At 54.1% G+C, this 57,671-nt stretch carries 51 protein-coding genes, 1 tRNA gene and 3 pseudogenes (1 of these 55 only partly in view); 28 read left to right on the forward strand and 27 right to left on the reverse strand.

What is annotated here, in order from left to right; translation table 11 throughout:
- Positions 1-45: 45 nt before the first annotated feature.
- The 3 genes from meaB (at position 46) to C8N30_RS12230 (ending at position 2,061) form a co-directional block, all read left to right on the forward strand.
- Positions 46-1,026 (forward strand): methylmalonyl Co-A mutase-associated GTPase MeaB, encoded by a 981-nt coding sequence (gene meaB, locus C8N30_RS12220; protein ID WP_025061260.1) that lies wholly within the window; start codon positions 46-48, stop codon positions 1,024-1,026.
- 136 nt (positions 1,027-1,162) lie between these two features.
- On the forward strand, positions 1,163-1,462 hold the full coding sequence (rpmB, locus tag C8N30_RS12225) for a 50S ribosomal protein L28 (RefSeq protein ID WP_025061261.1): 300 nt from the start codon (positions 1,163-1,165) through the stop codon (positions 1,460-1,462).
- 122 nt (positions 1,463-1,584) lie between these two features.
- Positions 1,585-2,061 (forward strand): copper chaperone PCu(A)C, encoded by a 477-nt coding sequence (locus tag C8N30_RS12230; protein ID WP_025061262.1) that lies wholly within the window; start codon positions 1,585-1,587, stop codon positions 2,059-2,061.
- Positions 2,062-2,089: 28 nt separating this feature from the next.
- On the opposite strand, the gene C8N30_RS12235 is transcribed toward C8N30_RS12230, so the two are convergent.
- Positions 2,090-2,788, reverse strand: a complete 699-nt coding sequence (locus C8N30_RS12235; protein ID WP_025061263.1) for an NAD-dependent deacylase — start codon at positions 2,786-2,788, stop codon at positions 2,090-2,092.
- Between the two features lie 132 nt (positions 2,789-2,920).
- On the opposite strand from C8N30_RS12235, the gene C8N30_RS12240 reads away from it, so the two are divergent.
- The 6 genes from C8N30_RS12240 (at position 2,921) to C8N30_RS12265 (ending at position 6,094) form a co-directional block, all read left to right on the forward strand.
- Positions 2,921-3,808 carry a carbon-nitrogen hydrolase family protein gene (locus tag C8N30_RS12240; RefSeq protein ID WP_025061264.1) on the forward strand — a complete coding sequence of 296 codons (888 nt, stop codon included), beginning with the start codon at positions 2,921-2,923 and terminating at the stop codon, positions 3,806-3,808.
- A 66-nt stretch (positions 3,809-3,874) separates the two neighbouring features.
- A complete protein-coding gene (gene infA / locus C8N30_RS12245) occupies positions 3,875-4,093 on the forward strand; it encodes a translation initiation factor IF-1 (RefSeq protein ID WP_008228280.1) in 219 nt (72 codons plus the stop codon).
- 42 nt (positions 4,094-4,135) lie between these two features.
- Complete coding sequence (locus C8N30_RS12250; protein ID WP_025061265.1) at positions 4,136-4,714, forward strand: Maf family protein; 579 nt, start codon at positions 4,136-4,138, stop codon at positions 4,712-4,714.
- Positions 4,711-5,736, forward strand: coding sequence for a ribonuclease E/G (locus C8N30_RS12255; protein ID WP_025061266.1), 1,026 nt, complete (start codon positions 4,711-4,713; stop codon positions 5,734-5,736). The genes C8N30_RS12250 and C8N30_RS12255 overlap by 4 nt, the downstream gene beginning before the upstream one ends.
- Positions 5,733-5,918 carry a DNA gyrase inhibitor YacG gene (locus tag C8N30_RS12260; protein ID WP_084273549.1) on the forward strand — a complete coding sequence of 62 codons (186 nt, stop codon included), beginning with the start codon at positions 5,733-5,735 and terminating at the stop codon, positions 5,916-5,918. The genes C8N30_RS12255 and C8N30_RS12260 overlap by 4 nt, the downstream gene beginning before the upstream one ends.
- A gap of 101 nt (positions 5,919-6,019) precedes the next feature.
- A tRNA-Phe gene (locus C8N30_RS12265) sits at positions 6,020-6,094 on the forward strand.
- A gap of 465 nt (positions 6,095-6,559) precedes the next feature.
- On the opposite strand, the gene C8N30_RS12270 is transcribed toward C8N30_RS12265, so the two are convergent.
- A complete protein-coding gene (locus C8N30_RS12270) occupies positions 6,560-8,320 on the reverse strand; it encodes a hypothetical protein (protein ID WP_025061267.1) in 1,761 nt (586 codons plus the stop codon).
- A gap of 441 nt (positions 8,321-8,761) precedes the next feature.
- Here C8N30_RS12270 and C8N30_RS19335 point away from each other — a divergent pair, with 441 nt between their 5' ends.
- Both C8N30_RS19335 and C8N30_RS19195 read left to right on the forward strand, forming a co-directional pair.
- Complete coding sequence (locus tag C8N30_RS19335) at positions 8,762-10,000, forward strand: tyrosine-type recombinase/integrase (RefSeq protein WP_025061268.1); 1,239 nt, start codon at positions 8,762-8,764, stop codon at positions 9,998-10,000.
- Between the two features lie 176 nt (positions 10,001-10,176).
- Positions 10,177-10,566 carry a hypothetical protein gene (locus C8N30_RS19195; protein ID WP_147419692.1) on the forward strand — a complete coding sequence of 130 codons (390 nt, stop codon included), beginning with the start codon at positions 10,177-10,179 and terminating at the stop codon, positions 10,564-10,566.
- Between the two features lie 243 nt (positions 10,567-10,809).
- Here C8N30_RS19195 and C8N30_RS12285 read toward each other — a convergent pair whose 3' ends face one another.
- The 9 genes from C8N30_RS12285 to C8N30_RS12330 all read right to left on the reverse strand — a co-directional run bounded on the left by C8N30_RS12285 (position 10,810) and on the right by C8N30_RS12330 (position 16,774).
- Complete coding sequence (locus C8N30_RS12285; RefSeq protein WP_025061269.1) at positions 10,810-11,139, reverse strand: hypothetical protein; 330 nt, start codon at positions 11,137-11,139, stop codon at positions 10,810-10,812.
- Between the two features lie 200 nt (positions 11,140-11,339).
- A complete protein-coding gene (locus C8N30_RS12290) occupies positions 11,340-11,906 on the reverse strand; it encodes a tyrosine-type recombinase/integrase (protein ID WP_025061270.1) in 567 nt (188 codons plus the stop codon).
- Between the two features lie 198 nt (positions 11,907-12,104).
- Positions 12,105-12,824, reverse strand: a complete 720-nt coding sequence (locus tag C8N30_RS12295; RefSeq protein WP_025061271.1) for a hypothetical protein — start codon at positions 12,822-12,824, stop codon at positions 12,105-12,107.
- A gap of 46 nt (positions 12,825-12,870) precedes the next feature.
- Complete coding sequence (locus tag C8N30_RS12300; protein WP_025061272.1) at positions 12,871-13,203, reverse strand: DUF3768 domain-containing protein; 333 nt, start codon at positions 13,201-13,203, stop codon at positions 12,871-12,873.
- Complete coding sequence (locus C8N30_RS12305; protein ID WP_025061273.1) at positions 13,196-13,654, reverse strand: hypothetical protein; 459 nt, start codon at positions 13,652-13,654, stop codon at positions 13,196-13,198. Before C8N30_RS12305 ends, C8N30_RS12300 begins: the two co-directional genes overlap by 8 nt.
- A gap of 344 nt (positions 13,655-13,998) precedes the next feature.
- Positions 13,999-14,601, reverse strand: a complete 603-nt coding sequence (locus C8N30_RS12315; protein WP_025061275.1) for a hypothetical protein — start codon at positions 14,599-14,601, stop codon at positions 13,999-14,001.
- Between the two features lie 203 nt (positions 14,602-14,804).
- Positions 14,805-15,134, reverse strand: coding sequence for a hypothetical protein (locus C8N30_RS12320; RefSeq protein WP_025061276.1), 330 nt, complete (start codon positions 15,132-15,134; stop codon positions 14,805-14,807).
- Positions 15,131-15,859 (reverse strand): ATP-binding protein, encoded by a 729-nt coding sequence (locus C8N30_RS12325; RefSeq protein WP_025061277.1) that lies wholly within the window; start codon positions 15,857-15,859, stop codon positions 15,131-15,133. The genes C8N30_RS12320 and C8N30_RS12325 overlap by 4 nt, the downstream gene beginning before the upstream one ends.
- Before the next feature lie 69 nt (positions 15,860-15,928).
- The gene (locus C8N30_RS12330) at positions 15,929-16,774 is read right to left on the reverse strand and encodes a hypothetical protein (protein WP_147419693.1); all 846 of its coding nucleotides are present in this window, start codon (positions 16,772-16,774) and stop codon (positions 15,929-15,931) included.
- A gap of 132 nt (positions 16,775-16,906) precedes the next feature.
- Between C8N30_RS12330 and C8N30_RS12335 the strand changes: the two genes are divergently transcribed.
- Positions 16,907-17,851, forward strand: a complete 945-nt coding sequence (locus C8N30_RS12335) for a hypothetical protein (RefSeq protein ID WP_147419694.1) — start codon at positions 16,907-16,909, stop codon at positions 17,849-17,851.
- Between the two features lie 483 nt (positions 17,852-18,334).
- The gene (locus tag C8N30_RS19955) at positions 18,335-18,661 is read left to right on the forward strand and encodes a DUF6626 family protein (RefSeq protein WP_025061280.1); all 327 of its coding nucleotides are present in this window, start codon (positions 18,335-18,337) and stop codon (positions 18,659-18,661) included.
- A gap of 656 nt (positions 18,662-19,317) precedes the next feature.
- Here C8N30_RS19955 and C8N30_RS12345 read toward each other — a convergent pair.
- Entirely contained in the window at positions 19,318-20,892 is a 1,575-nt protein-coding gene (locus C8N30_RS12345; protein ID WP_025061281.1) for a hypothetical protein, read from the reverse strand.
- Between the two features lie 778 nt (positions 20,893-21,670).
- Here C8N30_RS12345 and C8N30_RS12355 point away from each other — a divergent pair.
- Entirely contained in the window at positions 21,671-23,635 is a 1,965-nt protein-coding gene (locus tag C8N30_RS12355) for a DNA/RNA helicase domain-containing protein (protein ID WP_025061282.1), read from the forward strand.
- Positions 23,636-24,391: 756 nt separating this feature from the next.
- A complete protein-coding gene (locus C8N30_RS12360; RefSeq protein WP_084273550.1) occupies positions 24,392-24,568 on the forward strand; it encodes a helix-turn-helix transcriptional regulator in 177 nt (58 codons plus the stop codon).
- Between the two features lie 194 nt (positions 24,569-24,762).
- Here C8N30_RS12360 and C8N30_RS19200 read toward each other — a convergent pair whose 3' ends face one another.
- Complete coding sequence (locus C8N30_RS19200; RefSeq protein ID WP_147419695.1) at positions 24,763-24,996, reverse strand: hypothetical protein; 234 nt, start codon at positions 24,994-24,996, stop codon at positions 24,763-24,765.
- Positions 24,997-25,559: 563 nt separating this feature from the next.
- Here C8N30_RS19200 and C8N30_RS12370 point away from each other — a divergent pair.
- Complete coding sequence (locus C8N30_RS12370) at positions 25,560-27,233, forward strand: mechanosensitive ion channel family protein (protein WP_025061284.1); 1,674 nt, start codon at positions 25,560-25,562, stop codon at positions 27,231-27,233.
- Positions 27,234-27,393: 160 nt separating this feature from the next.
- On the opposite strand, the gene C8N30_RS19340 is transcribed toward C8N30_RS12370, so the two are convergent.
- Positions 27,394-27,690, reverse strand: a complete 297-nt coding sequence (locus C8N30_RS19340) for an ATP-binding protein (RefSeq protein ID WP_170151150.1) — start codon at positions 27,688-27,690, stop codon at positions 27,394-27,396.
- A 469-nt stretch (positions 27,691-28,159) separates the two neighbouring features.
- Between C8N30_RS19340 and C8N30_RS12380 the strand changes: the two genes are divergently transcribed.
- Complete coding sequence (locus tag C8N30_RS12380) at positions 28,160-29,560, forward strand: GAF domain-containing sensor histidine kinase (RefSeq protein ID WP_147419696.1); 1,401 nt, start codon at positions 28,160-28,162, stop codon at positions 29,558-29,560.
- 343 nt (positions 29,561-29,903) lie between these two features.
- Here the strand turns inward: C8N30_RS12380 and C8N30_RS12385 are convergent, their stop codons facing one another.
- From C8N30_RS12385 to C8N30_RS12395, 3 genes are read right to left on the reverse strand one after another with little or no spacing between them, the layout of a single operon-like run.
- Positions 29,904-32,237 (reverse strand): heavy metal translocating P-type ATPase, encoded by a 2,334-nt coding sequence (locus tag C8N30_RS12385; protein WP_025061286.1) that lies wholly within the window; start codon positions 32,235-32,237, stop codon positions 29,904-29,906.
- A 60-nt stretch (positions 32,238-32,297) separates the two neighbouring features.
- Positions 32,298-32,987, reverse strand: coding sequence for a TVP38/TMEM64 family protein (locus C8N30_RS12390; protein ID WP_025061287.1), 690 nt, complete (start codon positions 32,985-32,987; stop codon positions 32,298-32,300).
- Position 32,988: 1 nt separating this feature from the next.
- Complete coding sequence (locus tag C8N30_RS12395) at positions 32,989-33,375, reverse strand: DUF302 domain-containing protein (RefSeq protein ID WP_025061288.1); 387 nt, start codon at positions 33,373-33,375, stop codon at positions 32,989-32,991.
- Between the two features lie 241 nt (positions 33,376-33,616).
- Between C8N30_RS12395 and C8N30_RS12400 the strand changes: the two genes are divergently transcribed.
- The 5 genes from C8N30_RS12400 to C8N30_RS12420 all read left to right on the forward strand — a co-directional run bounded on the left by C8N30_RS12400 (position 33,617) and on the right by C8N30_RS12420 (position 37,941).
- Positions 33,617-33,988, forward strand: coding sequence for an SHOCT domain-containing protein (locus C8N30_RS12400; protein WP_025061289.1), 372 nt, complete (start codon positions 33,617-33,619; stop codon positions 33,986-33,988).
- Between the two features lie 74 nt (positions 33,989-34,062).
- Positions 34,063-35,475 (forward strand): multicopper oxidase family protein, encoded by a 1,413-nt coding sequence (locus tag C8N30_RS12405; protein ID WP_025061290.1) that lies wholly within the window; start codon positions 34,063-34,065, stop codon positions 35,473-35,475.
- A 165-nt stretch (positions 35,476-35,640) separates the two neighbouring features.
- The gene (locus C8N30_RS19815; RefSeq protein WP_269667552.1) at positions 35,641-36,060 is read left to right on the forward strand and encodes a sterol desaturase family protein; all 420 of its coding nucleotides are present in this window, start codon (positions 35,641-35,643) and stop codon (positions 36,058-36,060) included.
- A complete protein-coding gene (locus C8N30_RS19635) occupies positions 35,972-36,367 on the forward strand; it encodes a sterol desaturase family protein (protein ID WP_269667553.1) in 396 nt (131 codons plus the stop codon). Before C8N30_RS19815 ends, C8N30_RS19635 begins: the two co-directional genes overlap by 89 nt.
- A gap of 812 nt (positions 36,368-37,179) precedes the next feature.
- A complete protein-coding gene (locus C8N30_RS12420; protein ID WP_025061291.1) occupies positions 37,180-37,941 on the forward strand; it encodes a sensor histidine kinase in 762 nt (253 codons plus the stop codon).
- A gap of 222 nt (positions 37,942-38,163) precedes the next feature.
- On the opposite strand, the gene C8N30_RS12425 is transcribed toward C8N30_RS12420, so the two are convergent.
- The gene (locus C8N30_RS12425) at positions 38,164-40,077 is read right to left on the reverse strand and encodes an SLC13 family permease (RefSeq protein WP_232222782.1); all 1,914 of its coding nucleotides are present in this window, start codon (positions 40,075-40,077) and stop codon (positions 38,164-38,166) included.
- Between the two features lie 108 nt (positions 40,078-40,185).
- Positions 40,186-40,386 (reverse strand): hypothetical protein, encoded by a 201-nt coding sequence (locus C8N30_RS12430; RefSeq protein WP_025061293.1) that lies wholly within the window; start codon positions 40,384-40,386, stop codon positions 40,186-40,188.
- A gap of 412 nt (positions 40,387-40,798) precedes the next feature.
- Here C8N30_RS12430 and C8N30_RS12435 point away from each other — a divergent pair, with 412 nt between their 5' ends.
- A complete protein-coding gene (locus tag C8N30_RS12435) occupies positions 40,799-40,993 on the forward strand; it encodes a hypothetical protein (protein ID WP_025061294.1) in 195 nt (64 codons plus the stop codon).
- 117 nt (positions 40,994-41,110) lie between these two features.
- Positions 41,111-42,445, forward strand: a complete 1,335-nt coding sequence (locus C8N30_RS12440) for a DUF2254 domain-containing protein (protein WP_025061295.1) — start codon at positions 41,111-41,113, stop codon at positions 42,443-42,445.
- 186 nt (positions 42,446-42,631) lie between these two features.
- Here the strand turns inward: C8N30_RS12440 and C8N30_RS12445 are convergent, their stop codons facing one another.
- The 4 genes from C8N30_RS12445 to C8N30_RS12460 all read right to left on the reverse strand — a co-directional run bounded on the left by C8N30_RS12445 (position 42,632) and on the right by C8N30_RS12460 (position 46,077).
- Positions 42,632-43,576 (reverse strand): extracellular catalytic domain type 1 short-chain-length polyhydroxyalkanoate depolymerase, encoded by a 945-nt coding sequence (locus C8N30_RS12445; RefSeq protein ID WP_025061296.1) that lies wholly within the window; start codon positions 43,574-43,576, stop codon positions 42,632-42,634.
- A 332-nt stretch (positions 43,577-43,908) separates the two neighbouring features.
- Entirely contained in the window at positions 43,909-44,646 is a 738-nt protein-coding gene (locus C8N30_RS12450) for a DUF5765 domain-containing protein (protein ID WP_025061297.1), read from the reverse strand.
- Between the two features lie 36 nt (positions 44,647-44,682).
- On the reverse strand, positions 44,683-45,621 hold the full coding sequence (locus tag C8N30_RS12455; protein ID WP_025061298.1) for a YihY/virulence factor BrkB family protein: 939 nt from the start codon (positions 45,619-45,621) through the stop codon (positions 44,683-44,685).
- Between the two features lie 297 nt (positions 45,622-45,918).
- Entirely contained in the window at positions 45,919-46,077 is a 159-nt protein-coding gene (locus C8N30_RS12460; protein WP_084273552.1) for a DUF3309 family protein, read from the reverse strand.
- A 481-nt stretch (positions 46,078-46,558) separates the two neighbouring features.
- Between C8N30_RS12460 and C8N30_RS12470 the strand changes: the two genes are divergently transcribed.
- Positions 46,559-47,338 carry a PRC-barrel domain-containing protein gene (locus C8N30_RS12470; protein ID WP_025061299.1) on the forward strand — a complete coding sequence of 260 codons (780 nt, stop codon included), beginning with the start codon at positions 46,559-46,561 and terminating at the stop codon, positions 47,336-47,338.
- 181 nt (positions 47,339-47,519) lie between these two features.
- On the opposite strand, the pseudogene C8N30_RS12475 reads toward C8N30_RS12470, so the two are convergent.
- Positions 47,520-48,202, reverse strand: a pseudogene (locus tag C8N30_RS12475) (Crp/Fnr family transcriptional regulator).
- 114 nt (positions 48,203-48,316) lie between these two features.
- On the opposite strand from C8N30_RS12475, the gene C8N30_RS12480 reads away from it, so the two are divergent.
- From C8N30_RS12480 to C8N30_RS12490, 3 genes are all read left to right on the forward strand, one after another.
- Positions 48,317-49,096 carry an ion channel gene (locus C8N30_RS12480; RefSeq protein ID WP_025061300.1) on the forward strand — a complete coding sequence of 260 codons (780 nt, stop codon included), beginning with the start codon at positions 48,317-48,319 and terminating at the stop codon, positions 49,094-49,096.
- Between the two features lie 982 nt (positions 49,097-50,078).
- The gene (locus C8N30_RS19350; RefSeq protein WP_156949534.1) at positions 50,079-50,225 is read left to right on the forward strand and encodes a hypothetical protein; all 147 of its coding nucleotides are present in this window, start codon (positions 50,079-50,081) and stop codon (positions 50,223-50,225) included.
- A 6-nt stretch (positions 50,226-50,231) separates the two neighbouring features.
- Positions 50,232-54,182 (forward strand): Hint domain-containing protein, encoded by a 3,951-nt coding sequence (locus C8N30_RS12490; RefSeq protein ID WP_025061302.1) that lies wholly within the window; start codon positions 50,232-50,234, stop codon positions 54,180-54,182.
- Between the two features lie 608 nt (positions 54,183-54,790).
- Here the strand turns inward: C8N30_RS12490 and C8N30_RS12495 are convergent.
- The 3 genes and pseudogenes from C8N30_RS12495 to istA all read right to left on the reverse strand — a co-directional run.
- Positions 54,791-55,936, reverse strand: coding sequence for a dienelactone hydrolase family protein (locus tag C8N30_RS12495; RefSeq protein WP_025061303.1), 1,146 nt, complete (start codon positions 55,934-55,936; stop codon positions 54,791-54,793).
- Positions 55,937-56,045: 109 nt separating this feature from the next.
- A pseudogene (istB, locus tag C8N30_RS12500) lies at positions 56,046-56,658 on the reverse strand (IS21-like element helper ATPase IstB); the annotation flags it as partial.
- Between the two features lie 4 nt (positions 56,659-56,662).
- Positions 56,663-57,671: pseudogene (gene istA, locus C8N30_RS12505) on the reverse strand (IS21 family transposase); its annotated part runs 282 nt beyond the window's last position; the annotation flags it as partial.

Genomic DNA, 57,671 nt, shown 5'->3' on the forward strand with positions numbered 1-57,671 from the left:
CGACGCGGGACGTGAAAAACACACCAACTGACGTGGAGGAATCCCATGGACATCGCAGATATGGCACAGCGGCTCATCGCAGGCGAGCGGCGCGCACTTGCGCGGGCCATTACGCTGGTCGAAAGCGGACGGGCAGACCACCGTGCGCAGGCGACCGAGCTGTTGGCGACATTGGGCACTGAAAAACAGGCGTTGCGTATCGGACTGTCGGGGACCCCCGGTGTGGGAAAATCGACCTTTATAGAAAGCTTCGGGCTGATGCTTACGGGGCAGGGAATGCGCGTGGCGGTACTTGCTGTTGATCCAAGCTCGTCGCGGTCCGGCGGGTCTATTCTTGGGGATAAAACTCGGATGGATTTGCTGAGCCGTGATCCTGCGGCCTTCATTCGCCCTTCGCCCAGTCAGACCCATTTGGGCGGTGTGGCAAGGCGTACCCGGGAGGCCGTGGCACTATGTGAAGCCGCGGGATTTGATGTGGTCCTGATCGAGACAGTGGGTGTCGGGCAATCCGAGACAGTTGTGGCACAGATGTCGGACCTGTTTTTGCTGCTGCTCGCGCCCGCAGGCGGGGACGAGTTGCAGGGCGTCAAGCGCGGCATCATGGAGATGGCTGATCTCATCGTCGTGAACAAAGCTGACGGCGATCTCAAGGCTACAGCCATGCGCACACAGGCGGATTACGCCGGTGCCCTGCGCCTGATGCGCAAGCGCCCGCAAGACCCCGATGGATACCCTTGTGCGATGACTGTTTCGGCCCTTGAGCAGCGCGGATTGCCGGAGGTCTGGCAGAGCCTGAAATCGCTTTCTGACTGGCGGCGCGATCACGGGTTCTGGGAGCTGACGCGGGCAACGCAGGCCCGGTACTGGTTTGAAGATGCGGTGAAAACAGCATTGCTTGCGCAGTTGGCGCAACCGCATGCGCGCGCAGCACTGGCCCAGCTGAGCGATGCCGTTGCGAGAGGGGAGCAAGAGCCTGCCGCCGCTGCCGCCGCGTTTGTGCGTGAATTGCGCGTTGATGATGTATAAACGGGGCTTCGCGGGTTGACCTGCCTTGTGATTCCTCCTAATGACTGCAAACCAATTTACGGGTCACCAGTGGTGTGACCTGATTAGCTGTGGTCCCGAATGCATGGGTGCCGCGCCGAACCAAAAGGATGAACCCATGTCGCGTCGTTGCGAATTGACCGGAAAAGGCCCGATGTCGGGCAACAACGTATCCCACGCCAAGAACCGCACGCGTCGTCGGTTCCTGCCAAACCTGAACGACACCACGCTTCAGTCCGAATCGCTGGGTCGCGGGTTCAAGCTCCGCATTTCTGCCGCGGCACTTCGTTCAGTCGATCACCGTGGTGGTCTGGACGCGTATCTGGCAAAAGCCAAGGATACCGAGCTGTCCGAGAATGCACTGAAGATCAAGAAGGCGATCTCGAAATCCAGCGCGACGGCAGACGTTCTGTCCTGATCGGACCTACAGATTAGATTTGGAGCGGCCCCGACCTGAATGCAGGCGGGGCCGTTTCCGTTTCATGGGCTAGAATTCGGGGGGATCACCCCCAGATACGGAACAGCACAAGGAGAGCGGGAATGAAAAACCAGAAGGCTACTATGGGGATCGTTGTCCTTTTCGCGCTGGTCGCTGTTGTGATGACCGCTGTCTCTGTCAAAATGTCGCCGCTTGATAAGGGCGATGCCGCTTTCGCCGTCGAGGAGCCTTATTTGCGCAGCAGCTTGCCGACATCGACCTCCGCCGCTGCCTTTCTGGTATTGCGCAACATGACAGGTGAGGATGACCGCCTGATCGCTGTTCGCTCGACATTGTCGGGCCAGGTGAGCCTGCACAGGCACACCGAGGACGCGAATGGCGTCATGCGGATGAGCGAGATCGAGGGCGGTGTCGCGCTTCCTGATGGAGATAGCCATGCGTTTGTCCGTGGAGGCGATCATCTGATGTTTACGGGGTTGGATGCGCCGCTGGAGCAAGGCCAGATGGTGCCGGTCACGTTGGTCTTCGAGGCGGCAGGCGAGATCCAGATTATGGTTCCGGTTGATTTGACCCGCTAGGATCCAGCGGTTCACGGTGAGGTCGCGCTTAAGCGCCGGCGCGTAGAATACTCTCGACCCAGGCGGGCACTGTTTTTGTCGCAGGGCCAAGGAGCGCCTTGTCGAATTGCGCGCCCACTGCCGAAGGCTCCAGATTGATTTCGAGCGTATGCGCACCTGCGCGGGCTGCTTCGGCCACAAATCCGGCCGCCGGATAGACGTTGCCGGAGGTGCCGATCGCGGCAAAAATATCCGCTTCCCCGATTGCTTCGAATATTAGGTCCATCTGATAGGGCATTTCACCGAACCATACGATATCCGGACGCGCGGCAGCAGCGTTGCAGGAGGGGCAGGCATCGCCTGCGCGCATTTCCATCGGCGCGGTCCAGCGATGCTCGCACGTGGCGCAGAGGGCTGAGTTGAGTGCGCCGTGCATGTGGACAAGATTGCAGCTGCCGCCACGCTCGTGCAAGTCATCGACGTTTTGTGTGACCACCAGAACTTTACCTTTGTGTTCGGCTTCCAGACGCGCCAGCGCCTTGTGGGCGGCGTTGGGTGCTGCTGCTGCTGCAGCAGCTCGTCGCGCATTGTAGAAATCGACGACCAGTTCAGGATTACACGCAAATCCTTCAGGTGTTGCGACATCCTCAACGCGGTGTTGTGCCCAGAGGCCCGTTTCTGCGCGAAAGGTTTCGATTCCGCTTTCGGCCGAAATGCCTGCGCCGGTCAGGATGACGATGTTGCTCATGGAATGCTCCGGTTATCTGGACTGTGTTTGTGAAACGCCATGGCAAAGGCGTCAAGGGCACAGTGTTCGCGCTTGTTGCCAACGGGCCAAAAGGTCAGACTATAGCAACCCGCAATCACTTCGGAGCTATCTATGAAAATCGCAACTGCCGCCTATCCGCTCGATATTCTCACGTCATGGTCGCAGTATGAGGATAAAGTTGCCGACTGGGTTGCAGAGGCCGCAGGGCAGGGGGCTGACCTGCTGGTATTTCCTGAGTACGGCGCGATGGAGCTTGCCACGCTTGACGGGCTTGAGGTGGCGGGCGACCTCGAGCGATCATTGTTTTCCGTTTCCGACAAGATCGCAGAAGCGGACGAACTGCATGTGAGGTTGGCCGCAGAACATAATGTGCATATCGTCGCTGCTTCGGCGCCCGCTGCCACGGCCACGCGGCCTGTCAACCGTGCGCGCTTGATCACGCCGGATGGTCAGATCGGTGTGCAGGACAAACAGATTATGACCCGATTCGAACGGGAGGACTGGGGCGTGATCGGCGGTGGCCCGTTGCAGGTGTTCGATACTGCGCTGGGGCGGATTGGTATACTTATCTGTTATGATAGCGAGTTTCCCTTGCTGGGGCGCGCACTGGAGAGCTGTGATGTTATCGCCGTACCCAGCGTGACCGAGGCGTTAGCGGGATACTGGCGGGTGCGAACGGGGGCAATGGCCCGCGCTCTTGAGAATCAGTGCATTACGGTGATGTCTTCGGTGGTCGGACAGGCGGACTGGTCGGAGGCTTTGGGGACTTGTGTGGGCGCGGGTGGTATTTTTTGCCCCCCCGATACCGGCTTTCCCCCCACAGGTGTTATGGCCGTGGCGGAAATCGGTATGCCCGGCTGGACCTATTCCGAGGTCGATATGAGTGCCATTGATCATGTGCGCCGCGACGGCGTTGTTCTCAATCGTACCCATTGGGCCGAGCAGGCAGGACGCGATCATCCTGCGTTAAATGTGCCGTTGGGGCGTATCTCCTCTTGAAAAACCCCTCCGATGCGCTCATTTAAGCGCTGTCCCCGTATGGGGGACGTATTTACAGGAGAGACCATGGCCAAGGAAGATACGCTCGAATTTCCCGGTATCGTTAAGGAACTCCTGCCGAATGCGACGTTCCGGGTCGAGCTTGAAAACGGCCATGAGATCATCGCGCACACGGCAGGAAAAATGCGCAAAAATCGCATTCGTGTACTGGCTGGTGACAAGGTGCAGGTCGAGATGACCCCTTATGATCTGACCAAAGGCCGGATCAACTACCGTTTCAAATAATACATTCCCCGCCCGCCCCGATGGTGGGGCGAGGAGCTGCTTATGAAATTCATCCTCGGATCAGGATCTCCGCGTCGCAAGGATTTGCTGGCGCAAATTGGCGTTTATGCTGATGAAATTCGCGCGCCAGATATCGACGAAACCCCTATAAAAGCGGAGTTACCGCGACCCTATTGCGCCCGCATCGCGCGTGAGAAGGTCGCAGCGGTAGAGGCTGATGCAGATGACATCGTGCTTTGTGCCGATACCACTGTAGCGTTAGGGCGCCGTATTTTGGGCAAGCCCGCCGACCGCGCCGAGGCCGAACAATTCTTGCGCGCCCTGTCTGGTCGTCGTCACAAAGTGATTACAGCCGTCGCGGTAAAGCGGGGCGACAAGATGTGGGAGCGCGATGTGATGAGCACCGTGCGTATGAAGAACCTTTCCGAGGAAGAGTTGACTGCCTACCTCGACACTGGTGACTGGGAAGGCAAGGCAGGCGGCTACGGCATTCAGGGCCCTGCTGGTGTACTGATTCCGTGGATCTCCGGATCATTTACCGGAATCGTGGGCCTTCCGCTGTCCGAAACTGCAAATCTGCTGCGCGCGAGCGGCTACCCCCTATATGGAGAAGGCTCATGAAAGGCCGCACAATTATTCTCGACCACCTCGGTGATATCGAGGCTGCCGCCCTGATGGTGGACGGCAAGCTTGAAGATTTGTTGGTGGACACGCCCGATGCTGCCCGTGTCGGGACAATCTACCGCGCGATCGCGGACCGTCCTGTTAAAGGGCAGGGGGGCATGTTCCTCAAGACCCCCGATGGCATGGCGTTTTTGCGTCAGGTGAAGGGGCTTTCACCCGGTCAGCCGCTATTGGTGCAGGTTACCGGATTTGCCGAGGACGGAAAGGCCATCCCTGTTACCTCAAAGCTGCTGTTTAAAAGCCGTTACGCGATTGTCACCCCTGATGCGCCGGGCCTCAATATCTCGCGCAGTGTGCGTGACGAGCCGGAGCGTGACCGTCTACTGGAGATTGCGCATGAGGCGATGGATGGTGCCGGATACGGCCTTATCCTCCGCTCGTGCTGCGCTGGCGCTGACAGTGATGCGATAGTCGAAGATATCGAAGCGATGCTGTCACTTGCCCAGACCGTTCTTACCGATGAGAGTAAGGACATGGAAACCCTTAGCGAGGGCGACGGGCCCCACGTCCTTGCATGGCGTGACTGGGTCGAGACAGCGCAAGTCGTGACCGAAGCTGGCGGTTTTGAAGAGCACGGCGTGCTAGATGCGCTGGATGCGCTCGCCGAGGATTTTGTACCGCTCGCGGGTGGCGCCTCCATGTATGTTGAGCCGACACGCGCGCTGGTGGCCGTCGATATCAACACCGGGGCTGATGTGTCTCTTGCCGCTGGCATAAAGGCCAACATGGCCTGCGCCCGCGCGCTGCCTCGTGCGCTGCGTTTACGCGGGCTGGGAGGGCAAATCGTGCTCGACCTTGCTCCAATGCCGAAAAAGGACCGCCGCCCTTTTGAGACCGCCCTTCGCGCCGCGTTCAAGTCGGATGAAGTCGAGACCACGCTAGTCGGCTGGACCCCGCTGGGCCACTATGAGTTGCAACGCAAACGCGCGCGTGCGCCTTTGTCAGAGGTTCTCGCGTGACTTGTCCGATCTGCTCTGGTGAAGTGGACAAAAAGTATCGGCCATTCTGCTCGCGACGTTGCGCTGATATCGATCTGGCCAAGTGGTTTTCAGGTGCTTACGCAACCCCGTCCCAAGATCCTGACGATATAGAAAAAGTAATCGATGCCCTTGAAAACGAGCCAGAGCAAAAGCCGCACTGATCGGGCAATTGATCTTGTTTGTGGTTCAGGCAAAATGGGGCTGGACACCGCTCTGCTGAGACCCTAGAACGCCCACACCCGACCAGTTCGCTGGTCCCGGTGCCCGGGTAGCTCAGGGGTAGAGCAGTGGATTGAAAATCCTCGTGTCGGTGGTTCGATTCCGCCCCTGGGCACCATTTATAACTTATAATATCAGTTTTTACGTTAAAAATGCACGCTAAGCGTGTGTATTTCAAAAACACACCAAACGCACACTTTTTGACGTGTTCGCGGGCTGGTTTGCGCATGAAACACTGTGTTGAACAGAGTGTTTCTGGGTTGGTGTGAGAACACAGTGTTTAAGGACACAATGTTCGCCCCAACTAACCAGCAAAGTCCCAGCGCTGCAGCACTGCCATAGCTTGCGGTTTGTTGATGGCGTCTGACCACTGTGTTTGAGCCATCGCGTTCAATCCCATATGTTGTTGGAGATTTCACGGGCGTTCCTTTCGGCCCTTACCGGCCATTCACCCACGGACCGGCATGCTGCGGTGCGGCCCGTCGAACCTGCCATTCGCTGCAACCGCGAAATCAAGGGATCGGCGAATTCACGGTTCGCCGGACAAAGCCGCCGTTTGCCACGCGCTTCTTTTGCAAAGTGGTCAAGATTCTTCGAATCGATAGCCGTTTGCGATACCAGATCTGTGCTTGATGGCATTCGTAATCACCCCCGCGTGGGATAAACCAAGAGCGTCAGCGGCTGCCGTTCTAGAAGGATATTCGCCAACATATTGCCCGGTTTCTGCTGCGAAGGCTCGGACGCACTTTCGAGCATTTGGTGGGGTTTTAGGCGCAACATCCTTAGCATGTTGTTCGTTGTATGAAGCAATGCCTTCTTCGCTTAGCTCAGAGGGTTCCCAAGTGTAACCCCCTGCTACCGAACGCTTTCTATTGCAAACCGAAGTGATATGGCTCGGACTAACGCTCAATCCCCGAGAAATCATGATGGACGCCGCATCTGCCGCGTTCCAAAAGTGCTCGTCACGCTCAATGCAACGAACAGGGTAGCCGTGCTGCACTCTAGTAAGTGGTTCGATTGAGGATGGATCAAACTTGTCCTTGCGAAAAAAACGCAACCCGTTCGATATTGTTCTAGAATTGTTTGGATCAATCACCATTGAGACATTTCTGAAGCCTGCACGGGTAGCATCCGTTAAGCTCTCAAACTCGTGAACAATTTCCAAAGTGACAGGATCCACCCCCACGACGGCCACCGGAAGGTTCGTCAGGTCCTTTGGACGGGAAACATTAATACTGTCCCTTTCAACTATTTTGGCGTTCATTACCCCAAGTTCTCGCTGATAGTCGACTTCCTCCGCTAGCAAGATCTGCAACTGACATTTTGCTGTCTCCACGATGAATTGAGCTCGCTCGAGGTAGTAGATTTCCGTGTCTCCCCCCCATCGTTTGCCATTGCGCATGCCTGCGTAGAAAATCCGTGGGTCATACCAATCGCGACACAGGCGATGAATACGGGCTTCAAGGACGTAGGCGTCCCGCTCGGAAAGTATTGCGCTCCAAACAACCTCATTTAGGTGCCATGCGTACCGTTTGGTGAGCGACCTCGTCGTCACACCGACCTTGATCGCTGAGATTTCAAAAACTTTGACGATCATCACGCCAATTTCTGTTAGCACACCTGCTTCACCGGTTTCTATAAGTCTCAGTAACCTGTGGTTTGTGAATCCTGCCATCTCGCGGGCGCACTCATGGCAATAATATACAGCACCCATTGCCGAACCTTTGGTGGTCTCGAATTCCCCATGGCGATCGCACTTCATTTGAAGGCGGGTTCCAGACTCACCACGACGCAAGCCCAGAAGGTGGATGTGGTTTGGTAGATCATCTGCCAGTTCGTCGCGGACATCGTCTAGAGCGAGGAGCCTTGATGCTATGGTTGCATCACGAGCGCATGCGTCGCATCCGTGAGAATTACTGTTCTTTAGGTAGACAGCCTTGGTCGTCTTAATGGTGCCGTGTTTTTTGCACATTAATTGGAGCGACGCATTTGGGCCTTTGAATTCCCCAACGACTTCAACGTTCTCGGGCAACCTCTCTGCAAGCCATTCGCGGTAACGCTCAAGATACATCTGGCTTTTAATCTTAGACTTCAACTCTGAAGCACAATCAGGGCAGCCCCCAGCATCGTTCGTTATGTGCAAACCCGGGGCGACCATGAAACCGCCGTGTTCTGGGCAGTTGATGGGCACTTTGGGCCGTTTGGAGGTTTCGAAGGCTTCGGCGGTGCTAGAGTAGTCGAAACGATCCCCATGGCATTCGTGCGCCCGCTTCATCCATCTGTTGAAGTTGCCCTCCACAATCTTCTTGTGCCCTGCCTCTGTGAGCTGCCTCTTTCTTTTCATTTACCTTGAGCTCCACCTTGTGCTGTGGGCGAGAATATTCCCTGCAGTTTTATCTCTCTTATTCAGCAGGACAAGTCTGGGTACCTTCGGTCGCAAGAACCAAGGATTTTTTTGTTCATCATTCGACGGTCAGGTCAGCTTCCCACTTTATGTGTTAAAATATACAAGATGCAGCATCTATCACATTGGGCTCACTGCCGCCATTAGATCATTTGCAGCATTCCTAGATGTGACCTCTCATTGAACGGCTGCTTTCGCCAGATTGCCTCAGAGCCCGCGCACTTGCAGCGAAAGTCCGTTTCCCGCCCTTGGTGTCTCGCAGCAATCTATATCACAGACAGGTAACAGCGCGTTTTGCGCCACAGAAACCCAAGTCCCAAAAACACACTGTAGTAGACTTGTCCGTAGTTTGAGCCGTACTGTGCAAGCAAGGAGAGCATGATGCGGCAGCTGCGGGACGACACACATATACTGTTAGACGGTGCAGTCCGTGTGTATCGGCGCGTGCGCAGCAGGCGCTGGCAGGCAGCCTTTACCATCGACGGGCACACAGTGCGTATCAGCACGGGCAAGCGCGACTTGGAAGAAGCCAAGGAATATGCAGGCGACGCATACCTTGAGTACAAATTTCGCCACAAGAACGACTTGCCCATCGTCACCAAGAAATTCTCTGACGTGGCACGACTGGCGATTTTGGACATGCGCAAGCAGCTGAACGCGGGCTTGGGCAAGAAAGTCTACAAAGACTACATCGTGTGCATAGAGAGCTATTTGATTCCGTTCTTTGGCTCGCAGCATGTCACATCAATCGACTACCAGAAAATCCAAGACTTCTATGAGTGGCGTCGTATCAAAATGGGGCGTGAACCCAAGGCAAGCACGTTGAACACACACAACTCCGCCATGAACCGAGTGTTTGACGAAGCTGTGGCGCGAGGGTTTCTGGCGCACAAGAATGTGCCTCTGTTGGTGAACAAGGGCGAGAAAAGCGAACGTCGCCCAGACTTCACGCGCGAAGAATACGCAACGATGATCCGCAAGCTGCCCAGCTGGATCACACAGGGCAAAAAGGGCAAGCCCACTGACATGCGCCATCTGATGCGCGACTATGTATTGATCCTTGCCAATACAGGGATGAGGCACGGCACTGAGGCGCTGAACCTGCGCTGGAAGCATGTCACGCTGTTCGAAGACAAGGGGCTGCAATACCTAGAAATGAGCGTGTCGGGCAAAACAGGGCGGCGCGACATCATCTGCCGTTCTGGCACCATCAACTATCTCAAGCGCATTCACGAACGATCAGAAGACATCAAACACATCCCGTTTGAGCAGCTTCTAAAGAACAAAGTGGATTTGCCTGTGTTCCGCTTGCCGGATGGCACGGTGTCAAAGAACCTGCATCAGACGTTCCGAGCGTTTGTAACGGAGACAGGGCTGATTACATGTCCGCGCACTGCACAGAACCGAACGCTTTACAGTTTGCGGCACACCTATGCCACGTTCTCTCTGCTCAATGACGGCATGGACATCCATGCGTTGGCTGTACAGATGGGCACAAGCATCGGCATGATCGAGCGGCATTACAGCCACCTTACGCCACGTTTGAAGAAGGATATGCTCACAGGCAAGCGCTACGAGCTTTCGTATGCTGAATATCAGGCACAGCAAGCGTCAGGGTAGGGGCTTTGGCTATGGACTTTGCGTACGTGGGTTGCAAATGAAAATTATGCTGTTTTAGAAAGACGGAAAATCACTGTTTGTGATAAGAAGAGGTGTGGCGACGTTCTCCAAGATGTTGACAAGAAGCTTTTTGGCATGGCTTTCTATAGTCTATTGGAATATTTGATAGGTGAGATATGAAAAAGCGCATTTTTTCTTTAATAGCTGTGGCGATAGCGGTAGCAGGATGCGACCCCGCTATGCAGGAAAAAGCCAGCCTAGCCGAAAAAATACCTGCCACTCAGACAAATTCAATCCCAATTAAAACAGCTGCGACTGAGCCGTTGGCAGACGGACTATATAGCCAAACACTTGCCGGAAAACTGATAACTCTAAGTGTTGTTGATGGACAGCCAGTAAAATATACTTGGGGTGATAGTTATTCAACTACAGATATTTCTCGGCGCGGTGAAATGATCCAAATTGATGGTGCAAAGTTCAAAATACTTTCAAATAGTCCCGCTAAAATTTCGGGCATCTATAGTTGGGGCGGATATCTCCGTCGGCTGCACCTGACAAGAAAATGACTGTGTGTATTTCATATCCTACCGCGCTAAAGGTATTCGGTAAGCCTTTTACGTAACTATAAGAACGATAGTTCAGTGGCTAGGTAATAAAATCTAGATGCCCAGGACTGAAGATTTTTCGGAGTTCACAGAAAAACTCAATGTTCAGCCTAATTTATAATTAGACGGTTTTAAAATTCGCTAGCATTCATTGGTAGCAGCGCCTTGCTATCACCTGGACGATAAAGATCGTGTTCTAGAGCACTAGCCACAGATAAAAGTGACGTCCTGGCCTTGCCCTTTAAACTGCCACTTCCCCTGAAATGCTGCTTTGCCGCTTTGAGTAGCGCCAACTTTCAAGTTCTCGATAACTGCTTGATCTATGGATATAACGTTTCCTGTCATGGAGACGTTTTTCGCTTTGTAGCTTCCCCATTTGTATGACACAGGCTGTCCGCCCTGTACTAATATTGTGGCGGTTTTCCCAGAAACGTTGCCCTTATAGGCGCAGTTGGACAACTCGCTAGCCATTGCGGGTACTGCAAGTGCTAACAACACCGCGCTTGCTGCCGAAACGATGATACCTAGACGCATAAAATTTCCTAAATTCAAAAACCACAACAAATTGTTTGGCTACATTGATAAAAGTGGGTCAGTAGAACCTTCTCATCATGAAAATCGCATTCGATTCTGTCAACCCATCTATAAATGCTCTATTTTAATAAGGTTCTTTGATATATTGGGGTTTTAAACTGGCGTTCGTGGCAATTTACGCTGAGGTTCGGTCTTAACATTCAAAGCAGCTCGACTGCTTGGCTCAGCTGCTCTGAATTCACATCAATGTAGCGCTGCGTTGTCGATATGTGGCTGTGCCCCGCAAGTTCAGCAAGCAACCGCACACCTACGCCTTTGTTCGCCAGCCGCGTAATGTAGGTGCGCCGCCCCGAATGACTTGATGCATCTTTCAACCCGCATGCTTTGTATACGTCGAGGAACAGCTGGCACATGGTGTTGCCTGAGAAGTGCCCGCCTTTCTGGCTTTCGAACAGAGGGCTGTTTTGATCTGCGCTGCGTATTGTTTCGCCGTACTCACTCAGCGATTTGCGCAACCGCTGGTTCAGGTACACTGTGCGGGTTTTGCCCCCTTTGCTTTGCTCTGCGCTGAGAATGAACTGACTGCGCACAGCACCAGCTTCATCAAACACGTTGCCCACAGTCAGCGCTGCAATTTCCTTGGCGCGCAGCCCAGCGTAAAAGCTCACCATCACAATCGTTTCATCGCGGACTGGATGACGCCGACTGCGGCAGTAGTGTAAAACACGACGCAGCTGCGCCTCGTTCAATGTCTGTGCTTGGCGCATGTCAAAACTCCTAAAAACATAACGTTTTGTTAGCTTTGACTGTAAAGTCTGAGGTTCCGGTTGGTCGACCGAAATCACGCCAAGTCCGTATGCTATATTTTTCAATGACTTAGGCGATAACCTAATACAATATGTATTGTATGAGGTTTTGGGCTGTGTGGTTCTGCGCCAGCAAAAGCCTTGTACTTGAGGTGGCGCTCAGTGACGCTGCGCAGGCTCGACACTGTCATCAGTGTCCAGTGTTAGCCAAGAACGCCAAAGTTGGGTTTTGAAATATGAGGCGTCTGAGCGTCGCGCGCTTTGGTCTTGCTGACTGCTTAATAAACCTGCCCAACAAAGAGGGCGCAGCACACAGCAGTAGAATGACGACGTCGCGCGCCACGCCATCGGTTCGTTACTGAGTTTTCCATAAAAGACTTCGTACAGCTCGACTTCCGTACCGCCATCTTCAGCTTCGACATTGAGCACATTGAACCAAACGTCCCAGTTCCCTGCCGCTTGATCGCCGCTGCGGCTGTAACTGCTGTGATCCATGTTCATGAGGTAAAACGGTATTAAGGCATCAACTAGCTGAGCTGGATGGGCAAGCAGTTCAGCGCCACGTTTGGTGATCTTGAACTGTCCTTTGTAATGCCGCCCCAGCTTTAATTCTACGAGCAAGAAATGCAGCAGTTCCAAGGGCGGGAAATCGTATTCGTTGAGCACCTTGTTGACGCTGAACAGCTCATCGTAGCTCATGTCAGGCCAATCGAAGTGCTCGGCTGCCCAGTGAACGAACACGCGCTTGAAGGCTTTGTTGGAGGTGAGCCCAATTCCATTATGTTCTTGGGCGTAACGCAAAGTCAGCAATGCTGCCCGCAGCAACGGTGAGGAGGCAAGGTCAGGATGATCATCAGGCAGCTGGCGAAATTCAATCATGCAGAATCTTGGCATAGCTGAACGTAACGAGCCAGTCTAAACCTGCTTAGTATTCGTCAGCCAGCATCACCGTCAGCACTCGCGCAGTGACAGCTGGGTCTGAAGGGGCAGGGCTGTGCATCGTCAAATCCAAATCGTAATAGTCGAATTTCCAGAACACTGAATGTGCTTGGTGCGTTATTTGTCCGAAGTCATGTTCGCCATATGGATCATTGTCAGCTGTGAACGCGTCGAAGTTCTGAACTGCCTGTAGAACGTCAGCAACTGACGCCTCACCCAGCGCTTGCACTCCTTGGGTGATCATAACTCGGCATCCCGCAAATGTGCGCCGAGCCTGATCATTAAGTGCTGCTATTTCGATGGCGTCTGCATCATGCATTTGCGGACGCCTTTGCCGCTCCGGGCTTGAGGCTTGGTGCACGTTCAGCTGTTTTACTGATGGCTTGATCCAGTTCACCTGCACCAGCTGCCGACATGAAGGCATCCAACACCGCGCCCACGTCTTTGAGTGTTTTGACGAACACAGCATTGTTGCTGCCATCTGCCGCAACCACACGTGCCCCGTAGCGGCACTGCACATACCAACCGTTGTCCTGTTCAAAGAACCACGGACGCACGCCGCGCATTGCTTTTGTCAGTACGCGCTCGCCCAGCTCATTTTGCATCCATTTGGATTTCTCAACGCGGTGATCTTCGCCTTTGAGTGCAGCGGCATAAACCAGCTTTTGCTCTTTCAGCCCAGCCATCAGTTTTTCACGTCGGGCTATCACAGGATCACGTTTGGTGTTCCGAGTGACCGATTTGAACGTTAGCTTTTCTAGATGTGTCATATGCGCTCCTTGCTGCTTGTTGACAGTTAAAGCGTATGATCATCTTTGGGCTTGGACGACCGAAATCTAATCCAAGTATCTGAATTTATTACTCTATATTGATACTGCACCGAACCTACGCTCACAAAAAAAGCGTCTAACGGTATGAACCATTGACGCTGTTTTATGTCTGTTAAGTGTATGTACTGCTTCACGTATTGCTGTTTGAACAGTTGCTCTTTGAACATTTGTTGTTTGAGCATTTGTTCGTGAGTATTGATTTGCCAAGGATTTTACCTAAGACATGCAATCCACTTATCTGTACGAGAACTGTTTGCGTGCAGGGGCTTAGCCGCGCTGCATCATCAATGTTCGTCGGGTAGCTGATACCTAGCCTGTTGAGCCGCTAGTGCCTGTTTCGCGTCGTTAAGCCAGAGTGGGCTGGCTGCCCTTAATATGCGTGCCTGCTGTGCATCATGTTGGTATTCAGCCAAAGTGTTGGCAGATGTTCGGTCCCAACACAGATCGTCCAACAGCGTTTCCCCGCCCAGTTGCCAATACTCACCTGTAAGATAGTTGGTGGCAGCCTTTTTGTGTAGAAGCGGCATGATCCAGTTTTTGCCAAGCGGCGCTGTCTGGTAATGATGCTGCGTCCATACGGCGTTTAATACACAGCATGTATGTTCGATGTCTGCGATGGGGGCGAGCAAAGCAAAATGGACATGATAGTTTTCACTGTCAGAACCTTCATGAGCGAAACACCAGCGCGGAACCCGAACCGCTTGTCGCTCAGCAGCTTTGCCGAAGAACACACGATCAATTTTGTTCCAGTATGAACGCAATACTTTGGTTGCGCTGTGTCTGCCGATGGTGCGTCCATCGATGAACTTCAACGTGCCAAAAACATTCCAATCTTTCGACAGCAGATGATCCATCAAAGCTGCTCTTTCGCGTTTGTGTTGCTCCATTGGTGTTACATTCCTCTCCCATGTATTTATCAACGAGACAGAAAAAGGCGCTTGTTTCAGGCAAAGACTGTGGGGCGAACAAATCTGAACAGCCTGTGTTGCGCACTAAGGTCGCGACACAGTGTTTGCCCACAGCTTGATGCATGGCAAAAAGCCGCCAGCATTGCTGCTGACGGCTTTTAGTCTTTGATTATGTGCGCAGTTTAGTCTTCCAAATCCATGACAGCAGAAGGGTATGACAGCCCCGCAAGCTCACAGAGATAACGACGCTGTTCGAGTGGGGTCGCTTGATCCCACTGACGCTTGAATGCGCTAAACTCGGATTCCGTCATCTGATGATGTGCAGCAGCTTCGAGCGATTGCTTGAGTTCGCCCTCTGCAAGCTCTTTCACATGAGGAAACGGATTTAGCCCTTCGTACCATTGCACCAAGCCGTCAATTTGTTCGAGACGTTTGAGAGCTTCTATGACACGGATATCGACTAATTGTTTGATGTTGAGGATTTCAAGAAGCAGTTTGCGGCGTTGCATCATTTAATCACCTTTTTGATAGTACCTGCAACAGCTTGCGCGGTAAGGCTTGGCTTTGTCGCAGATGGCTGAGCTGACTGCTGATTTGTCACCAGCGACACCGCGGCTGACTTTAGCTTAAGTATATAATCCTCCACCCAATCGTTGAGGTTGCGCCCGCTTTGGTCAAAACCCTGAAGCAGAACGCATGCTTGTTCATGTGTTACTGTAAAGCCTTCTGCGTTGAAGATGTTCATGACGCGGTACGCCCATTGTTCTGAGCTAGGGTAGTCGACATGTAAGCAGCGAAAGCGATCTTTGAGCGGCGCATCAATGAGATGGAGGTTATTGGTAGTCGCAATTACGATGCCACCTTGGTGCTCGTCGATAAAAGCACGGAACCGTTTCTGCATTGGCATCGAGAACTGATCTAGTTCATCAAAGATGACGCATCCAGTATGCGCGCCCAGCAAAGTTTGCATTTGCCAAGAGTTCATCACTTTCTGAAAGCTATCAGAGTCTGCTTCATAGCTATTGGCATGAAAGGGATCATTAAACGCAGTATCTCCTACCCTCGCGTTTAGGACAATCTGTGCCGTTACGCTTTTGCCAGTACCTTTTGGCCCATACAGCAGAAGATGCTTGTTGATCTTGTTTTTTGCGTAGTCTTCAAGCGTTTGCTCCACAGCAGCACTCTTGAACATGACGTCACGCAAGGATGTTGGGCGGTTTCTTTGTTCGAAATTCATGGTTAATTTTCTTTCTAAATTTGAGATGATGTAGGCAGCACAACGCTGCCTACTATTGGAGTTGAGGGGTTAAGCTGTGACAGGTTGCGTGAGAGTAACGGTTTCAGGCAGCTGCAATTCAGGTTGAAAAACCTTTGGCGCAGGTAGGCTTTGCATCAGCTGCTGAAGGTTCAGTGCTCGCTGATCTGCGTCAGCCTCAGCAACACTGCGTTCAACTCTTTTGACAACATTTGCTTTGAGCGCTTTTCCTGCGATATTGAGGACGTTGTTGACGGCAGCCATGTTATTTGTGCCAAACACAATGCTGCCTGTGCCGTCGTCATTCTTGCGCACAAGGGCGAGACTGAACCGAGCGCCATCAACTGGCTGAAGTCCGTCACCCATTGTGACTGGAAAGAGCTCCGCCTGATCTGCCAGCATTGCTTCTGCAAATTCGCGTGCCATATGTGTTGACTTAGTATCAGACGAACTCAAAGGCATCTTACGCCGGATTTCATCGATGCCGTGGTTGTCAACAATGTACTGGGGAAGCTCGGAGCCGATGATGCCTTCTCCGGCAGCAACTTCAATTACGCGGCAATAGACAAAAGCGCGGTTTTCGATCTTGTTTTGGCGATCAGTTCCCACAAATACGAGACGAACAACCTTCAGGGCTAAACTTGTCTGGGAATTGTGGGTGAGCTTGTAGATGTCCATCAATCGGTTGATGGCTTTGCAGTGATCTAGATTTCTGCGGACTTTGATGAAGAAGTCGAGCGTGGAGCCGAGGAGCGCGTAAAGTTCAGCGTTACTCGCAGCATAAGTGCCTGCCTCCCATCTGCGGTGCTGTGCTGCAAGGGCTTCGATGGCGTTGCTCAGATCGTGTACGTTTTTGTCTTCAAGTCTTGTAGTCATGTTAAGTTTCCTTTTGCTCATGTTCTGCCGACACGGTGTTGCGCCGACTTAGGAAACATCTCACATTGCCGCTCAATGGGCGTTTGGCGGCATTCACCTGAGGTTAGTGTTGCCAATGCTGCGGCAGTCATCATTTTTGAATGGAAACACTTGATGTACCAAAAGCACTTGCGTGATCTGGATGTTGTGTACTTCCGATACGCTCCGCCGCAGGCGTTTCGAAACGATACGAGCAGCGAGAAACTTCCAAATCCGCCATTTTCAGGCGCAGCACCTTGGCAATGCTCAGTCTATTATTATTGGTGGCTTTTCTTACGAGAGCATCAAGCTCTGCATGGTGATAGCTCTGAGATTGAGATGCTGATTGCAAATCAAGATTGGAAGCTAAATATGAACGTCCGTTCGGAATTTGGCTCCGTGACTGAAGTTGGTTTTTTGCGTTGGTGGATTTTGACTGGGCGTCATCTGTTCTGTGAGGTTGCTGAGCACAGTGTCAGGGCACTCACTTCCAACGAGGTCAACCATGGCGTGGAACTATCAGATGGTAGGCGAGTACCGATTCATGATGCCAACATTTATTTGCAGATTCCTGTACATCAGGATTTAGACAAATCCATCGAGGAGGTGCGGGCATATTTGCGGCAAGCAAAACAGCGGCAACATGTGAATCCAGATTATGAGGCACGATATCCGGTGTTTACGAAGCCTGTACTGACTGCTCTTGAAAAAACGTATCGAGCATGGATTTTGCGTAAGTCACATCCTGAAATGCCGCTTGCAGAAATTGCGGTGGAAGCTGGATTGGCTGCAAGGGCTGATAATACTGATACAGCGAACAAATCAGCCAACGCTTCAGCTGCTAGTCGCGCATTGAATCAAGCCACGCTATTGATCGAATGGGTGGGTAAGGGCATATTTCCTGTCACTTCCAAATCCCAAGAATTGCGCGCGGCTGACATGGCTGAACGGCAATGGAAGAAACTCCACAGCAGTGATTTTAAAGACGCACGTTACAGGTCATCTCGTCATAAGCGTTCTAATGCTGATCTGACAGAACAGGCGGCAGTCCACGGCTTAGACTTAGACGCCGTGCGCTGAGCTTTCTGCGTTTTAAGGGCACCTCGGATGCTCTGGTTCCCGCTATGTTGGTAACACAGTGTTTAACATTGCTGCTGCATCATAGTCTGCGCCTATCGAGTGTCATGGCTCAAGGCACCAAATAATTCTGCGATGTTACCGGAGTAAGAAAGCTTTCGATGTGGAACTATTTGCGAAGGGCGGGCCATTTGCCAAATGCAGCGCAGGTAGCGAGGGCTTGAACTTGCTGCCTATTATGTGCGCCACCTAAACATTCGCCCTTGGTGCCGGATGAAGCAGTGGTAACAAAAGTACGGGTTGGATCGAGCTTACGTGCTCCGCCCCAGCGTTCGCATGTTGCGCACAGTTTCATGCGCGGGGAATAAGTTGGCATCTGCATCTCCTTTTTCTTACGTTATTTTCTGACCAAGGCTCAGAGCAACCGAAGATCGTCTTCGCGTTCGGATAAATACCTATGAACGTGAGAGAATTTGGAGAGACGCAATGACCATAAAGCTACTTGAACACCTTCGTGACGAGCTGATCCAGTCAGGGGCAGTACAGAACACACCAGAGTTTTGCCGTTGCTGGCTGGGGCGAAGCGAGGGGTATATCAGAACGCTGCGCTACCATGGAATTGAGCCCAGCGTTGAAGCGCTAGCTGTGTGCAGCAACAAGTTGGGATTCTATGCGGATCAACTGCGGAACAGTGACATAGAGCCCCATCTGTTTTGGGTGGTGCGCTTTGATGATCTCAAAAGGCTGTGTGATGAAGCGTTGGCGCAGCAAGTTCGAGCCGTTTGGCAAGCGCCAAGCAGAATGTCGGCATGATCGGCTTCCTGAAATGGGTTCTGCAGTCCCCAAATCTTGCTGCGCGGATTTTTCTAGGGAAGTACTTATCGTTTCAAGCTGGTGATTTTGTATCCCCCAACTCTGGTTTTGCGCGCAGTGCTAGTCAGTGAAGTAGTAGGGCAGTGGCGCATTGCTAAGCCCCGCCAGCTGCCCATACCAAAACCAGTCATTGCAAAGAAACCTCGTAGCAGGAAGCAAAAGGCTCAGCCGTTTAACAAGAGCAAGCCTGACGAGCAAAGCTAAAGACGTCGTACGCACGCTGTGCTGGTCTTGTGTGCGTCTGATGATACCAGCCTGCACTCAGTGTAGCGAACAACGGATGCGCTGCGCTGCATGTGAAGATCTGGGTGGTTTCGTCAGGAAAAGGGCAGGGGGAAGTGCGACGAGAAATTTGTCGACCATCTGACTGAGAGGTATGCCAGAGATGGTTTTGCAGCTTTCAGGATGTCGATCACTCAAACCGCAAGGTTGATCTCAGCATCGGACACCGAGGTCGGAAACCGGACATTCGCTGCATGTGGAAATTCTGATCGACTAAGAGACAAAGCGGGCTTACGGTTGAATGCTGGCTAACCAACCCTAAATTCGAAATCTTACCGCCCGTTTTATACGATGACTGGTATCTAGTACTCACTCTATCCATTGCAAAAATACTCGGGGCGGCCGGTGGCCCAGCGAGGTTTTAGCCTAACACCAACTAGCGCACCTACGGCACTTCTTTCGGTCTTGCTAAGGCCTGTATTACCGCTTTGAACTTGCCCGTCAACTATCGTCAAAAAGCCGTGTTCGTATAGATAATCACAACCGAATATACATAGTGGGAACACAATGTGCGGATCGAGGCGTTCACTATCGCTGCATTGGCTGCGTTTCTTTTTGTGGGCGACAACTAATGCATTTCTGGAATATTTCCGTTGGCAAATTGCACATCGTCGCTTATTCTTTTGGCCAAATATCCAATCAGCAAGAATTGACTGTTCTCGCCTCCTAGTCCCAATAGAGGCTTGATCAGTATTACCAATTTTTGAGAGCCGATCCTTGAAGCGATCATACCTTTTTTCATTTGTCGAATTCTGATCAAAAGCAAGATCGGATGCCAGTGTCACCAAGTAATTTCCACGCCCACCTTTTTTATCAATAAACAATAGTGGCGAGTTGAATATTAGCTTTCCAATATTGGCAGAACCCAGCCCCTCTGCCACCAGAGATTTTGTGACTTCAGGTGTAGGTATTGCCCCCCTTCCACGCATGATATTGCATAGGATATCTTCTCCGTCACCTAACTCTCCGGGAGTACCTTTGAAGCTGGCTAATCCATCTTCAACGACGAAGTGACGTGATTGCATAATCCACGTGCGAATTAAGCTCTCGCTGGGAAATTCCGTATTTGCAGCACGTCGACGCAAGGAATGCGACAGCATTTCAGTGAGGTGGTCCACTCCAATGCTTTCAACGATTGAGAAAACTTTTTCAGCAGCATTAATTAAGCTGTTCCCATCCGAATTTTCGAAAATATACCAGAGATCTTCCCCCTCCACTGCACTCCATGTTTGCTCGTTCAATACAATGAGATCTTTTAAAACTTTGAAATCTTCGGTGGTCTTGGGGCCTTTGACATAGCTCAGTTTTCCCAAGCCGACCAAACCCGGAACTTTATAAGCGGCTTTAAGATGTTTCTTCAGCGACCTCAGCTTTGATTCGTTACAAATTACCCGTGCCTCGTGCTTTGAATAGCTGTTTCTGGTAACCTTTTCCAAGTTCGCGTGGCAAACTGTGTAGCCCTCGGAAAGCCCTTGGCTTCTGAGGTAGTCAATTATCCCCACCAGTGTCGGGAAATTCCCAATCAAGCTTTTTGTTTGTAGTTGTTGTAGCAAATCCGGCTCCAACCAAAAGTCTCGTTGGGTGATAACCGCGTCTACCATTTTCGCGATAGGAAGCGGGCCATCAAGATGATCGCGATAGTTGCGCTCTATAAGTTGGCGGACACGCTCACGGGTAAGCTCTCCATAATTTTGTCCGAGCGCTTCATAAGTTGGCATGATCTGATCATCTGCGCCAAACCCATAATAGTCCAAGATTATTGCATGATTTCGAGTTTGAAGAATTGGGTCAAGTTCCGCCATTTTACGCGGCGTTCCGTCCAATTTTAGTTGACCGGCTTTTCGTGGAACGTTCACCAAAAACTCTCGGAATTCTTCTTCGATATCCAATCCAAGTTCCTTTCTGAAATGCTAATAGGTTTCAGGTTATAGTGACAAATGCCTCGGGATTGTCGAGCAAGTATCGCTGAGTCGATCAAACACCAATATCACTTTTTAATGGAGCGAATGTCTACTCTAGCTTGCTGCATCGCATCATTCTAGGCAATGCCCGGACGGCGGCTACGGGCCGGAAGCATCGCCTCGAACTGGGTCGAACCACCACAATGCTGTGAAGCGAGACACGGTAAGAGTGAGCCCTTAGTTGAACGACGATCTAAAACCAGTAGTCCTTCATGCGCTTAAGGAACTCCATATCTTGCAGTAAGAGATTTGAAGCATCGCCAATGACTTAATCAATACTACAACGCGGGCATATCGCGGTTTGCTCATCATGACACCATTGATCGATCTCTGTAGGTGCGAATACCGAGCAGCAATTGAAACAGCCGCATTGGGAGCTGGCTTCAATCTCAGAGCGGTGGTGAGAAGAGTGGGCGTGGGCAGTTTTGAGTTGATCATCCATAGGCACGTAATGGCATAGAATACTTGATACTTTCCAACGATAGCTTTGCCCCGCATAGCAATCATTTACCACTTTATTGTGCCGCAGGTGGTATCAATAGTCGCTTTCGGGACGCTACAGCGCAGCAGGCGGTTTCCCGGCGCAGTTTGTAAGCGTTGGTAGTGGCAATGATGAGGCTAGACCCAACATGGAGAGGCATCACCGCTTGTAGCTTATGAAAAGCGGCGTATCCTCAGTCTAGCAAATAAATAAAAATGGGCAGCAATGAGCACTAAGTCATATTATGCGGCGAGGGTAGAAGAGTTTTTGCTGCTTTCGACAGAAGAGATTGTTGGGCAACTTGCGATACGGGTTGGATCTGAGCACAGCGGAAATGAAGGTAATCAAATTCGCGCTTGGCGGACACAGATTGGCCTACTCAAAGAAGCACTGACTGACCCGCAGTGTTCAGATTGGGGGATCTTGCTAGAGCTGCCTCTTCTACGGTTGGGCAGACGTATCGACACCGTTATCCTGATTGGTGATTGCATAGCTTGTATCGAATTTAAGATCGGATCGGCAAGTTTTGGATCTGGTGATATAGATCAGGCGGTTGATTATGCCCTCTGTCTCCGCGACTTCCATGCAGCTAGCCACAATCGCACAATCATCCCAATACTGTGTGCGGACAAGGCGGCTCTTCAACGTGACAGAACACAAATCGAAATTATCGAAGGGGTTAGTCAATGCTTGCTCGTTAATGGGCTACAGCTTGCTAGAGCTATTGAATTAATTGCGGAGGAAGCTGAGCCAAATCAGATTGATTGGCGCGCTTACGATGCGGCGACTTACAGCCCCACGCCAGATATCGTTACAGCAGCGCGTGGACTTTATTCGGGTCATACGGTCAAAGAGATCGGGCGTTCAGATGCTGCGGCTGAATCCTTGGAGCGAACAGCGGCGCGTCTGAAGGCGATTGCTGATGATGCACGGATACACGGAAAGAAAGTTATTTGCTTTGTTACTGGAGAGCCTGGGTCTGGGAAAACTCTCTTGGGTTTGGACATGGTGTTTTCAGGAAGTACTGGACGCGATGCTAACGAACCCGCCGCTTTACTGAGCGGCAACAGACCATTGGTGTTTGTCCTCCAGGCTGCCATTGCTGAGGATGCGCGAAAACGTCTCGGAGTCAAAGCGCCGGAAGCCAAGCGACAATCCCAACAGGCACTTCAAACACTATTGGGCTATCTGAAGGACCACGCAGCTCCAGACTCAGATCCACCCGAGAACATCATCGTGTTTGATGAAGCGCAACGGGCTTGGGATGCTGACACCGGACTCAAGCTTCTTGGACGCGCTAAATCCGAACCTGAGCTGTTCCTAGAGATTATGGGGCGACTGCCTTGGGCTTGCTTGGTATGTTTGGTTGGTCCGGGCCAGGAGATTAACCGCGGCGAAGGTGGCTTGATGCTGTGGGGCGAGGCGCTCGCAAAATCGCAAGAGTGGACAGCCCACATTTCGGAAATCGCATTAAGAGAACGGAAAGGCTTAATCGGGCTGTTGGACATCGCAAACGGCGCGGATGTTGCTATCAATCTGGAACCTGAACTTCATCTTCAAACAAACCTCAGAGCCCATAGGAACCATCTTCATGGTAGTTGGGTTGCTGCGCTGCTCGAAGGGGATATTGAAAGTGCCGCGTCAATTGCGGCTGAAATGGAAAGCCCTCCTGCGTTAGTCACCCGCGATCTTGCAGAGATGAAAGAATGGCTAAGTCTTCGCAGAAGAGGTGAACAGCGGGTTGGGCTTCTCGCGAGTAGTGGAGCAACTAGGCTCATCGCCGATGGCATCCCTGCTTCTCCACGATCTGATGACCTCGGAGCGGTTGTGCATTGGTTTTTGAAGCCGAACGGCGATTTTCGGTCATCAAACTCACTTGAGACTCCACTGTCTGAATTCGTCTGCCAAGGGCTTGAGATTGATTACGCTGGCTTATGCTGGGGCAATGACTTGATCTGGGAAAACAGAAACTGGCTGCCGCGGAAAATGCGCGCGCCCAACTGGCAAGTCCTTAAGAAAGAAGATGCCAAACAGTATCGAGTCAACACATATCGCGTTTTGCTTACGCGCGCCCGAGCAGGGACGGTGATCTACGTCCCGAATGGTGATCCGGGAGATCCCACGCGGAAGCCTTCTGACTTTGAGGGCGTTTTTGAAACTCTTCAGTCCGCTGGATGTTCGGTGATATAGGCACTCTGATTAGCCAAAGTGGGAAGGCTGCAATGCCTGCGATTTTGGAGATATATTTAATATTTCCTAGCTGGGCATGATCCCGAGCATTTCGTTTGCTGACGTTTCAGCCTGAAAATGGTGCGGGTGTATAAATTGAGGCAATGCGAAAGAGGCGATGCAGCGTTTGGATGAAGGCATGCTTAGGTAAGTGCGTTGTCCTGCGTGTTTGCTGTTTGGGTGATTTCCGGCTGTCCATTCACTGTGTTTGCGTTAGTGTTGTAAACACTGTGTTGAACACAGTCTTTAGAGCGAATATCCAAAAACACACTTTTACGCACACTAAAATTTTTGCACAGTAAACCACTGCAAAATATGACTTATATACAGCCATCTGTATTGAAAATCCTCGTGTCGGTGGTTCGATTCCGCCCCTGGGCACCATTTAAGTATTTGATATATCATACTTTATTTATCCTTTGGGTTTAGTTTGTATCCGTAACCCGCTTTGGGATTACATTGGGGCTACACTCAGGTTTTGTTCGTTATTCGATCTAAGAACTTACAAATATCATCGTGCGGAACCGGTCAACGTCCAAGTTATTTTCATATATTTTTGATTAGACACGCATGTTATCGAAGGGCGTTTCAAGCTTCAGTCGAACTTTTCAGGAAGCTATCTTAAGCGAGGAAATTCCAAAACTTGCTATCAAACCAAATTTCGATATCGGAAAATAGACCAAAATCCTTTTCATAGCCAATGTGAAAGGGAACTATATGTTCGACGTAAAACCACTCCTCACCATCAAAGATGTTTGCATGCTTCTTCAACGCTCCAAAGCAAGCATTTATCGTGACATTGATGACGGATCATTTCCAAAACCTTTGAAGCTTAAAGGCTCGTCCCGGTGGACTATGAGTGATATAGAATCCCGCATTTCTGGTGCGCGATAATATAGAAAATCTGATTGGTTGACGAAACCTGTCGGCTCAAGAAAATATTGAGCCCAGTGTTCGGATGTCGAAGGGCACTTATCAGCGCCATTCTGTCAGTCGATTAGCTACAATTAGGGAGGGCCGATCTCACATTGAAACCGCCCCTCCCTACTTTTGTTTGGAATTTTATTGGCGCCAATCTAATGGACTTTCTACCGATTGAAACGATCAATAATTTCAGCAGCTGCGGCCACGTTAAGAGCCTCACGCAGCAGGTCTCGAAATTGATGCACAGGAACGCAGGCCTGCTGCAAAGCGGCAAGGTGGTCTGGCAGGCAGAGTTCGAGCCAGCCTTCATGAGGACACCCCTCATCCCAGATCAACTCGGTTTTCTGCCCGTTCTTAATCCAGCTGTCTGCCTGTGCCAGAATGGTCACGAGCCCCATTTCGATCTTCTCATCGAGGAAGGCGTTACCACGTATATATTGTGCTCAGAGTAGCTACTCGCAATTGAAGAGGTTGAGGGCAATCTGGATATGCAGAAATTGCCGACAGGCCGCTAATGGCGCTTATTAGTATCTTGGGGCAGGGGCGTGAATAATCCTATGGCGTGAGATTTCCGCATGAATATGCGAAGATGGCCCGCCAATCCTGATTTCGATCAGTTCTGCCCGTTTTAGTTTCTGACAGCCTTGCCGAACAACAGCGACCTAAGAACTACAATCATGTCCCATGAATGTCCCCATTGTCCACCAAATTTGCCTTCTGATGAAGAGGTTATAACAGAAGCTAAGTTCCGCATAGTTGACCAACACAATATGCGGAAACACCAAAAAAACATAATTTCTGTCACAGTTGAGAACTTGTAGCTTGAAATGAAGCTAAAGGTCTTCGGTCAAATCAGGACGATCCACGAAACACCATCTATCTTCAATAGAGGGCGACCCACTTGGAAAATGTCGGAATAAATCATCCCTTAACTGATGTCCGATCAATCCGGTCTGTCTTAGTGAGCCCGGTCCCGTCTTACATAAAACGCTTACTGTCAATTATCGCCCTATGTGTCGCGGCTACGCTGGCGACACCTGATTTCCTTACGGCACAAGAGGACACAGCGCTCTGGTATGAAACGGAAACCATCAATTCAGGTCTTGAAGCGCCGTCGAAAGATGTGGATCGGAGCTCCCCACGCGCCGCGCTCAGAAGCTTTCTTGAGCTAATTGAAAAGGGCGATCTTTCAGCTGCCTTACACCTGATGAATCTGTCGGAAATCCCAAAGGAAGAACAACAGGCTCTTGGTTCGCAGCTTGTGTCCGAACTTGCGTCTATCTTCGACCGCAAGCTCCGGATCAACTGGTCGAGCATTCCGGCTGACCCTTCCGCGCGAACGACCGACCGCGCGGAAGGTCAGGCACTTTCGGAGCCTCGGCGAGACTACTTTCTAGAAGATCTCGACGTGGATGGCCAAGTCTACGCTATTCGTCTCTCCCGCTACGCAGCACAATCCCCTGACGGCGAATTTGGCGACCCTGTCTGGCTTTTCTCTCGAGAAACTGTCGATAATATTGATGTCCTCTACGATGCTTTTGGTCCAAGAGCCTTTGAGAGCCACATTCCGGGCGCGTTAAAAGCAAGATTCGGCTGGTTGAATCTTTGGGAATGGATCGCCCTCCCATTGCTGTTGGGTGCTGTCGTGTGTGTCGGCATGCTTACGTCGAAACTTGTCGGCCTCGGCAAATATATATCCAATCGTCGCGTGCTGAGTCACGCATTCGAACGCGCGTCTTTACCGCTGTCGCTGGTGACAGCATCGATAGCAGCATACTGGCTTCTGGGCTTCATAGTTTCCCTTTCAGGACCGGTCATCGCAGTCATCACACCAGCGTTGGTAATGCTGTCTGTTGTTGGTTTCAGTCTTGCCGCGCTGCGCGGAATTGATGCGCTGATCGACCATGTGACCCGCCGCTATCTGGGCGACGATTATGATGCGCCCAGCTCGTCTGAACGGGAGTTCCACACGTCGATGTATGCTATCCGGCGGATCATCTTGGTGGCCACGGTCGGCTTCTCACTTGTTTTTGTATTGATGCAGTTCGACATTCTTGCCGACATGGGTCTTACATTGATTGCTTCCGCAGGTGTCTTGACGGTCATCCTCGGTATTGCCGGTCAAACAACGCTCGGGAATATCGTAGCCTCCCTGCAGATTGCAATTGCGAAGCCTGTGAGGATTGGCGACAGCATACAATATGAAGGTGACTGGTGTATCGTCGAATCCATTTACTTCACGTTCATAAGGCTGCGTACATGGGACGAAAGACGGATCATAGTACCGGTCAAATATTTTCTTTCCTATCCCTTCAAGAACTGGTCAGTCGTCAATGAACGCATGCTCTGTACGATCCAACTTGTTCTTGATCCGATGGCAGAGGTGGCTGTGCTACGCGAGAAATTTGAGGCAATCGCCAAAAGTGATCCCAACGTGATCGAACACGATGAAGTCGTGACATATGTTACCTGCCATTCGTCGAACGGGATGACGGTTGAGTTCTTCGCGATGGCTCCAGATCCTTCGACAGCCAGAGTAATTGAAATGCGCTTGCGCGAAAAACTTGTAGACTTTGTACGCAGGGAGCACCCTGAATGGTGGTGGCGCGAACGCTTCGTCGAAAGCAGAAAGTGAGGTGCTAAGAGTAAGCTGTCTGACACAATTGGCTTGAAGCATCGCTGAGGTGCAAAGAAAGGCAATCACTGCGATTTGGGCTCCGATAAGCCAATAAGTGCGTATTCCGGAGTATCCGCCAACCTGTGCTGCGTTGCTGTGAGGCAATGTTTTTCAATTATCAGGTTTGAGGCATTTCGTAATCTATTTTGCTAATGGTTTTGCGCATGGACTGTCCCTCGAGTTCGAGGCGGTAAGCGTTGTAAACGATGCGATCGAGGATCGCGTCTGCGAAGGTCGGCTGCCCGATGACGTCATGCCAGGCTTTGATGGGCAGCTGGCTGGTAATCATGGTTAATCCGCGTCCATAGCGTCCCTCGACGGTCTCCATGCAATCTCGGCGTTGCGTGGCGGTCAGCCGGTCTGGCCCCCAGTTCTTGAGGATCAGCAGGGGTGCTTTCGTGGTTCTGCGGAACAAGCGGGGGAAGCGCCCGTCCATTGCCCGGCAGGCGATTGCAAATTAATCTGCCGTGAGGGGCCATGAGCCAGCTCCGCCTATTCGAAGAGGCCCGGCATTCTCTTGTAGACCAAGATGACGCCGTCGAGACAGGCCGCTTGCGCCGATGAGCAGCCGAGCCAGGTCTTGCCGCCCCCCGAAGAAGTTAAAGGCGCGCACGTTGCTGGTGATCCAGTCTGGTAAGGTTTCGGTCCAGGTCGCTTCGGCATGGGTTTAGTTTGAGGCGCCGAGCGTCGCGACAAACAGTTGCGCTGTGGCACCTCCCTTGCCTGGGATCAATCACATCGATGGCGTGCTCAGCATGATCTTGGGTATGTTCTATAGACGAGGATTTGTGGAGCTATTTCAAATTGCCGGAGTTTAAAGTTCTTTGCGTTGATGCCATGTCGCATGCCTGACCGACGCTGATAGCCTGTGAGACTTGCGGTGTTTGAGCAAGCGCGGCGCGAACAAACCGCAGACATCGCTTATCCAAGCCCAAAATATTGACAGCTTTCTATTTCGGCGAGGTGAAAGTGATGTCCAGCCTCAAATTCGCCAAAATCATGGTTCTAAAACAGTATTGGTTAACAAGAATCGTCAGTTAGAAATTATCGGGAGCAGCACGATGGCTAAGACATATACGTTTGAAGCTCTTGGATTGCTGCATGGCAGCATGGACGAGGGCCTCCTGAACATTAACACTCTTGCAACACGCGTTTTTGGTGTAGCCGTCTCCTTTGTCTCGGTCCTTGAAAGGCAAGAGGGGCGCCAATATATGTCCGCCCATTCAGGGTCTTGTTTTGACGATCCAGATTTGCATGACATACCAATTGAGGGGTCGATTTGTCAGTATGTACAGGTGAGTCAGCAGACGGTTGCTATTCCAGATCTGCTTAAAGATGCCCGCACTCGAAACAGCGAGTTGATATCCAAAACCGGTATGCGTTCCTATCTTGGCAGCCCAATCCATACGACTGCTGGAAAGGTTATCGGGGCAATTTGCTGCATGGATGAATCCCCACGAAATTGGACACAGGATGAAATAGGTATCCTTGAAGGCATGGCCCGCTGCGTTGACGACATCGTGAGTGCGAGGACCTCGGCCTTGGAAGAAAACAAGGCGCGTATAGAGCTGCAAGAAATCATGGAAACCCGGAGTGGGTATATCGCGCACGTCAGTCACGAAATCAGGACACCGCTCACAGGTATCATCGGTTCGATTAAACTGCTGAAGGGGGCGAAATCTGAAAAACAATTGAAAAGTCTTATGTCGATACTTGATCGATCAGCGGACAAGTTACAGAGTTTTGTGAACGACATCCTTGATTTAGCCAAGCTCGATGCCGGATACTTCGAGATTGTGAAAGAAGAAATGGATATCGGAAAACTCGCAAGTGATATCTTGAGCGAGTTCACAGCACTGGTAGATACAAAGTCAATTAGCCTTAGTGTCAAAAATCAACTTGATGAAAATCTCTATTTTGCAGATAGAACAGCGTTTCAAACCATCCTGCAAAATTTGATCGGGAATGCGATTAAATTTACGGATACGGGTTCTGTCACTGTGAGCATAGGTGAAGATTCCTATGGGCAAGTTGCCATTAAAGTCATCGACACAGGCATTGGTATCGCGCCGGAGCATCACGAAAAGATCTTCAAGGAGTTCCAACAAGCAGAGTCTGTCACTGCAAGAACTTACGGGGGAACAGGTCTTGGTATGTCTATAGTCAAACGAATGGTTGAACGGATGGAGGGTACAATCAGTGTCAAAAGCCAGCTTGGCCAAGGTTCGACATTCTTGATCTTGGTTCCCTTGGAGTTAGCCGCCCAGCGTAAAATTGCGGCTTAACCCGAAGGTTGGACGGCCCCTGCAAACTGCTGGTCGAGTTTACAGGTCGACAGCCCGACGTGAACAAGTCTCGATGTGACCTGACAGCGCCCCCATCCCTCAGAATTGGGACGGGGGCGGCGCATCCATTGAATGATATGGTAATTGTCTATTTTGATGGTGGTGCGAACCGGACATTGGCGCAGTTCAAAGTAGGTCCATTTTGTCCGCTCAGCAGACTGTCGCTTCCCACCTCGAAAATGGTTTAGTGTGCAAGCGCGAAGAACAGCAGCAAGGAGCCCAAAATGCAAAGATTCAGCAACGCGGCGAATGTCGGCTTTAGCTCTTACACAGATCTTCTCCTCTAAAGATCAACCCGCCGAAGGCGAAGCGCGTTACTGATGACAGAGACTGACGATAGGCTCATAGCGGCCGCCGCGATCATCGGTGAGAGTAGAAGGCCCGTTACGGGGTAAAGCAACCCCGCTGCAATTGGCACGCCAAGCGTGTTGTAGGCGAAGGCGAAGAACAGGTTCTGCTTGATGTTGCGCAGGGTCGCCCGTGCCAACTTGCGCGCCCGCACGATGCCCATTAGGTCGCCGCCAAGAAGGGTGATCCCGGCGCTTTCCATCGCCACATCGGCGCCGGTACCCATGGCAATGCCGACATCGCCGGCGGCGAGCGCGGGTGCGTCGTTCACGCCATCACCTGCCATGGCAATCTTGTGACCATCCCTCCGCAATTGGTCGATCAGGTCCTTCTTGTCTTCCGGCAGGACGCCCGCACGCACCTCGTCGATGCCGAGCTTGCCCGCCACCGCCAGCGCCGTGCGTTCGTTGTCGCCAGTCGCCATGATGACGCGCAGCCCTTGCGCATGGAGTTTCTTGATCGCCTGCGCAGTGCTGTCCTTGATCGGGTCGGCCACGGCCACGATGCCTGCCAGCGTCCCATCAACCGCGATGAACATCGCTGTCTTGCCCTCAGTTCGCAGGGTATCGGCCTTTGCCTCGGCCGCGCCCGTGTCCAGCCCCATCTCTTGCATCATTGCGGTGTTGCCAAGCGCGACGGCGCGTCCGCCGATCTGTCCACGCACACCCTTGCCAGTGATGGCCTCAAAGTCGGATGCATCTTGACGCGCTGCGCCCGCCGCTTCGGCCCCTTCAACAATTGCTTCGGCCAGAGGATGCTCGGACCCGCGTTCAAGTGCCGCGGCCAGCGACAGCAGGTCTGCTTCGGGTATATCCCCCAGCGCTACTGTGTCAGTCAGCGTCGGCTTGCCCATGGTCAGCGTGCCAGTTTTGTCTACGATCAACGTATCGACGCTCGCCATACGTTCCAACGCCTCGGCGTCCTTGATCAGCACGCCCGCCTGCGCTCCGCGTCCTGCCGCTGTGGTGATCGAGATCGGCGTGGCGAGCCCCAGCGCACAGGGGCATGCGATGATCAACACAGAGACGGCTGAAGCGATGGCAAAAACCAGTGCGGGTTCGGGTCCAAAGATCATCCACATCGCAAAGGCAAAGATCGCGGCCCCCACTACCGTTGGAACAAATATAGCTGAGACCCGGTCCGCCAGTCCCTGAATCGGGGCACGAGATCGCCGTGCGTTCGACACCATTGTCACGATCTGCGCCAAGACGGTATCAGCACCTACTTTGCCCGCTTCCATTACCAGAGAACCGTTCTTGTTGATTGTGGCGCCTGTTACCGCATCGCCTGGGCCTTTCTCGACGGGCATCGCCTCGCCGGTCAGCATACTTTCGTCCAAGCTGGAACGCCCCTCGATCACCGTTCCATCCACCGGGACCGCATCGCCGGGGCGCACACGCAGACGATCACCCTCCATGATGTTTTCGAGCGGCGCGTCGTATTCATTGCCGTCCGGCAGGATCCGCCGCGCGGTCTTTGGCGCGAGGTCAAGAAGCGCGCGGATCGCGTCACCCGTACGTTCGCGTGCGCGCAGTTCCAGCACCTGACCAACAAAGACCAGCGCAACGATCACCACCGATGCCTCGAAGTATGTGCCGACGCCCTGGCCCATACGATATTGTTCGGGGAAAAGGCCCGGCAGGAACGTGGCGAAGATCGAATAGAGATAGGCTGCGGAAACACCAAGGCTGATCAGCGTCCACATGTTTGGCGAGCGGTTCACAACGGAGTCCCAGCCCCGCTTGAAAAATGGCCATGCTGCCCAAAGCACTATTGGCGTGGCCAGCACAAATTCCAGATAGCTCGCCATCTGATGCCCGATCCAGTCGCGCACCGGCAGACCGACCATTCCTCCCATCGTCAGGACGATCAGCGGCACCGCCGCGCCCGCCGAAATCCACATTCGGCGGGTGAAATCGGTCAACTCCTCGCTTGGCTCGTCCGAGGGCAGCATCGGCTCAAGCGCCATGCCGCAGATCGGGCAGGCCCCAGGCGCGTCGCGGATGATCTCGGGATGCATTGGGCAGGTGTACTGGACTTCGGCGGGTGCCGCCTTTGTCTGTTCTGCGGCCCGATCCGAGGCGTAGTGCCAAGGGTCAGCCTTGAACTTGGTTTGACATTTTTCAGAGCAAAAATGGAAAGTCTCGCCTTCAAAATCCGCGTGTCGCCCCTCGGGCTTGACAGCGACCTCCATCCCGCAAACCGGGTCCTTCGCCGCCTCGGTTCCTGTCGGTATTTCGGACGCAGTGTGATGGTGATCGTGGTTCATGGTGTGCGAACCTTTCTGATTCTATCGTAATACGATGGCTCCAAGGACTGGAAGCTCAAGTCATTTCCTTTGGTGGTCGGGAGTTCCCTTTTCTGGCTGTTTCCGCAGCGCCACCCAGAGCAGCGGCAAACCGGTCACAAGCCCGAGGCCGAGCACCGCCCATGTCGCCCGTCCGAGATCTCCGCTGACCGCCTCGCTACCGAAATGGGCGAGCAGGAAGCTTGCTGGAATGATGCCAACCAGTGTTGCAAGTGCGAAGCGCCAAGAGTTAATTTTGCTAAGCCCCGCCGCGTAGCTGATTATGTCGAATGATACGAATGGCATTAGGCGGCTGGCCAAGACTGTCGCCGTCAATGCGGTTTGCGACCCGAGCAGACCGGCATCGACCCGATCACCAAACACCCGTCGCAAGACATCATGCCCCAGAATTCGCGCCAAGCCGAACGCGATCAGCGCCCCGAGCTCGGCACCGATCACGACCTGCACCGTCCCCCAAATATTTCCGTAGGCTGCCCCAGCCGCCAGCGCGATCGGCGCGCTCGGGACCGGGCTGGCCACGACCGCGACGGTCATAAGCGCGACGATCACGACGGGCCCCCAAATGCCTGCGCGCGCCACCAGCATTTCGAGACGCTCGGCGTCCAGCAGCCCACGTGCCTCGGTGAACAATGATGGCGCGAACTGCCACACACCGAACAGGGCGATCCCGAGGATCGCCAACCCTGCAAGGATCGCCGCGCGCAGACTCATCTCAGATCGCCTTTACGGCCTTAACCAGAAGGTCACGCACCTCGCCCGCGACGGCCGTCAGTTCAGCGTTTTCTATCGCCTGCATCGACGCCACCGGGTCGACGGCACTGACCTCAACGCCGCCCTCAACTTCGCGCAGGATGACGTTGCAGGGAAGCATCGCACCGACCCGCGGCTCGATCCCGATCGCCTGATACGCCATCTTCGGGTTGCAGGCACCGAGAATTCGATAGGCCGGCATCTCGACATCGAGCTTCTTCTTCATCGTCTTTTTGACGTCGATCCCGGTCAGTACGCCGAAGCCATGGTCCGCAAGGGCTTGGCGGGTGCGGGCGTCAATGTTGTCGAAAGTGGAGTCTTTGAACATGCGATTGATTGTGTAGCTCACTGAAATGACATCCTTATTGGTGGGTGTGGAATGCGCTGACTTGGAAAGGCTGCATCGAAATGAGACTTGCGCGGCCATTCCAGTGGAGCCGTCGCGCGATCCGCGCCTGTGTATCTGAACTGCATGCTATAGCACTTTATCACTGCCGTCCTGATACAGATCAAGGTCTGCGCGCTGTTTTGCTCATATAATCAAACAGAACAAGGGGCCGCAGTTGATGCTGCGCAAAAGGAGTTACAGGATGGAATTCAGGAACAAGGCGATTGTCCCGAGCATGGCGGGTGCGCTCTGCGTCGCCGCGACGTCGGCGGTGGCACAGGTCGGGGAAATCCCGGGTCGAAACAGCTTTTACGATCATGGACATGACATGATGTGGGGGAGTAGCCAATGGGGAGGGTTTGGAATGATGCTTGGGCCGATCTTCATGATCCTGATCGTGGTCGGGATCGTTGCCGGGATCATATATCTCCTGCGCCTGTCTGGTGCGGTCGGTCCCGCCGTAAACAATCACGCTGCGCACGATCGCGCCTTGTCGCATCTGAAGGAACGCTATGCCAAGGGTGAGATCGATTCTACCGAATTCACTGAACGCAAGAAGCTTCTGGCTGAATGATACATGATGCGTCCTGCCCTTGCAGGACGCGCGGGACCATGGCGGTGCTTCATCCCAACCCTTGAGAGATCAACATGAAAAGACGCCATTTCCTAACCTCGACCTCGGCAGCGATCCTGACCGCTGGCGCGCTTTCACAAACGCCGGTCCGACGTGCGTTTGCGCAGGGAAAAGCTCCGCAAACGCGTCTCGCCATGCCGCCTGTTCTTGATACGCGGGCGACGAGGCGGCTGTCCCTGACGACGACGTCGGGCAGCAGCAGCTTTTTCGGTGGGCCTGCCACACCGACGGCGGGCTACAGTCAGGGGTATCTGGGCCCGACCATCCTGATGCAAAACGGCGATCTGGCGGCCGAGGTGAAGAATACTCTCGACGAGCCCATCAGCACGCATTGGCACGGCCTTCTGACCCCGGGAGAGCATGACGGTAGTCCCCATCTTGCGATTGCACCCGGTGGCACATGGCAGCCCGAGATGACAATTGCACAGGATCCGGCAACCATCTGGTATCACTCACATATCCACGAGCGCACTGCAGAACAGGTCTATTTCGGACTGGCCGGCGTCATCCACGTGACGGACGGGCAGGACGATGCGCGCGGCCTGCCGTCCACTTATGGCGTCGACGATCTAACACTGGTCTTGCAGGATCGTCGGTTTGATGCCTCCGGACGCATGGTCTATGACCCTTCCATGATGGATATAATGCATGGGTTTGCCGGAAACCGTATGCTGGTCAATGGTCAGGCCGGCGCGACAGCGGTCGTGCCGCAGGGGATCGTACGGCTACGCCTGCTCAATGGCTCTAACGCCCGAATTTACACGCTCTTTTTCGACGACCTGCGCGCGATGCACCTCGTGGCAACAGATGGCGGCTTCCTTCCCACGCCTGTTGATCTCGACACGTTGCGCCTTGCACCCGGCGAGAGGGCTGAGATCCTTGTGGATTTCTCGGGCGGTAATGAGCCGGTTTTGATGAGTGATCCGGGTCAGGCCTACGGCGTCTTGCAGTTCGAGACTGACACGACGCTCGCGACGCGGATTACTCGCCTGCCAGAACAACTGGACGGTGCACCCGAGGACCTGTCGGGTGCCGAGATTGCAACCACCAGGCAGGTCTCGCTCGACATGGGCATGGGCGGCATGATGATGGGCGGCGGTGGCTTTGCCATCAACGGGCACCCCTACGAGATGGACCGGATCGATTTTGAGGTCGCCCGAGGAACCGTGGAACGCTGGCAAATCCGCAGCACCATGGTCGCGCATCCGTTCCACGTCCATGGTGTGCGGTTTAGGGTCGTGACCGAGAACGGCGGCCCTCCGCGACCCGAGAATACCGGCTGGAAAGATACCGTACTGGTGTCTGGCGAGGCCGAGATCCTCGCCAGGTTCGACCAGCCCGCAAGCCGCAAGACACCGTTCATGTTTCACTGCCACATCCTCGAGCATGAAGATGCTGGTATGATGGGCCAGTTCACCGTTACCTGACGTGCGCGCCGTGCGAACCGCAACACGAAAGCTCCAACAGAACTGATTACAGGAGCCCTTCTTGCCACTGAACTGCACCTTCGCCTCATCGTGTTTCTTGGTGTTTTGGTGGCTATAGCGCTACGGGAACTCGCAACTCTCCTACGCAGAGAAGAGATTCCGCCGGTGATCCGCTGGACGAACAATCTGGGCCTCGTTGTAATTGATACTATTGCGCTGCGATTGAGTTCCCCGATCCTTGCGGTTGGATTGGCTGTGCATGCTCAGGACCGCGGCTGGGGGCTGTTAAATGTCATCGAAGCGCCGGGGTGGGTTGTGGTTCTTGTCTCGATCGTCGTGCTTGATCTGGTTATTTATCTGCAGCACGTCATTTTCCATGCGGTGCCCGTGTTGTGGCGATTGCACCGGATGCACCACGCTGACCTCGAGCTTGATGTTACCACGGGCTTGCGATTTCATCTGGTTGAAATTTTGCTGTCGATTGGGATCAAGCTGGTTGCATTTATGGCTTTGGGCCCGAACTGTTGTGGCAGTGCTAATCTTCGATATCCTGTTGAACGCAACTTCGATGTTCAACCACCCTAATATCCGGTTTCCGATACTTGTGGACCGTTTCCTCCGCTTGATTGTGGTCACGCCAGATATGCACCGCGTCCATTATTCGAACATACAAGAGGAGACTAACAGCAATTTTGGCTTCAGCCGGCCTCTGTGGCACAGGTTGCTTGGCACCTACAAGGCGCAGCCAAAAGCGGGCTACGAGGAGATGTCGATCGGTATCGAGCAGTTCCGTACAACGCGTGACCTTTGGCTCGACCGGATGCTGGTTCAACAGATCAAACGCCCGGCAAGCGGCTATCCGATCAATAGTGAGACGCGAAAGAAGTCTTGATCGATGTTACCGCCGCTCGTGTTTTGATCACCAACAATCTAGAGTATCCGAGGAAAGACAGAACGTAAGACACGGTAGACTTGCCTGTATGCCGTTCGGCCTGACAAACTGACCTGTGCTTTAATCCATCGCAGTGTAAGAACGCTTGGTCGAACTAAGCCGAGTCAACATCCAAAAAGCAGACATTGGCGCAAGGGCACCGAATTCACACTTTGTCCCGCTTAGCGAACCTCGTTGCGAAACGCAGCGAAGGTCCGGAATCCACCCTTTATGCAGATATGTAGGGCCGCCGCTCCCGGCCCAAAGGAGACATCCGGCTAAGTGTCTCAATGCTGCCGCGCAGCCCGTCAGACGCGCCATGCTCTGCAAGCGCAAAATCTCGCAAGCAGCGAACTCACACAATTCAGGATTTAGCTTTCGTTTTCATCTCTTCACCGGAAGGCAGTCTCGGTGGAGAATAGGGGCCATGCATCGGACGGATTGCATTTCGCAGCGCTTCGGCGGCGCTGTCAGGAACTAAAATTAATTCGTGCAAAACTGAACGAAATCAGGGTTGGCTGCCACTATATGCATATTCCTGTGGAAATTTAACACGTCAGGATTTTTCACGCTCATGTCTTAGGATACCATTTGGCGCCTCACTGCGCTGAGTAATTTCGGAACGAACCCCGGATCATTGAGTGCGGATATATGTGTTCCGCAGAACCTCCCGAATAACGGCCCGCTTGTTGTTGTGCTGCATGGCAGCACCCAATAGGCAGATAGCTATGATATCGGATCGGGTTGGTCGACACTTGCTGAGGAATGCGGGATTGCGCTCCTGTTTCCTGGACAGTGGGCGTGATGTCACTCAAGACAAGGACAACGCGCAGGCGCTGACATCGAGCGAAGACGAGGCGGCCTTGAGAGAGCAGTTCGTCGCCATTATTCTCAGCCATGATCTTCGCAATCCTTTGGCGGCTATTGGCTCGACCGTGCGCATCACCGCACGGGAATCTTATAACGAAAAGGTTGCTGAGATGTTTGCATCTATAGGGGGAAGCGCGGAACGCATCGCTAAGCTCATTGATGCGACGATGGACTTTGCCCGCGCCCCACTGGGGGATGGCATCCACGTCGATCTCGATCTGCATGACGACCTTGAGGCGCGATTTGAACGTGTCATCGACAAAATCCGGCTTACTCATCCCGGTCGAAAGATTGAGTTTCTTTACACCTTTGACGGTAATGTTAAATGCGACCCCATACGCCCCGAGGAGCTGCTGTCCAATCTGCTGGCCAATGCGGTGACACACGGATCAAAAAGCCAACCGATCTTCGTGAGGTCTGAGAAGTCTGACGGGCAGTTTGTCCTGTCGGTGACCAATTCCGGCAAACCCATCCCGATAGATAAAATCCCCAACTTATTCGAGCCGTTTTCACGGTCTGAGGGGTTTGGCTCACTGCAAGGCCTCGGACTGGACCTCTATATCACATCGCAAATTGCGAAGGCGCATGGCGGAGTTGTCGAGGCTATATCCAGCAAGTCAGCAACGATATTTCGTTTCGAAATTCCGGTGCTGCCTCAGGACTAATATATCCCATCAAGATTGGTTCATTTGCCGGAATCGGACACTAACCACACCGAATGAGTGCCGAGGCGGGAAGCGATCCGCGGCTGAGCTTGACTATCATGCCATTCAGCAGACGTCCGTTCTTGGACAGTTCAGTCTCCATGGTCCAGCATACAACGTTGCAGGCGTGCTGGCGCATTCCCGATGCGATAGGAAGATTGTCTTAGCTCTTCTCATGCGGATTCAGAGCGGCCAGAAGATTAATAACAGGGGCATACTGACGGCGACCACGATAACCTCGACCAGAAGTCCCAGCCGCCAGTAATCACCGAACCGGAAGCCGCCGGGGCCAAGGATCAGCGTGTTGTTCTGATGTCCGATAGGCGTAAGAAAAGCGCATGATGCGCCAATCGCTACTGCCATCAAGAAGCTGTCCGGATTGACGCCAAGAGTGGCGGCAATGCCCAGGGCGATGGGGCAGAGGATGGCCGCAGTGGCGGCATTGTTCATCACGTCCGACAGGAACATTGTGGTGATCAAGACCACTGCCAACGCGGCGATGGGGTTACCTTGCGCAATGGTCCCGACCAGAAACCGCGCCAGCAGATCGGCGGCGCCAGTCGACTGCATAGCGCCCGCAACCGGGATCAACGCAGCCAGCAGAACGATGATGGGCCAATCAATCGTTGTATAGATTTTTCGCAGAGGGACCGTGCGCAACAGCATCGAGGCCAGCACCCCAAGAGCAAAGCCCACAGGGGCCGGCAGCAGGCCCAACGTTACAATGCCGATCGCACCCAGCATGATCGCGCCTGCAACTATCGCCATACGTTTGTCGGGGATGCGCAACTCACGCTCACCCAGCGGCACGCAACCCGTATCGTTGATGAATTCGGCCATCATCTCTGCCGGACCCTGCATCAGCAGCAGGTCGCCGGACTTCAGCTTTAGCTTGCGAAGCCGCGCCTGTGGCTGGCGTCCTTCGCGCGACACGGCAAGCAGATTGAGCCCATAGCGCGTGCGTAACCGCAGATCGATCGCAGAACGTCCGACAATGGTAGCACCTGGCAGAATGGCAAGCTCTCGTAGGATGATATCCTCGTCACGCTCATCACTCTCATCGGCATCCTCGATCTTGCCAGCCTTTTTGATTGCGGTTTCCGCCTTTGCCGCTTTCGATGTCTTTTCGGACGCATCGTCTGCCTTGTCGTCTTTACTATCCGAGGCAGTTTTCTGCGCCTCAAGCTCGATGCCGAACACTGACAGCGCCTCGGCGAGTGCGTCTACATCGGCTTGCAGCACCAAAACATCACCCGCGTGGATTTGGCGCGAACCATGCGGCGCGGTTATGCGCACCTCATTGCGCACCAGACCGACAATCTGTGCGCCACTGTCCTTGATCTCGTCCTCGAAGCCCCGCATTGTCATCCCGACAGCCTTGCCTTTTGTAGGAACGCGCACCTCGGTCAGATAGGTGCCAGTGTCAAAACTGGCGCCAGCGGCAGATTTGCGCGCGGGCACCAAGCGCCAGCCGATGAGTGACACAAAGAGAACGCCCAAGGTTGCAACAGCGATTCCCACAGGGGCAAAGTCGAACATGGCGAATTGACCAAGCCCCGCCTCTTCCCTGAAGCCCGAAACGATCAGGTTGGGTGGCGTGCCCACCAGCGTAGTCATGCCACCCAAAATCGTGCCGAAGGCGAGCGGCATCAGGATCTGTCCGGGCATCAGATCCAGCCGGTCCGACAGCTGCACTGCGATTGGCATCAAAAGCGCCATAGCGCCCACGTTGTTCATGAAGCCCGACAGAGCAGCACCCAGCCCGATCAGCGCCAACAGGGTTGTGATCCGTCCGCCATCGCGCGGCAGGATGCTGCGCGCCAGCCAATCCACGGCACCGGTGGTGCGCAGCCCCTGACTGAGCACCAGCACACAGGCCACCGTAATCACTGCCGGATGTCCGAAGCCTGCGAAGGCTGCTCCTGACGGAATCAACCCTGAGATGACGCAGACCAAAAGAGCCGCTAACGCGACGACGTCATGGCGAAACCGCCCCCACAGGAACAGCGCCATCATGGCAATGAGAATGGAAAAGATCAGGATTTGCGGGGTGGTCAGGTTAACAGCTTTCGTGCGGGGTCTTCGCCAAAGACGCATTTCGTAATCGGGTGCTGTTCCAAGTGTACCTCAGGATCAGGCCCCATCGGTTCAGCCGCCAGAAAGAAGCGATGCTCCCCGGCTGGCTGACGCGTTACGCCCTCCCAGTTACTCCGACAGCCCTTCTTTCTCGTCGGCTTTGTTGACGCGAGTTTTGCCGGCGGGGCGTTCGTTGGCCCGCTTCAGTTCATCCTGCGTGCCGATGTCTCGTGGCAGACGGCCACCGGAACGACCAGCCTGGGATATGGTACCTTCGGCACCAAGACCGTGTTTTGAGGTGTCGGATTTCGGGGTTTTATCTTGGGTCATGGATGTTCCTCTGATTTGTTGTCTTACCGAATGATTCCCCCCGCCAAGCGGGTAGGGCGCCAGGCGGGGGGCGTTAGGACAGGATCATAGAGAAATATCCCCGGTCAGTGCCCGAACGGCCTTGGACGCATATCTGACCGGATGAGGCACGGCAGCGATGGACCTACGGGAATTCTCCATGATGGCGTTCAGGCTGAGTGTGGCACCAAACGTCCAAGAAACCTACCACAGGATAAGTGAGATGGTGCTGATCGAGATTAGCCCTGCCCAAATGGCCCACCGTCGACGCAGAAATCGACGCCGTGACCAAATTGGTCGCGCCGCGTCAAATCGATTCTCGTAAGGTCCGTCATCTGTAGCTCCAATTTGCTGCGGTCGAGGGCATCTCCACAGATAATTTGAGCAGTGCGGCATGATCGATATCAGCGCCGCGCTTGGCCCGCGTGATACTTCTCAGAGGAATGGACCAGATGCGCCGAGGGATGGGCTGCCCTTTCAAGATGCCGGGATCGCCAACCTTGTGCTGTGGCTAGACGCTGTGATGACGCAGAAAGGAATTGTTGAGGGGCTCAGCCTGCGCGCCGTGATTATACGACTGATGCAATGACCACCATAAATGGTGTTCGCGGTCCAAAGCGCTCGGCCCGAGGACAAAGCAAGCAACCCATCGGAAACCGGCTGCTCTGTCGGCACCGGTAGATTGTATTAAAATAAGGAGAAGGTCATGGCGGCCTCATTTTCGATAACCCGCGTCACAGCGCTCTGGGGACGGCTCAACTCCAGCTTCTGGTTTGTGCCCGCAGCCATGGCCTTGTCGGCTATCGCTCTTTCTTTTGTGCTCATCGAGGTCGATGGTCTGCTGGATGTGGCCCAGTCGGACAGGCCAGGCGCTCTCTTCACCTTCGGGCCCGAAGGGGCCCGTGCGACGCTGTCGGTGATCGCGAGTTCGATGATCACGGTGGCCAGCCTGATCTTTTCGATCACGATGCTGTCGTTGCAGCTTGCCTCCTCGCAGTTCGGTCCGCGAACGCTTGGCAACTTCATGCGGGATCGCAGCAACCAGATCGTACTGGGAACGTTCATCGCGACCTTTCTATATTGCCTGTTCGTGCTGAGGTCGGTGCGGGGCACGGAGGGAGCCAGCTTCTCCAGCTTCGTCCCCCATCTGGCGGTTGCGTTTGGTGTGTTGATGGCCGCAGCAAGTGTCGCTGTCCTGCTCTACTTTATCCATCATATCGCAACGTCGATCCGGGTCGAAACACTGCTGGAAAAGCTAGCAGTCGAGGGCTGCGCCGCCGTCGATCAGGTCTTTCCCGAGCGACTTGGCCAAGGGCCGGCAGACAAAGCGGCCGGGCAAACTCTTACTTACGAATTCGAGGATGACAGCAGGCAAATCGCTGCCGATTCAGATGGATACGTCCAGAGTATCGGCAGTGACGTGCTGATGCGGCTCGCCTCTGAGAATGATCTTGTTCTGTCGATTGCAGCACGCCCCGGCGTGTTCGTCACACAAGGCACGTGCGTGATTACAGCCTATCCGAAGGCAAGGGTCTCTGACGAAATTGACGAGGATCTGCGCGGTGCGGTCGTCATTGGACGGGATCGGACATCCTATCAGGATCTGGAGTTCGCCATCCGCCGCATCGTGGAACTGGCGCAACGCTCCCTTTCACCCGGCATCAACGACCCTACCACCGCGCTTTACTGTATCGACCGGCTGGGACAAGTTTTTGGCCGATTGGCCGACAGGGAAATTCCTTCCCCAATGCGGCTCGACGAGGGCGGCCAGTTGCGCGTCTTGACCGAAGTCTTTGATCTTGGAGATGTCACCTGCCGGTCCTTCGCGGCGATCGCACGATACGGGATGACCGACACAGATGTCGTCGCCCAGCTTGCTGAAACGCTCGCGAAGTTGGAAAAGTCCTTTCCGCTGGCCGCCAGTGTCGCCGTGTCCGAGTTGCTTGAACAGGTGATGCATGAAAGCGGGGGGGCGACAGTTCCTGCTTTTGACCGCAAAACTCTTTTGGATTTACAGGAGAACAGCGGGAAGAAGCCCTGAAACGGAGCGTTTCGTTGCTAATTTTGCACGCGAAGTGCACCCGAACGAGACTTACAGGGCTGCGCATTATTGCGGTCTGGATTCCGGGCGGAGAAAGATACGCGTTACCTCGCAGTGCGTCTTGCATGAATTGCCGCTGATAAGACGCTGCTGATCAGCTATGCTCGGACCAACATACCCGCCGATCTACGCTGCAGTTTTCGGCTTTGCGCCGTTCGCTTCGCGGGTGCCCGTCAGACCCCAGAAATCCGCGATGTGGCGGGTCGAGGAAATGCCGACTTCCAGCATATATTTGCCTGCTTCCCCCAAGCCCTCGTCGCCGTCAGCACTGATCGGCGTGCCGTGCCCCATGTCCCCGATGATGTATTGCTCGATCACTACCCGCCCGCCTGCGTCGCACCAGACTTCGCGAGGGTAGTCGTCGACTGTTTCGACGCGTGTCGGCGGGCCCTCGACCTTGTGGATCTTCTGCCACTGACCGACGATCGAATTGGCGTTGATATTGTCCACGGTTTCATCGATGCCACCATGCCAGACCGAGATCGTCGGCCATGGGCCAGAGAATTCCGAGGCTCCGCGCACAAGTGCGTCTAGCTGTTTGTCCGACGGGCTGCCGAAGCCATGCATGCGAATGATCGCCTCCATCATGTTGTTTGCGGTCCCATACGGAAGACCTGCGATGATCGCCCCTCCCGCGAACACTTCTGGATAGGTCGCCAGCATCACGGATGTCATGGCACCACCCGAGGACATCCCTGTGATGAAGATGCGCGCGGGGTCGATGTCGTGATCGTCAACGACCTGTTTTATCATATGACGAATAGACAGCGGCTCGCCACCGTCACGTTGGCTGTCGCCGGTCTCGAACCAGTTGAAGCTCCCGATGAGGCTGTTGGCCAGTCTTTGCCCCGGGAACAGGAGCGCTATGCCGCACTCGTCGGCGAGAGTGGACCAGCCTGATCCGAGATCATAGCTTTCCGCCGACTGGGTACTGCCATGCAGCACGACGACAAGCGGGCCGTTCTTCGGGAAGTTCTTCGGAATATAAATGTCCGCGCTCAGCGAGCCGGGGTCGGTTCCGAAATTTCCAAGCGCGGAGAGACGATTACTGGTATTGAAAAACTTTGACATAGGAACCCCTGTGAGTGCGCCGGTATTGGCTATATAAGAAGACGTCCCGGCCCAAAAGTTTGAGGGCGGGGGCGTTGTGACGGTCCACTGTTCAAGGCGGATACGAAGAGATCTTTGACGCCGACTTCAGGTGAGATTAATCGAACCCACAAGCGAAGTGTCCCGATGATCATGTTGCACCTTGCTGGTTTCCCAGCTCGCGCGCACAGACGCAGGTTAGTCCGCGCTCGTAATTTTAAGGAGCTTTCCCTTGCAGTCGAGGACTGCGGGGCGCGGCCGTTCAGCCTTTTCTCTTCCCGGCAAAGAATAGCCGATCATAAATCGGTTTGCTTTCAGACGTTCTGTTTTGGCCAGAGCCACCAGGACTTCACAAACATGAACTGCCTTATCGGTGTTTTGACAACAAGCAGGAGGATGCCAATTGACAGCAGGCACCATATCGCGGCCACTTCATTAGGGTTGTTTGTCAGCAACATCGCCAAGCGTGGGCCAATCAGGAAGTGGTACACCGTTATCCGCCAGGACCCGTAGAGAAGGGGCATCAAAAAGGCAGCGACGAAATAACTGGGATACGCGGTCAGGAAGGATGCCCACGTATCGACAGTTATGAAGTTCAGCATACCGTTTGTCGGCACTTCCCAGGCGATATGCCAGTCTCCGGACACTGAGCACATTCGCTCAGCACACATGACTTCTCCCAGTGGACATGACCCCGCCCATTCGAACGGATAAAGCTGCAGAAGCATGATGATGGCTGAAACAAAACAGACTGCATAAACCGGCCACTGAATTTTCGCGCGCACGGAATGCGGTATAAAATACATAGCCAACATATTGATAAAGAAGGGCTGGAACACGATGTGCAGATAGCTCAGCAGGGTGGCGATTTGATTTGAGGGCAGTGAACATTGATCAATGACCGAGTAGGTAAAGGCTTGCAAAAGCTCCATAGACGAGAAATAGCCCAAGGCCATCCATAACGGTGCCGGTTCCTTTTTGTATGCTGCGTAAACAGTTGTACCTATACCTACAGCGGCCAATACAGCCGACGCTTCACCGCTCCAGCACATAAAATCTCTCTCTTGATATGAAAATTGATTGGAGTGTCATGTGTCTGCTACCGCACTCGGCTTGTCGGCTTTTGCGGTGCCACGCGGACCAGTCTCGTCGTCAGCCCCGACGGCACGGGCCTGCGCCTCAAGCTCGGCGTTCAATTCCGCTCCCATGAGGATAATATAGGCTGAAATCCAGAACCACATCAGCAGCACGACGACGCCAGCCAAGGCGCCGAAACTCTGGTTATAGTAACTGAATTTGCTGACAAAGAACGCAAAGCTGGCCGAGGCCACAATCCAGACGAGGCACCCTACAACCGCGCCGACCGAAGTCCACTTCCACTCCGGCGTTTCGCGCGAAGGTGCAAAACGATAAAGAACAGATAGGCCCACAATCGTCAGCGCAATCAACCCGATCCATAGTGTGGCGTTGATCAGTATCGCGACGACAGGCCCCATATCCACAAAACCCAGAACGACCGGCACAGCCAAGGTCGCGGTAAGCCCGCAGATCAGCCCAGCGATCAGCATTAGTGTCAGAGCGAAAGTCACCAGCATCCGCTTGAAGAATCCACGTGAATCTTCTTCGTCATAGGCGACATTGAGCCCCTGCATCAGGCTCGCAGTGCCCTTGGACGCTGAGTATAAGGCAATTAGCAGGCCAAGGATGGCGGTAAATCCCAGCCCGCCCTGGCGGGCACCAGCGACCGCTGTGGCCTGCTTGGTTATGATGGTGATCACTTCTTCTGGCATTAACGCCGAAAAACTGTTGAGTTGTGCGACGATCCGGCTCGGCTCGATCAATATGCCACTGATGGCGATGATTGCGGTGATGGCCGGGAAAAGGGCCAGGATACCATAAAATGCCACTCCAGCGGCAAGCAGGCCCACGCGGTCCTTTGCGACTTGGTCCTTGACGCGAAAGGCCACGTCCTTCCAGCCAACAGCCGATATGTTGGCGAGAGTTGCTTCATCGCCATCATCTATCATGGACAGTCCTTAATTCAGAAAAAGTATCGTGATCGGCCCCGTCACATGATCTTCACGCTTTCCTCTTTCGTTGCTCTTGCTGATGGGCCAGCGAGGCAGTGGAAAATTTGAATCCTCTGAGGTGGGAAGTATTCGAAATGCCACCATTCTGCCCCGGACCGTAAGTCGCTTATGCAATCCGTGTACTGATCCAGATCAGGTTACCAGCAACGATAGTTCTGGCGAACCTGATTGGGATGCCAAGGATCCGGCATTGTCCGATCCATCAAACGGGTCCGGCAGCCAACCTTGGGCGCATTAAACGAGCACACCCAAAAACCAAAGGACGATGAAGATAACGATCACAAGGCCGAGGACGCCGCCGAGGCCACGCGAGCCATAGCGGTTGTAGCCGTAGTAACCGCCGCCGCCGCCGAACACCAACAGCAGGACAATGATAATCAGAAGTGTACTCATGGGAGATATCTCTCTTTTTGGCCGATAGATGAAGGATGAAGCACCAGTAATTGCGATGGGAAACGGGCCCGTAAAGGCATCCCCAACTCAATCCGCCCCGACTGCTTTGTAGCGGCTCTACGCTCAGCGCAGGCCAAAAAAGCCCAAAATGACCAAGACGATGACCACGAGGCCGACGATATATACGATCCGGTTCATTGCATTCCTATCTATTAGGAGGATGGTCCAAGGCCACCGACATCGCCAATCATAAGCCATCGCAACACAGGGCGAACTAACACGGATCAGTGCGCGGCGCACCGCAGTACGCAACTATAATCCAGAGTCATCGGCCTTGATCGCAAGGCCATGACATTAGGCTACCGAAAAAACGTTTGCAGTGTGCAAGTTCCGAACCCGCCTTACGCGACTAACCCTGTGACGCAAAACCGGCGGCGGCCGTAAGCACGCCAAACTTGGTCAGATAAAAGGAAAACATCCGATGCTAATAGAGGCTTCAACTCTCAAGGGTTTCACGATCGCAGCGACCGACGGCAACGTCGGCACCATGACGGATTTACTTTTCGATGACGAAAGCTGGACGCTCCGCTGGATCGTCGTTGATACTGGCAACTGGTTGTCCGAGCGCAAGGTGCTGCTGCCGGTTTCGGTTCTGGGTCACCCGGATACGTCTGCCCGCAGTTTTCCAGTTCGCTTGACAATGGCATCGGTCAAGGAGAGCCCTGCCATCGACACGCATAAACCCATGTCGCGGCAGCACGAAGAACGCATGTATAGCTACTATAACCTGAGCCCCTATTGGGGAAACGGCTTTTACATGGGGGGTTATGGCGGCTGGACCGCGGGCATGTCAGAGACGCATTACGCCAATTCACAGCTGCGTCAGGACGCGCTTGACGCCAAGCGGCATGAGGGCGATGAGCCCCATCTGCGCAGCATCGATGCCGTGACCGGCTATAACCTTCAGGCCACCGATGGCTCTATCGGTCATGTCGAGGGGTTTTTGATCGACGATACCGATTGGACGATCCATTTCCTGACCGTGGATACAAAGAACTGGTGGCCGGGCAAACATGTCCTGATTTCGCCACGCTCTGCCAAGGACGTGTCATGGGCAGAGCGTTTGGTCAATCTGGATGTTGATCGGAAAACTGTCATGGACAGCCCAACCTATGACCCTTCCGTTCCGGTGGACGCGGCGTTCGAGGCGCGGATGGCGCGTCACTACATCTCTGACGCCACGCATGGAGCCGCAAGTTAAGCGGGCTGTAGGATGGGATCATGATGCTGACTTCCATGAAGGGGTGAGAAGGCTTTCACCGCACCTTTGTGGAGGTGTTCGAAGGGACGCAGTCGCTGAACATCAGTCTCGCTTCGCGAAGGACGACACCGGTCGCAAGATCAACGCCACGTGCCTTGCCCGGGCTGTAGCCTTACAGGTCCTACTTTAGCAGCGGACCCTCCTGATCCAGACATGCGCTGTCGAACTCCGCAAGTTCGGCCAGCTTTTCAAAATCAGGATCGTCACCTGGCCCGTCTGGAAGGTTTCCAACCCATCCTCAAGCAACTCACGAAGCACCCGATTGACGTGCACAGCGCTGAGGCCGAGCGCATCCGCGAGGTGATATCGAGTGAGCGGACAGGCGAAGCCGTCGCGGGTTCCCAGTCTACAAGGGTCAGCCGAGCGCTGAGTTCGAGCAGGAGATGTGCCGCCCTTTCACGTGCGTCTCGCCTACCAATGCCGACCAGATGCTATACCACCATCGCCTCGTCGCGAGAAGCGGCCCATAGCACAACTGTGGCCAGACGCGGGGTCTTAGAAAACGCTTACATGAGGTTGCTTTCCAGCACTTCCAAGGTCTTGGTCGCCGTAATTGGCGCGACGCTGTGGTCGGCGGTGCGGAAGAGGACTGACCTCAGCCCAAAAAATTGCCCGGTATCTGGAAATCGACGATCTGCCGAGAGCCATCGCGCAACAATTTATACGAACAGACCCAGCCATCCACGAGAATAAATGCTACCTGTTGTGTTTGCCCATGAAAGACAACATCCGCCCCGCAGGGAAATTACGCCGCCGCCGACGCAGAGTGTCGAGCACTTCAAACGCTGCCTCTGAAACAGGCAGCGAATTTGCTCAGGTTACGTCAGGAGTTCCCAATGCGGGGACCACTATCTTGTTCACACAAATGCCCTTGTTCTGCATATGGTCCCGGGCGAAAACCTGTGGCATGTTGCACAGATGAAAGAATTGCGCCGGACAATCAGGTTACTCTACACCGGACAAAGCCAGCGTGCCCGGCGGTTTCGCTATGGGCTGATCGTCTTCGATGCGATGACCATAGTCTATTTCATCGCAACAGCCGCAATGCCCACTACACCTGTCACGACCGCGCTGAATACCGGCCTGGGGTTGCTCATACTTCTTGACCTCGCTGCCCGTTTCTTGATCTCCGAAAACCTGCGCCGGGAACTGATGCGTATTTACACCCTTGCTGATCTGATCGTTGTGCTGTCGCTGCTGTTGGCACCGTTTGTCACTGAGAGTTTTGCATTCCTGCGCGTGCTGCGAGGCCTGAGGCTGATCCACGCCTATCATCTGTTGCGTGACCTTCGGCGCGAGAGCCTGTTCTTCCGCCGCCACGAAGACGCGATCCTTGCCGCGGTGAACTTGTTTGTCTTCATTTTCGTGACCACGTCGTTCGTCTTCGTAATGGCCTTTGATGATGGGGCTGGCATCGTCGGCTACATTGATGCGCTCTATTTCACGGTTGCGACGCTCACAACGACAGGCTTTGGTGATATCACCATGACGACGCCCGGAGGGAAGCTGTTGTCGGTGTTTATCATGGTTGTGGGTGTTGCACTGTTTGTGCAATTGGCACGCGCCATTTTCCAGCCCTCCAAGATCAAGCATAACTGCCCAGAATGCGGCCTGAACCGGCACGAACCGGACGCGATCCACTGCAAACATTGTGGCGAGCCATTGAAAATCGAAACGGAGGGCGAGCCTGGAGCATGAACGTGCCAGGCTTTTCCTATTACTTGCAGTCATTGCAGCCGAGCATAGGAAAAAGGCGATCAGAAAACGCTGCATACCAGGCTCGCGCTACTCCATGGAATGGCTGCCGCATTGATGAGATTGTACGGTTCCCGCCCATTGCTGCCGTTCACGCAAGCTCTCGACGCGGCAGCGCAGCTTTTCTGAAGCGGACATTGGAACAGTTGTGCAGCACTTTGTTATGTTCGAGGTCCGCTCAGCGGACTTTGCTGCCGTTAAAGTCACCAGCGTGAAGGTCCGCTTGATCTGAGTGGCTTGACAGAAAGACTCCCCCGAGGAGCCGACTGAAGTTCGCGCCGGTTATGCTAATGCCATCTGTCGAAACAGAGCACGCAAGAGCAGGCGTCTGTAATTGCGACAGCGATCAGTATTTGACGTCCTGGGTGGCGCGCAATGCTTCAAAGTTGATCAAAATTAGCTTTCAGAATTTAAAATTTTTGCAAGCTTTTCTCTCTAAACATCAGTGACAAGTATCTATTCCAAATGGGTAAAAACCTTGCACCTGTGTATCTTCAAATCCAACCCGCGCCTTGCGCAGTCCGTCCATTATTTGGATGGGTGCGCCCTGTGTGCGCAGGCGGACGCACTTTGATGTCGGTCTGTTCGGAAGTTCCATTTGATACATTCGACCAGATTGCGGCTTTCTCCGTAATCGCGGTTGATCATGATCCTGCGCGCCCTGCAGGGCGCATGATCGAGGGTCAGGCTCACTCCCTTTTTAAACGGCAGTATCTGTTGGCGACTATGAATTCAGGCTTTGGAAGCTCTGCGGGCTATAGCCAAAAAAACTTGTCCACCTCCACGAATTTTAACCGGTCCAATGAGGACGCCGCTTTCTTCGTTGATGTCATGCCTGGCTTCGCAAACAAGCCAAACATTTGCAGCACTCCGTGCACAAACACTACCCGCCCAGACCAACAAAACAACTACCGCGGGGCCGCTTGTGGCCACATCTCATTCGGTTTGTACGTTTGGTATCCCGAACAAAGCAGCCACTTGGAGCGGCGTCTCGGTCAATACTGCCACGCCCTTGATCCACGCCTGCGCTGCAAAAGCAACATGGTTGCTGACCAACGAATATGAGGCTTGATTCAGCATGACAACCTATACGGTCACCACCGCGAACTATAACAGCGCCGCATTCTGGAGCTCGATCAGTGTGTCCTCTTCGGGGCATGTCCTTGACTTCACTGGTCTGCCCTCATCATTTTTTGTGTCAGTCCAGCCAGATAATAACCTGATATGGATCTGGAACGGCAGCGCTTGGAGCTCGATTGGCGAGGCGGGCTCGGGATCGAATTTTAATCTCGGCGCACCAACCGAGCTGCATTATTTCACCGAACTGAGGGTCGGCAATTCCACAGCCGAGCTTTTGGGATCTTCTGCGAATGAGACGCTGGTCAGCGGTGCGGGCAATGACACGATCGAAGGCGGAAGCGGAAATGACTCGATCCAGTCCGGCGGAGGCAACGACAGCATTGACGCAGGCGTCGGCAATGACACCATAAACGCCGGAAGTGGCAACGATTACGTTGAAAGTGGTCAGGGCAACGATCGGGTCGAAACCGGAACCGGCAATGACATCGTTGCCGTGTCGGATGATCATAACAACGACACAATCACCGATAGCGGCGGGGGCAGCGACTATGATGCGATCGTCTTTTCGACGCCCGTCGGCACGGATGGCGTGGACATCGCGTTTATATCCGGCACGACCGCCACTTATGATTACCAAACAACACTGACAAATACGTTCGGAACCTTCACAGGTTTCGAACAAATTATCACAACCAATTATGCGGACACCGTCGACACGACCGCCTCAACCGGCTTTCAGCAGGTCTTTTTGGGCGGCGGCAATGACACGCTGACCTTGGGAAGTGTGGGTAGTGAAGGCTACGGTCAGGCGGGTGATGACCAGCTGACCGGCGGATCAGGATCTGACCGCCTCGACGGTGGTATCGGCAATGACACTATTTTTGGCGGGATTGGTCAGGACACGTTGGTCGGGGATGACGGCGATGATCTGATCGACGGTGGCGCGGGCAACGACAGCATTATTGGTGGCGCCGGTGCCGATACTCTCGCTGGCGGCGATGGCGACGACTACATCGAAGGGGGGGCGGGCAATGACTTCCTGACCACAGGTCTGGGTCAGGACACTTTGATGGGCGGTGACGGCAACGACACGCTGATGAACTCTGACGGTGATGACAGCCTTGATGGTGGTGCCGGCGATGACAGCATCGTGGCGACAGGCGGCATGGATACGCTGCGCGGAGGCACCGGTGCCGACTATATGGACGGGGGCGATGACGCCGATACCTTCATCATCGAGGATAGCTTCGGCAATGATACGATCATCGGCGGTGAAGGGCTCACCGACGGTACAGATGTAGACTCCGACACCATCGACGGCGGCACTCTCAGCGGCGACGTCACGGTATCCTTCACCGGTGACGAGGCGGGCACGATCACCGACGGGATTGATACGATCACCTTTTTCGAGATCGAAAATGTCTTTAGCGGCAATGGCGACGATGTACTGGATGCCAGCAGCGACAGCGTGGGTGTCGGCCTGTTTGGCGGCGCGGGGTCGGACACGATCACTGGTGGCACCGGAGCCGACTATATTGACGGGGGCGATGATCAGGACACGTTAATCCTGCGCGACGGCTTTGGTACTGATACGATCATAGGCGGCGAAGGCGGTGTAGATTTCGACACCATTGACCTTACCGCGCTGACCGTTCCTGTGACGGTAACCTATACCAGCAGCGAGGCTGGCACGATCAGCGATGGCACCAACACCATCACCTTTTCCCAGATCGAACATCTGGTTTTGACCGACCACAACGATACGGTGGATGCCGTTACAAATTGGGCGGGCGCTGTCTATGTTGACGGCGGCGGCGGTAACGACAGCATCGACGGCGGCGTTGGCCTTGGCGCGGGCGATACGCTCATCGGCGGGGCAGGCAATGACACCCTGCGCGGCTGGGATGGTGATGACACCCTGATCGGCGGCGACGGCAATGACGTGCTGATGGGTGATCAGGGCGCGGACAGTTTGGACGGCGGTGCCGGGGACGACCAGCTGAGCAGTTATGGCGGTGCGGCCACTCTGTCGGGTGGCGACGGGTCCGATCTCTTTTCTATCTTCGATTCAGCCGTCGCTTTTGGTGGAACCCCCGGTATCGACGGCGTCGTCATCGACGGTGGCGATGGCGGCACCGATCAGGATCTGGTGTCGCTTGCGTCCTTCGCAACCGGTGCCACGGTCACGTTCACCGGTGACGAAGACGGCACCATCGCAGCAGGCGGCCAAACGGCCGGTTTCAGCAATATCGAAGCCTTCTATGGCTCTAACTCTGCTGACTTTTTCGATGCGTCGGCCACTTATTCGGGACTTGTTGGTGATGCACCCGGCGTCACCATATATTCGCTGAGCGGCAATGACACTGTTTTGGGCGGGCGCGGCGGAGACACGATTGACGGCGGAGCGGGCCTCGACTCGATCCGCGGTGGCGCGGGCAACGACAGCATCGATGGCGGCGACGATAACGACAAGCTCTACGGCGAGGCGGGATCGGATACGCTGCAGGGTGGGGCAGGTAACGACACGCTGGATGGGGGCGCTGACAACGACTATATCGTCGGCGGCGATGGCAACGACTATATCGCCAGCTCCAATACCAACAGCGGCGACGACATAATCGATGGCGGACTCGGCGATGATATCATTTATACGGGCAGCGGGAATGACTGGGTCGACGGCGGCGATGGCCGGGACACGATCTATCTCGCGGGGGGCGAGAACACTGTCTTTGGCGGCGCTGGTAATGACCGCATCACCACGTCGGGTGTTGGTGGTGCGTCCAGTATCGACGGCGGCACCGGTGATGACACCATCTCGACATACAACGGCGCGAACAACGCGGATACCGTTGAGGGTGGCGATGGCAATGACCTGATAAGCACTTTCGACGGTGATGATCTGGTCTCCGGTGGCGACGGAAACGATACCGTCGAAGCCGGCGCGGGGGACGACACAATTACCGGTGGCACCGGTAATGACAGGCTCACGGGCGGTGGTGGTGACGATATCTTTCACTATACCGCCGGAGACGGCGCGGATACGATCACCGATTTCAACAGCGGCAACAGCGGCGCTCTGAACGATAGCGACACCACCAACAATGATTTCATCGACCTCTCGGCCTTTTACGACGATATCTGGGAGCTGCACGCCGATCAGGCTGACGATGGCATCCTCAACCAGTCCAATGAAGGTGTCGATGGCGCCGACTACAGTGACAACGATAGCTTCGGCAGCGGCAGCCTTACCTTTTCCGGCGCCAGTGCCGACAACTCCAGCTTCACCTCCGAAAACACCGGCGTAGTGTGCTTCGCCTCCGGCACCGCCATCCGCACCCCCGTGGGGGAGGTCTTGGTTGAGACCCTTCGCACGGGCGATCTGGTGATGACGCACGATCACGGACCGTCGAAAGTTCTCTGGATAGGCTGCACCGAAGTTGTCCTTCAGGCAGGCCAGGTTGATCCCAGCCGTACGCCGGTGCGCATCAAGCCCGATGTCGCGTCAGGAGAGCGGGCCTTGCTGGTCTCACCGCAGCATTGCCTGCTGATGATGGACGCGGCTGGCCAACCGGTTCTGGCCCGCGCTCGCCATCTGGCCGAAGAAACCCGGCTGGCGGCTTTCGCACGGGGCCGGAGTGCGGTGACCTATTGGCACGTGCTTTTGGAACGACACAGCGTCCTGATCTCGCAGGGACGTGCCAGCGAGAGCTTCTATCCAGGCCCCAACGGGTTAGTCATGATGGAGGCACCCGAGCGCGCGCGGCTGCTCGGGGCGCTGCCCGCGCTCCGTACCGCTCCGGTCGAGACGGCCTACGGTCCGCTGGCCTTGAAGGTTCTCGACCGGTCGGAAGTTCGCAGCAGCGCCCAGACTGGCGCATTTGCCTTCGCCTCCACACATGAAGGTGTCATAGCCCTGCCCACAGAGCATCGACGCCAGTTCGTTGTCTGACCACAATTATTTGGAGATCACTACTTCGGATGAACGCCTGAATGCTTCAACACGGATTGCTTTCTATGGGCCACAGCGCATTGCAACCAACTCGGCTTGGGACGGCATCGAAACAATCAAGACGCGCGGGTGATATATTGGACCAATTCTGACGACCAGCGTTTTGCATGCTTGCATACCTGAATGACAATCAGGGGCCTATCGACACACGGGGTTCTGATGGCAAGTAAGAAAAAACTCCTACTAAGAGGAAGCTTAGTCGTCGAAGCTGCCGTTTGGTGCGTCAGGCACCAAGGCCGGCTAAGGGCAGTTCGTATCGATCGGCAACAGGTGCCGGTTATTCGCTGCACCTTGAACCAAGGTCTGCTGTGCGGGACAGGCGCCTTTTGCCCCTGCGGCTATTTCTGATGCAGCATCGCCTGCGCGCACGGCGCAAGCCGTTGCTTCGCGGCTGCACATGTCGCCAGAGTGGTCTTTCAAATTAATTGATTGGGGGCAACCCGAACTGATCCTTCCCCGCGAACTCCTGGAACAAGAAAGGAGCGGGGCAGAGTGATCTTTCCCTCCACAGGCGGCAATTTCGGTTCCCGAGTATAGCTGGAAAAATCTCACAGAGGAGATGCAAAGCGCTGACAGTCGGCCGACACAAAGAAGGCTCTAACGCGCAAGTGTATCAGCGCTGAAAAGTGTCCGGCTACGTCGTGCCAGTTTATCTGATCACTCGTTAAGCTAACGCGAAAACAGGCTTTCGCAGCGTCAAGCCAGATTATGTACTGACGGTAAAGCATGTCCTCCTCCCCCCACCATTTTCCGGTATCCCTAAATTTATCATCTCTGCCAGCGGAACCAGACATTGAACCATCGGCGTCAAAAGAGATCGTGTAGGGATTGCCAAACTCGTTCACGCCATTGACTGCGCCAGTGGACATAAGTTTACTGATCTCGGTAGCGCTCAGAAACACCGTGTTCCCAGCCGCCTGCAAGGTTGGTTTGGCCTCAGTTGCACCAGTTATGTGGCCGTTGGAAAATGCCACCATCAGGGCTTGGCTGTCAGTGGTCGCAGCAGTGGTATAGCCGACCAGATGCCCCTGATAGCACTGCATTTCGATACTCAGATCAAATGAATGTGCCGTATCGGGATAGATGACGACCTTATAGTCAGCTCCGTTGGCCGTTGCCTTAGCGCAGGCCGTCGGTGGCACCCAGTCATCGTCCACACCGCCAAAGATCATCAAAGGGGATGTAAGCTCTACTGTTGTGCCCACGCGATTGAAGGCACCACACCATGGGTGACATGAGGCCTGTACACGAAATGCAGGGGCATGAAGCTGTGATAGCTTGAGGGCCACGCTCCCGCTATTTGACTGGTCAATCTGGAGAACATTATCGCTGTCAACAAATGGCAGATTGGCGAGATAGGTCTTGGCTTGCAGTGCATATTCGACGCGGTAGCTACGCGCTTCGGACAGGTTCGCAAACGTCTGGCGCACTTGCCCGCCGCCGATGCCGCGGGGCCCGAAACTATTGAGGGCAAGCGCCACAAATCCATTGTCGACCAGCTGCTGCGCATGAGTGGTCAAGGCCGTCACGACATCCGGCTGCAAGCCTGAGCAGCCATGCATCAAAACAACGGCCGGAAAAGGGCCGTCGCCTTTGGGCCTAAACAGATCGCCCTCAAGTGTCACAGGTTGATTTGCATAATCGCGAGCAGCGGGAAACGTTACCGCCAAGTCGGCAGCGGCATGTTGTGGCATAGCAAGAGCAAAAAGTGCTGCGACTGTTGAATGTCACCGAGAACTGACCCGGTGTTGTCACCGAGATTTGACTCGCACAGTCGTTATGCTTGGTTCGCCATGATGTGGTCAATGCCGGTGTTTCCTTTCGTTTCTGTTTTGCAATCTCGGAGCTGGCTTTGAAGCAATAGCTGTCGTTGCCAGTCTCTAGGATGTGGCAGCGGTGGGTGAGCCGGTCTAGGAGCGCGGTAGTCATCTTTGCATCGCCAAAGACCGTTGCCCATTCGTTGAAGCTGAGGTTTGTGTTGATGACCACGCTGGTGCACTCGTAGAGTTTGCTGCGGAGGTGGAACAGCTGCGTGCCGCCTGATGTGCTGAACGGCAGGCAGCCCAATTCATCGAGGGTCACGAGTTCCGTCTTGACCAACGTTTCAGCGACTTTCCGGATTTGCTTAAGGCTTTTTCTTGCTCCAGCGCGTTGACCAGTTCGACTATCGAGAAGAAGCGAACGCATTTGCGATGATGTTCGATGGATTGGATACCAAGGGCTGTCGCAACATGCGACTTTCCAGTACCTGATCCACCGATCAGGACGACACTCTCAGCGGCGTCAATGAACTCACACCGGTGCAATTGGCGCACAAGGCTTCGTTGATCTCGCTGGCGGAGAAGTTGAAGCCGGACAGGTCCTTGTAAGCCGGGAAGCGTGCAGCCTTCATGTGGTAAGATATCGAACGCACCTCCGTGCCGCAGCCCGCCATAGCGGCTGACATTGGCCTCTGGCTCTTTACTCAAGGCCAGAGCTGAAGGCGGGCTCACATCAGGTTGGTTGGCGTGCCATCCACCAGCCAGTGAAGCATGTTCCGTACATGGGTTATGGTTGGCACTCCTGATTTCCAGTCCCATCTCTACGGCGCAGAGCACGGCCTGTTCATCATGGTGCATGATCAACTACAGGATATCGACCATCTCCCGATTTCCTCCAGGCTTGCGCTGAAGCACCGCTAGATAGTGCCTCCAGTCATAGATGACGCGGCTGGTTTGTGGTCCGACCTCTCAATGATGCGCTCATGCGTGCAGATCACGGTCCCCTCGGCCACGATGATCAACTGTTCGGGGTAGATGTGCAGGCTGACACGGCGGTTCGCGAAGCTGGCAGGAACAGAGTAGCGGTTGCGATCAAAGGTGATCAGGCATGTCGGTGACAATCGTTTGCTCAGCTCAACAAAGCCGTCAAGGAATGTGGGCAGTGCTCTTCCAGCCAGTTGTTCAGTGCCTTGAGGTCTGGGAAGACAGGGGCGACCTGCCACAATCGATGGCGCGCATCGCGGACTTTCTTCTCAACCTTGCCTTTTTCCCAACCGGCAGCAGGATTGCAGAACTCTGCTTCAAAGATATAGTGGCTGGTCATCGCCAAGAAGCGTGCGTTCACATCGCGCTGCTTGCCGCGCCCGACACGATCAACAGCCGTCTTCATATTGCCGTATATGCCACGGCCCGGAATGCCGCCGAACACGCGGAAGGCATGCCAATGGGCATCGAACAGCATCTCGTGGGTCTGCAACAAATAGGCTCGCACCAAAAACGCACGGCAATGTGACAGCTTGATATGGGCAACCAGCAACTCGACGTGTTCACCGCCGATAGTGGCCCAATCTTCGCTCCAGTCGAACTGGAACGCCTCGCCAGGCTGGAACACCAAGGGCAAAAATCTCCCTCGACCAGTTGTTTGCATTGCATGCTGTCGGTCTGTCTT

The sequence above is a fragment of the Sulfitobacter guttiformis genome, assembly GCF_003610455.1.
Lineage (GTDB): Bacteria > Pseudomonadota > Alphaproteobacteria > Rhodobacterales > Rhodobacteraceae > Sulfitobacter > Sulfitobacter guttiformis.

Coding starts and splice junctions, on each gene's coding strand:
- meaB (WP_025061260.1), top strand. CDS start 46: ATGGACATCGCAGATATGGCACAGCGGCTCATCGCAGGCGAGCGGCGC.
- rpmB (WP_025061261.1), top strand. CDS start 1,163: ATGTCGCGTCGTTGCGAATTGACCGGAAAAGGCCCGATGTCGGGCAAC.
- C8N30_RS12230 (WP_025061262.1), top strand. CDS start 1,585: ATGAAAAACCAGAAGGCTACTATGGGGATCGTTGTCCTTTTCGCGCTG.
- C8N30_RS12235 (WP_025061263.1), bottom strand. CDS start 2,788: ATGAGCAACATCGTCATCCTGACCGGCGCAGGCATTTCGGCCGAAAGC.
- C8N30_RS12240 (WP_025061264.1), top strand. CDS start 2,921: ATGAAAATCGCAACTGCCGCCTATCCGCTCGATATTCTCACGTCATGG.
- infA (WP_008228280.1), top strand. CDS start 3,875: ATGGCCAAGGAAGATACGCTCGAATTTCCCGGTATCGTTAAGGAACTC.
- C8N30_RS12250 (WP_025061265.1), top strand. CDS start 4,136: ATGAAATTCATCCTCGGATCAGGATCTCCGCGTCGCAAGGATTTGCTG.
- C8N30_RS12255 (WP_025061266.1), top strand. CDS start 4,711: ATGAAAGGCCGCACAATTATTCTCGACCACCTCGGTGATATCGAGGCT.
- C8N30_RS12270 (WP_025061267.1), bottom strand. CDS start 8,320: ATGAAAAGAAAGAGGCAGCTCACAGAGGCAGGGCACAAGAAGATTGTG.
- C8N30_RS19335 (WP_025061268.1), top strand. CDS start 8,762: ATGCGGCAGCTGCGGGACGACACACATATACTGTTAGACGGTGCAGTC.
- C8N30_RS19195 (WP_147419692.1), top strand. CDS start 10,177: ATGAAAAAGCGCATTTTTTCTTTAATAGCTGTGGCGATAGCGGTAGCA.
- C8N30_RS12285 (WP_025061269.1), bottom strand. CDS start 11,139: ATGCGTCTAGGTATCATCGTTTCGGCAGCAAGCGCGGTGTTGTTAGCA.
- C8N30_RS12290 (WP_025061270.1), bottom strand. CDS start 11,906: ATGCGCCAAGCACAGACATTGAACGAGGCGCAGCTGCGTCGTGTTTTA.
- C8N30_RS12295 (WP_025061271.1), bottom strand. CDS start 12,824: ATGATTGAATTTCGCCAGCTGCCTGATGATCATCCTGACCTTGCCTCC.
- C8N30_RS12300 (WP_025061272.1), bottom strand. CDS start 13,203: ATGCATGATGCAGACGCCATCGAAATAGCAGCACTTAATGATCAGGCT.
- C8N30_RS12305 (WP_025061273.1), bottom strand. CDS start 13,654: ATGACACATCTAGAAAAGCTAACGTTCAAATCGGTCACTCGGAACACC.
- C8N30_RS12315 (WP_025061275.1), bottom strand. CDS start 14,601: ATGGAGCAACACAAACGCGAAAGAGCAGCTTTGATGGATCATCTGCTG.
- C8N30_RS12320 (WP_025061276.1), bottom strand. CDS start 15,134: ATGATGCAACGCCGCAAACTGCTTCTTGAAATCCTCAACATCAAACAA.
- C8N30_RS12325 (WP_025061277.1), bottom strand. CDS start 15,859: ATGAATTTCGAACAAAGAAACCGCCCAACATCCTTGCGTGACGTCATG.
- C8N30_RS12330 (WP_147419693.1), bottom strand. CDS start 16,774: ATGAGCAAAAGGAAACTTAACATGACTACAAGACTTGAAGACAAAAAC.
- C8N30_RS12335 (WP_147419694.1), top strand. CDS start 16,907: ATGTACCAAAAGCACTTGCGTGATCTGGATGTTGTGTACTTCCGATAC.
- C8N30_RS19955 (WP_025061280.1), top strand. CDS start 18,335: ATGACCATAAAGCTACTTGAACACCTTCGTGACGAGCTGATCCAGTCA.
- C8N30_RS12355 (WP_025061282.1), top strand. CDS start 21,671: ATGAGCACTAAGTCATATTATGCGGCGAGGGTAGAAGAGTTTTTGCTG.
- C8N30_RS12360 (WP_084273550.1), top strand. CDS start 24,392: ATGTTCGACGTAAAACCACTCCTCACCATCAAAGATGTTTGCATGCTT.
- C8N30_RS19200 (WP_147419695.1), bottom strand. CDS start 24,996: ATGGGGCTCGTGACCATTCTGGCACAGGCAGACAGCTGGATTAAGAAC.
- C8N30_RS12385 (WP_025061286.1), bottom strand. CDS start 32,237: ATGAACCACGATCACCATCACACTGCGTCCGAAATACCGACAGGAACC.
- C8N30_RS12390 (WP_025061287.1), bottom strand. CDS start 32,987: ATGAGTCTGCGCGCGGCGATCCTTGCAGGGTTGGCGATCCTCGGGATC.
- C8N30_RS12400 (WP_025061289.1), top strand. CDS start 33,617: ATGGAATTCAGGAACAAGGCGATTGTCCCGAGCATGGCGGGTGCGCTC.
- C8N30_RS12405 (WP_025061290.1), top strand. CDS start 34,063: ATGAAAAGACGCCATTTCCTAACCTCGACCTCGGCAGCGATCCTGACC.
- C8N30_RS12425 (WP_232222782.1), bottom strand. CDS start 40,077: ATGCGTCTTTGGCGAAGACCCCGCACGAAAGCTGTTAACCTGACCACC.
- C8N30_RS12430 (WP_025061293.1), bottom strand. CDS start 40,386: ATGACCCAAGATAAAACCCCGAAATCCGACACCTCAAAACACGGTCTT.
- C8N30_RS12435 (WP_025061294.1), top strand. CDS start 40,799: ATGATCGATATCAGCGCCGCGCTTGGCCCGCGTGATACTTCTCAGAGG.
- C8N30_RS12440 (WP_025061295.1), top strand. CDS start 41,111: ATGGCGGCCTCATTTTCGATAACCCGCGTCACAGCGCTCTGGGGACGG.
- C8N30_RS12445 (WP_025061296.1), bottom strand. CDS start 43,576: ATGTCAAAGTTTTTCAATACCAGTAATCGTCTCTCCGCGCTTGGAAAT.
- C8N30_RS12450 (WP_025061297.1), bottom strand. CDS start 44,646: ATGTGCTGGAGCGGTGAAGCGTCGGCTGTATTGGCCGCTGTAGGTATA.
- C8N30_RS12455 (WP_025061298.1), bottom strand. CDS start 45,621: ATGATAGATGATGGCGATGAAGCAACTCTCGCCAACATATCGGCTGTT.
- C8N30_RS12460 (WP_084273552.1), bottom strand. CDS start 46,077: ATGAGTACACTTCTGATTATCATTGTCCTGCTGTTGGTGTTCGGCGGC.
- C8N30_RS12470 (WP_025061299.1), top strand. CDS start 46,559: ATGCTAATAGAGGCTTCAACTCTCAAGGGTTTCACGATCGCAGCGACC.
- C8N30_RS12480 (WP_025061300.1), top strand. CDS start 48,317: ATGAAAGAATTGCGCCGGACAATCAGGTTACTCTACACCGGACAAAGC.
- C8N30_RS12490 (WP_025061302.1), top strand. CDS start 50,232: ATGACAACCTATACGGTCACCACCGCGAACTATAACAGCGCCGCATTC.
- C8N30_RS12495 (WP_025061303.1), bottom strand. CDS start 55,936: ATGCCACAACATGCCGCTGCCGACTTGGCGGTAACGTTTCCCGCTGCT.